This window comes from Streptomyces sp. NPDC005483 (assembly GCF_040606035.1).
GTDB lineage: Bacteria > Actinomycetota > Actinomycetes > Streptomycetales > Streptomycetaceae > Streptomyces.
This window is the reverse complement of sequence record NZ_JBEXEA010000040.1, coordinates 1-57,671: the sequence shown is the minus strand read 5'-3', so window position 1 is coordinate 57,671 and position 57,671 is coordinate 1. Positions and strand designations below refer to the sequence as shown.

The 57,671-nt window shown below is 69.7% G+C and carries 47 protein-coding genes and 4 pseudogenes; 25 read left to right on the top strand and 26 right to left on the bottom strand.

The window, feature by feature from the left end; translation table 11 throughout:
• Nucleotides 1–353 precede the first annotated feature (353 nt).
• A complete protein-coding gene (locus ABZT06_RS42840) occupies nt 354–794 on the bottom strand; it encodes a hypothetical protein (protein ID WP_355753526.1) in 441 nt (146 codons plus the stop codon).
• 401 nt (nt 795–1,195) lie between these two features.
• On the opposite strand from ABZT06_RS42840, the gene ABZT06_RS42835 reads away from it, so the two are divergent.
• The gene (locus ABZT06_RS42835) at nt 1,196–1,396 is read left to right on the top strand and encodes a hypothetical protein (RefSeq protein ID WP_355753523.1); all 201 of its coding nucleotides are present in this window, start codon (nt 1,196–1,198) and stop codon (nt 1,394–1,396) included.
• A 649-nt stretch (nt 1,397–2,045) separates the two neighbouring features.
• Here ABZT06_RS42835 and ABZT06_RS42830 read toward each other — a convergent pair.
• Nucleotides 2,046–2,588: an MOSC domain-containing protein gene (locus ABZT06_RS42830; RefSeq protein WP_355753521.1), complete on the bottom strand. Its 543-nt coding sequence runs from the start codon at nt 2,586–2,588 to the stop codon at nt 2,046–2,048.
• A 768-nt stretch (nt 2,589–3,356) separates the two neighbouring features.
• On the opposite strand from ABZT06_RS42830, the gene ABZT06_RS42825 reads away from it, so the two are divergent.
• A complete protein-coding gene (locus ABZT06_RS42825) occupies nt 3,357–4,094 on the top strand; it encodes a DUF4232 domain-containing protein (RefSeq protein ID WP_355753519.1) in 738 nt (245 codons plus the stop codon).
• Nucleotides 4,095–4,208: 114 nt separating this feature from the next.
• Here ABZT06_RS42825 and ABZT06_RS42820 read toward each other — a convergent pair whose 3' ends face one another.
• On the bottom strand, nt 4,209–5,498 hold the full coding sequence (locus ABZT06_RS42820) for an FAD-dependent monooxygenase (RefSeq protein ID WP_355753516.1): 1,290 nt from the start codon (nt 5,496–5,498) through the stop codon (nt 4,209–4,211).
• A gap of 425 nt (nt 5,499–5,923) precedes the next feature.
• Between ABZT06_RS42820 and ABZT06_RS42815 the strand changes: the two are divergent.
• Nucleotides 5,924–6,304, top strand: a pseudogene (locus ABZT06_RS42815) (pyridoxamine 5'-phosphate oxidase family protein).
• 102 nt (nt 6,305–6,406) lie between these two features.
• On the opposite strand, the gene ABZT06_RS42810 reads toward ABZT06_RS42815, so the two are convergent.
• Entirely contained in the window at nt 6,407–6,778 is a 372-nt protein-coding gene (locus tag ABZT06_RS42810; RefSeq protein ID WP_355753513.1) for a hypothetical protein, read from the bottom strand.
• Nucleotides 6,779–6,976: 198 nt separating this feature from the next.
• Here ABZT06_RS42810 and ABZT06_RS42805 point away from each other — a divergent pair, with 198 nt between their 5' ends.
• Together ABZT06_RS42805 and ABZT06_RS42800 are read left to right on the top strand one after the other, a co-directional pair.
• Nucleotides 6,977–7,642, top strand: a complete 666-nt coding sequence (locus ABZT06_RS42805; protein WP_355753562.1) for a nitroreductase family protein — start codon at nt 6,977–6,979, stop codon at nt 7,640–7,642.
• 515 nt (nt 7,643–8,157) lie between these two features.
• On the top strand, nt 8,158–8,451 hold the full coding sequence (locus ABZT06_RS42800) for a hypothetical protein (protein WP_355753511.1): 294 nt from the start codon (nt 8,158–8,160) through the stop codon (nt 8,449–8,451).
• Between the two features lie 761 nt (nt 8,452–9,212).
• On the opposite strand, the gene ABZT06_RS42795 is transcribed toward ABZT06_RS42800, so the two are convergent.
• On the bottom strand, nt 9,213–10,028 hold the full coding sequence (locus ABZT06_RS42795) for a helix-turn-helix transcriptional regulator (protein ID WP_355753508.1): 816 nt from the start codon (nt 10,026–10,028) through the stop codon (nt 9,213–9,215).
• A 72-nt stretch (nt 10,029–10,100) separates the two neighbouring features.
• On the opposite strand from ABZT06_RS42795, the gene ABZT06_RS42790 reads away from it, so the two are divergent.
• On the top strand, nt 10,101–10,817 hold the full coding sequence (locus ABZT06_RS42790; RefSeq protein WP_355753505.1) for an SDR family oxidoreductase: 717 nt from the start codon (nt 10,101–10,103) through the stop codon (nt 10,815–10,817).
• Nucleotides 10,818–10,856: 39 nt separating this feature from the next.
• Here the strand turns inward: ABZT06_RS42790 and ABZT06_RS42785 are convergent.
• Nucleotides 10,857–11,249 (bottom strand): annotated as a pseudogene (locus ABZT06_RS42785) (IS5/IS1182 family transposase); the annotation flags it as partial.
• Nucleotides 11,250–11,354: 105 nt separating this feature from the next.
• On the opposite strand from ABZT06_RS42785, the gene ABZT06_RS42780 reads away from it, so the two are divergent.
• Nucleotides 11,355–11,807, top strand: a complete 453-nt coding sequence (locus tag ABZT06_RS42780; protein WP_355753560.1) for an MFS transporter — start codon at nt 11,355–11,357, stop codon at nt 11,805–11,807.
• Nucleotides 11,808–12,042: 235 nt separating this feature from the next.
• On the opposite strand, the gene ABZT06_RS42775 is transcribed toward ABZT06_RS42780, so the two are convergent.
• From ABZT06_RS42775 to ABZT06_RS42760, 4 genes are all read right to left on the bottom strand, one after another.
• Nucleotides 12,043–12,645 (bottom strand): DUF4328 domain-containing protein, encoded by a 603-nt coding sequence (locus ABZT06_RS42775; RefSeq protein WP_355753502.1) that lies wholly within the window; start codon nt 12,643–12,645, stop codon nt 12,043–12,045.
• A gap of 197 nt (nt 12,646–12,842) precedes the next feature.
• On the bottom strand, nt 12,843–13,643 hold the full coding sequence (locus ABZT06_RS42770; RefSeq protein ID WP_355753500.1) for a phosphotransferase: 801 nt from the start codon (nt 13,641–13,643) through the stop codon (nt 12,843–12,845).
• Between the two features lie 57 nt (nt 13,644–13,700).
• Nucleotides 13,701–14,375 (bottom strand): SUMF1/EgtB/PvdO family nonheme iron enzyme, encoded by a 675-nt coding sequence (locus ABZT06_RS42765; protein ID WP_355753497.1) that lies wholly within the window; start codon nt 14,373–14,375, stop codon nt 13,701–13,703.
• Nucleotides 14,376–14,532: 157 nt separating this feature from the next.
• A complete protein-coding gene (locus tag ABZT06_RS42760; RefSeq protein WP_355753494.1) occupies nt 14,533–15,540 on the bottom strand; it encodes an Lrp/AsnC family transcriptional regulator in 1,008 nt (335 codons plus the stop codon).
• A gap of 97 nt (nt 15,541–15,637) precedes the next feature.
• On the opposite strand from ABZT06_RS42760, the gene ABZT06_RS42755 reads away from it, so the two are divergent.
• The gene (locus ABZT06_RS42755; RefSeq protein ID WP_355753490.1) at nt 15,638–17,110 is read left to right on the top strand and encodes an MFS transporter; all 1,473 of its coding nucleotides are present in this window, start codon (nt 15,638–15,640) and stop codon (nt 17,108–17,110) included.
• Nucleotides 17,111–17,353: 243 nt separating this feature from the next.
• Here the strand turns inward: ABZT06_RS42755 and ABZT06_RS42750 are convergent, their stop codons facing one another.
• The 4 genes from ABZT06_RS42750 to ABZT06_RS42735 all read right to left on the bottom strand — a co-directional run bounded on the left by ABZT06_RS42750 (nt 17,354) and on the right by ABZT06_RS42735 (nt 19,601).
• Nucleotides 17,354–17,479, bottom strand: coding sequence for a hypothetical protein (locus ABZT06_RS42750; RefSeq protein ID WP_355753563.1), 126 nt, complete (start codon nt 17,477–17,479; stop codon nt 17,354–17,356).
• Between the two features lie 260 nt (nt 17,480–17,739).
• Entirely contained in the window at nt 17,740–18,513 is a 774-nt protein-coding gene (locus ABZT06_RS42745) for a maleylpyruvate isomerase family mycothiol-dependent enzyme (protein ID WP_355753487.1), read from the bottom strand.
• A 242-nt stretch (nt 18,514–18,755) separates the two neighbouring features.
• The gene (locus ABZT06_RS42740; protein ID WP_355753484.1) at nt 18,756–19,196 is read right to left on the bottom strand and encodes a hypothetical protein; all 441 of its coding nucleotides are present in this window, start codon (nt 19,194–19,196) and stop codon (nt 18,756–18,758) included.
• 168 nt (nt 19,197–19,364) lie between these two features.
• A complete protein-coding gene (locus ABZT06_RS42735) occupies nt 19,365–19,601 on the bottom strand; it encodes a hypothetical protein (RefSeq protein WP_355753481.1) in 237 nt (78 codons plus the stop codon).
• Between the two features lie 1,000 nt (nt 19,602–20,601).
• Here ABZT06_RS42735 and ABZT06_RS42730 point away from each other — a divergent pair.
• Both ABZT06_RS42730 and ABZT06_RS42725 read left to right on the top strand, forming a co-directional pair.
• Entirely contained in the window at nt 20,602–23,430 is a 2,829-nt protein-coding gene (locus tag ABZT06_RS42730) for a BTAD domain-containing putative transcriptional regulator (protein WP_355753478.1), read from the top strand.
• A gap of 371 nt (nt 23,431–23,801) precedes the next feature.
• Nucleotides 23,802–24,201 (top strand): annotated as a pseudogene (locus tag ABZT06_RS42725) (IS5/IS1182 family transposase); the annotation flags it as partial.
• A 65-nt stretch (nt 24,202–24,266) separates the two neighbouring features.
• On the opposite strand, the gene ABZT06_RS42720 reads toward ABZT06_RS42725, so the two are convergent.
• Nucleotides 24,267–26,312 (bottom strand): ATP-binding protein, encoded by a 2,046-nt coding sequence (locus tag ABZT06_RS42720; RefSeq protein WP_355753558.1) that lies wholly within the window; start codon nt 26,310–26,312, stop codon nt 24,267–24,269.
• Nucleotides 26,313–26,457: 145 nt separating this feature from the next.
• Entirely contained in the window at nt 26,458–26,958 is a 501-nt protein-coding gene (locus ABZT06_RS42715) for a cupin domain-containing protein (protein WP_355753475.1), read from the bottom strand.
• A 247-nt stretch (nt 26,959–27,205) separates the two neighbouring features.
• On the opposite strand from ABZT06_RS42715, the gene ABZT06_RS42710 reads away from it, so the two are divergent.
• Nucleotides 27,206–28,177 carry a helix-turn-helix domain-containing protein gene (locus tag ABZT06_RS42710; RefSeq protein WP_355753472.1) on the top strand — a complete coding sequence of 324 codons (972 nt, stop codon included), beginning with the start codon at nt 27,206–27,208 and terminating at the stop codon, nt 28,175–28,177.
• Between the two features lie 111 nt (nt 28,178–28,288).
• Here ABZT06_RS42710 and ABZT06_RS42705 read toward each other — a convergent pair whose 3' ends face one another.
• The gene (locus tag ABZT06_RS42705; protein ID WP_355753470.1) at nt 28,289–28,795 is read right to left on the bottom strand and encodes a MarR family transcriptional regulator; all 507 of its coding nucleotides are present in this window, start codon (nt 28,793–28,795) and stop codon (nt 28,289–28,291) included.
• Between the two features lie 308 nt (nt 28,796–29,103).
• Between ABZT06_RS42705 and ABZT06_RS42700 the strand changes: the two genes are divergently transcribed.
• From ABZT06_RS42700 to ABZT06_RS42690, 3 genes are all read left to right on the top strand, one after another.
• Entirely contained in the window at nt 29,104–29,571 is a 468-nt protein-coding gene (locus tag ABZT06_RS42700) for a cupin domain-containing protein (RefSeq protein ID WP_355753468.1), read from the top strand.
• Nucleotides 29,572–29,620: 49 nt separating this feature from the next.
• Complete coding sequence (locus ABZT06_RS42695; RefSeq protein WP_355753466.1) at nt 29,621–30,196, top strand: NAD(P)H-dependent oxidoreductase; 576 nt, start codon at nt 29,621–29,623, stop codon at nt 30,194–30,196.
• Between the two features lie 97 nt (nt 30,197–30,293).
• The gene (locus ABZT06_RS42690; protein WP_355753463.1) at nt 30,294–31,238 is read left to right on the top strand and encodes an NADP-dependent oxidoreductase; all 945 of its coding nucleotides are present in this window, start codon (nt 30,294–30,296) and stop codon (nt 31,236–31,238) included.
• Between the two features lie 198 nt (nt 31,239–31,436).
• Here the strand turns inward: ABZT06_RS42690 and ABZT06_RS42685 are convergent, their stop codons facing one another.
• Nucleotides 31,437–33,155 carry a cellulase family glycosylhydrolase gene (locus ABZT06_RS42685; protein ID WP_355753460.1) on the bottom strand — a complete coding sequence of 573 codons (1,719 nt, stop codon included), beginning with the start codon at nt 33,153–33,155 and terminating at the stop codon, nt 31,437–31,439.
• A gap of 350 nt (nt 33,156–33,505) precedes the next feature.
• On the opposite strand from ABZT06_RS42685, the pseudogene ABZT06_RS42680 reads away from it, so the two are divergent.
• The 5 genes and pseudogenes from ABZT06_RS42680 to ABZT06_RS42660 all read left to right on the top strand — a co-directional run.
• Nucleotides 33,506–33,624, top strand: a pseudogene (locus ABZT06_RS42680) (IS5/IS1182 family transposase); the annotation flags it as partial.
• Complete coding sequence (locus ABZT06_RS42675; RefSeq protein ID WP_355753556.1) at nt 33,622–34,008, top strand: hypothetical protein; 387 nt, start codon at nt 33,622–33,624, stop codon at nt 34,006–34,008. The pseudogene ABZT06_RS42680 and the gene ABZT06_RS42675, both read left to right, overlap by 3 nt.
• A 156-nt stretch (nt 34,009–34,164) precedes the next feature.
• On the top strand, nt 34,165–34,836 hold the full coding sequence (locus tag ABZT06_RS42670; protein ID WP_355753458.1) for a lysophospholipid acyltransferase family protein: 672 nt from the start codon (nt 34,165–34,167) through the stop codon (nt 34,834–34,836).
• A gap of 234 nt (nt 34,837–35,070) precedes the next feature.
• Nucleotides 35,071–35,220, top strand: a complete 150-nt coding sequence (locus tag ABZT06_RS42665) for a Tn3 family transposase (RefSeq protein WP_355753456.1) — start codon at nt 35,071–35,073, stop codon at nt 35,218–35,220.
• Nucleotides 35,214–35,786, top strand: a complete 573-nt coding sequence (locus tag ABZT06_RS42660; protein ID WP_355753453.1) for a Tn3 family transposase — start codon at nt 35,214–35,216, stop codon at nt 35,784–35,786. Before ABZT06_RS42665 ends, ABZT06_RS42660 begins: the two co-directional genes overlap by 7 nt.
• 31 nt (nt 35,787–35,817) lie before the next feature.
• Here the strand turns inward: ABZT06_RS42660 and ABZT06_RS42655 are convergent, their stop codons facing one another.
• Nucleotides 35,818–36,405, bottom strand: a complete 588-nt coding sequence (locus ABZT06_RS42655; protein WP_355753451.1) for a helix-turn-helix domain-containing protein — start codon at nt 36,403–36,405, stop codon at nt 35,818–35,820.
• A 178-nt stretch (nt 36,406–36,583) separates the two neighbouring features.
• Here ABZT06_RS42655 and ABZT06_RS42650 point away from each other — a divergent pair, with 178 nt between their 5' ends.
• The 4 genes from ABZT06_RS42650 (at nt 36,584) to ABZT06_RS42635 (ending at nt 42,984) form a co-directional block, all read left to right on the top strand.
• On the top strand, nt 36,584–38,062 hold the full coding sequence (locus tag ABZT06_RS42650) for an MFS transporter (protein ID WP_355753448.1): 1,479 nt from the start codon (nt 36,584–36,586) through the stop codon (nt 38,060–38,062).
• A gap of 211 nt (nt 38,063–38,273) precedes the next feature.
• Complete coding sequence (locus ABZT06_RS42645; RefSeq protein ID WP_355753445.1) at nt 38,274–38,768, top strand: carboxymuconolactone decarboxylase family protein; 495 nt, start codon at nt 38,274–38,276, stop codon at nt 38,766–38,768.
• 369 nt (nt 38,769–39,137) lie between these two features.
• Nucleotides 39,138–39,965 (top strand): recombinase family protein, encoded by an 828-nt coding sequence (locus ABZT06_RS42640; RefSeq protein WP_355753442.1) that lies wholly within the window; start codon nt 39,138–39,140, stop codon nt 39,963–39,965.
• A 22-nt stretch (nt 39,966–39,987) separates the two neighbouring features.
• Nucleotides 39,988–42,984 carry a LuxR C-terminal-related transcriptional regulator gene (locus ABZT06_RS42635; protein WP_355753555.1) on the top strand — a complete coding sequence of 999 codons (2,997 nt, stop codon included), beginning with the start codon at nt 39,988–39,990 and terminating at the stop codon, nt 42,982–42,984.
• 170 nt (nt 42,985–43,154) lie between these two features.
• On the opposite strand, the gene ABZT06_RS42630 is transcribed toward ABZT06_RS42635, so the two are convergent.
• The 5 genes from ABZT06_RS42630 to ABZT06_RS42610 all read right to left on the bottom strand — a co-directional run bounded on the left by ABZT06_RS42630 (nt 43,155) and on the right by ABZT06_RS42610 (nt 51,232).
• On the bottom strand, nt 43,155–43,754 hold the full coding sequence (locus tag ABZT06_RS42630) for a GNAT family N-acetyltransferase (RefSeq protein WP_355753440.1): 600 nt from the start codon (nt 43,752–43,754) through the stop codon (nt 43,155–43,157).
• A 693-nt stretch (nt 43,755–44,447) separates the two neighbouring features.
• Nucleotides 44,448–46,481, bottom strand: coding sequence for a hypothetical protein (locus ABZT06_RS42625; protein ID WP_355753438.1), 2,034 nt, complete (start codon nt 46,479–46,481; stop codon nt 44,448–44,450).
• 152 nt (nt 46,482–46,633) lie between these two features.
• Entirely contained in the window at nt 46,634–48,271 is a 1,638-nt protein-coding gene (locus ABZT06_RS42620) for a hypothetical protein (RefSeq protein WP_355753436.1), read from the bottom strand.
• A gap of 134 nt (nt 48,272–48,405) precedes the next feature.
• The gene (locus ABZT06_RS42615) at nt 48,406–48,975 is read right to left on the bottom strand and encodes a hypothetical protein (protein WP_355753435.1); all 570 of its coding nucleotides are present in this window, start codon (nt 48,973–48,975) and stop codon (nt 48,406–48,408) included.
• 1,303 nt (nt 48,976–50,278) lie between these two features.
• The gene (locus ABZT06_RS42610; RefSeq protein ID WP_355753432.1) at nt 50,279–51,232 is read right to left on the bottom strand and encodes a hypothetical protein; all 954 of its coding nucleotides are present in this window, start codon (nt 51,230–51,232) and stop codon (nt 50,279–50,281) included.
• Nucleotides 51,233–51,827: 595 nt separating this feature from the next.
• Between ABZT06_RS42610 and ABZT06_RS42605 the strand changes: the two genes are divergently transcribed.
• Together ABZT06_RS42605 and ligA are read left to right on the top strand one after the other, a co-directional pair.
• Entirely contained in the window at nt 51,828–52,634 is an 807-nt protein-coding gene (locus ABZT06_RS42605) for a class I SAM-dependent methyltransferase (RefSeq protein WP_355753430.1), read from the top strand.
• A 1,365-nt stretch (nt 52,635–53,999) separates the two neighbouring features.
• Complete coding sequence (gene ligA, locus ABZT06_RS42600) at nt 54,000–56,084, top strand: NAD-dependent DNA ligase LigA (RefSeq protein ID WP_355753428.1); 2,085 nt, start codon at nt 54,000–54,002, stop codon at nt 56,082–56,084.
• Nucleotides 56,085–56,501: 417 nt separating this feature from the next.
• Here the strand turns inward: ligA and ABZT06_RS42595 are convergent, their stop codons facing one another.
• Nucleotides 56,502–56,744, bottom strand: a complete 243-nt coding sequence (locus ABZT06_RS42595) for a hypothetical protein (protein ID WP_355753425.1) — start codon at nt 56,742–56,744, stop codon at nt 56,502–56,504.
• Nucleotides 56,745–57,243: 499 nt separating this feature from the next.
• Nucleotides 57,244–57,671 (bottom strand): transposase (locus tag ABZT06_RS42590; RefSeq protein ID WP_355753422.1); only part of this gene is annotated, 428 nt, incomplete at its 5' end.

Below are 57,671 nucleotides of genomic sequence, written 5' to 3'. Positions count from 1 at the left end.
GAGATCTTACGAAATTGCGCACAGGGGTGCGAACAAAATGCGATGGAAGCGCGCACGTTCCTCTACCAGAGCGGCGAAACGCGACGGCTCATGGAGGACGCGGCAGCCCATGCCACCCGTGGTGCCGACGCAGGGGCAGCCTGTCCCCCACGCCGGCACGCTGACGGACGAAGACCGTGAAGCCGAGGCGGCCCGCGGCCCACGGCCTGGCACGCATGCAGCACCTCACGGAACTGAAACGCCGTGAGATGCCGGGAACACCCTGATCGTCGGGCGGCCCACTTTCCGCTCATCGGCCCGCGGGGCAGGTGGCGTAGCCGACTCGGAGGTCGACCACGCCGGCAGCCGTTGGGTCAGGGGCACAGGCCACGGTCGGAGTTGTAGTTGATGTCGATCGAACCGCTCCAGGTCATGCACAGGCCGGGCTTGGGCAGGTCCTTGTACACCGGGCCGGCGAAGGTCGTGTAGGAGCCGGAATCTTTCTCAGGGGTGCTGCTGGTCGGCCAGGTGTCCAGGGTGACTTCCAAGAACACGCGGGCACCGGGCTTGCTGCGCACGGTGACGGCGCACCATTGCTTGTCCGCGGAGCTGTAGGCGACGTAGGTGGTGGCGGCCACGGTGGTCTGCGAGGACTTGATCGGGGTCGAGGTGAAGACCTCGTACCCGGTGCCGCACGCCCCGTTGTAGGCGCCGGCAGTGGCGGCCGAGGCCGGCGCGGTCGCGGCGAGCGTGCCGCCCAGGGCCAGGATGGCAAGGGCGCCGGCGGTGGCTGCCTTGTGGCGCGTGGACTTCATGGTGTTCCCCCTGTTGATGTCACGGCGGGACGGCCGGTCGTCGCCGTCCACGCAGAGTGAGACCGGGCAGCCCCACTGACAGTTGTGGGCTTTCTTGTCGCGGTCCTGTCACCGGTGTCACAAGAGCCGTTACGACCACCAAAACCCAAGGGCACTCACGACTCGGTGGCAGCAGCCCGCACGCCCCGCGCGCTGCCCCACTCCGTCCAGAACTCATGTCGGGGCCTGGCCGGAACACAGCCCGCCATTCGCGGTGATCGTATGGAGAACTGCCTGACTTCTCCGATGAACCTGGCTTGGGGCTTCGCGCACCGTGAGACTGGCAGCCAGGCGTAGCGGCCTGTCCGAGTAGCGTGCCGGCCGCCGCACTTCACTGGCCGAGCGTCGATCGAGGAGTCCAGATGCATCTGCGCAAACGTGCGATTGTCGCCGTGTTCATGACCACCGCGGCCTTCACCGTCCTCGCCCCGCAGGCCGTGGCCGCCCCCATGCCCTGGGAGACCAGCAAGACTCCGACGATCACCACCCACCACGTCCCCTCCACAGCCACCAGCGAGAGCGGCACGGTCACCGTGTTGTGCGTCGGCGGCTGCTACCAGTAGATGGCCTGGCCGGGGACGTGAAGGCAGTAGGGTCCAGGGGTCAGGGAGGGTTGGCGCTCCCCGATCCGACGCCACCACCCCGCGCAACGACCACGACGGCTTCATCGGCGACGCCTCCTGGCAGCTCCACCACCGTGAACGCCCCCCTTCCAGACCAACGCACGTGGCGATGCCATACCCGGCCACCTTCCCGGCTGTCGCAGCTTCCTCGGGGACGACGAACGCGTCCCGGATCGCGCTGTGCAGGGTGGGACGATGGCCGGGGTGGACGTGCTCTGGGTTGTGCAGCAGGCCCAGGTCCAGCCGCTCGCGGCCGAGCTGCTCGCGGTTGTGGGCCGCTCTGCCAACGCACATAGTCCGGAGTGAGCTTGTGCCTGCACTCACTGCCGGCCCGGCGCCCAGCTCCACATCATCGGCCCGGCCGCCACGGCCCGGCGCGGGCAACCGTCCGAGGTGACGCGAAGTGCGGGGGCGGCCCGCTCCTCAGAGCGCGCCTCCCAGCGTGGCACGAGTTCTTCGATCGACTCGCCGAGATGTTGGCGCGGCGCCACAGGCTGCGGGGAGGGGCCATGGCCGCGCGGGCCTGCTTGATCTTCGAGCTCAAGCACCCGCGCGGCCTCGTGATGTCACGGCCCTGCCCGGGAGACTGTCAGACCCGGTCCAGGGGCCGGTGCGGACCGCTGGGAAGTTCCATTTCGATGGTGTCGCCAGGGCGCACCATGCCGCCTTCCCTCACGATGCTCATGATTCCGGCTTTACGCACGATGTTCCCCGCCTCATCGCGGCCGACGACCTGCTTCAGCAGCCCGTCCTGGAAGTTGTCGATCTGCAGGCAGGGATTGCGGAGCCCGGTGACTTCCAGGACCGCGGAGTCGCCGATGCGCAGCAATGTGCCGACCGGCAGACCGAGCAGATCGATGCCACGCGTGGTGATGTTCTCGCCGAGGTCGCCGGGCGCCACCTTGAACCCTTCTTCGCCGACCTCGGCGAAGAGTTCTTCATGAATGAGGTGGACCTGGCGCAGGTTCGGCTGGGTGGGATCCTGCGCGACGCGCGATCGGTGCTTGACCGTCACCCCGGCGTGCACGTCCCCCTCCACACCGAGCCCTGCAAGCAACCTGACGCTGTCCCGGCTCGGCTTGGTGAACGAGTACTCCCCGTTGCTGCTGACCGCCGTCACTGTCCCGCTCATACCTCGGACCCCCCTCGTCGGTAACTGTGATCAGTCACGAGCCTAGCCCTGGCCCTTCAAGGCACCACCACATTTGCGATCAATCGTGGATGGGGCCGTAAGCCGGGTGAGCATCTTCCCGTAGCGGTCTGCGTACAACGACCCCTTCGACGACGACGTGGTGGCCGGCGTCCGGCGCGCATCGGGCAGTCAGGTCAATGCCGCTCGGCGAGCCGGAGCGCGGTTCGAACAGCGAAACCTTTGCCTCGCGGCGGCTTGGTACGACTTCCCAACCTGCCCGGCCTCGCGCGCGGCCCGCCGTCGCGCGCGAGCAACGCCCCAGGTACCCGCCCCCCTTTCGCTGCCCGGGACTTGTCCCACCCATCTCTGTTCTTCCTGCGGTGAAGCGTGGATTCGAGGGGGCGTAGAGGGGATGTCTGCCTCCCGGCCACGACCTGCAGGGCGCGACGACCCGCTGGTTCGTGGGCAGACCAGTGAGGAGGTGTGGAAGCTTGTCGGCCGGGTTGCGGGGATGCGGGCCTGGTCGACGACAGTGTTGTCGCCTCGTGACCGTGATCGGGCCTTGGTGATCGGGCCTTGGCGATCGGCTCTTGTGCTCCGGGGCGACTGCTGGCCTGTCCGAGGCGTTCCACGGTGGTTGTGGCCGGATTTCGTCACCACTGGGTCACAGGTCGGAGTGCGGGAGAACTGCCAACTCCACGGTTCTGTCTGGTTCGACGGGGGCGGCGAGAAGCCGCGCTCCGGACAACTGGGACTCGGGGGGACAGCATGCGGTACGTGAACGGAATGCGCGGTTCGGCGGTGGCGATCGTCGTGGCTGCGGCGGCGCTTGCGGTGGCGGGATGTCAGCCCGGTGCGGGCGGCACGGATACCGCGGACGGCGGCGTCACCCCGTCCGGGGCCGTCAGCTCAGCGGCCTCCTCCTCCACGCCCGGCGCCCCGAAGCCCGCCGGCTCCGCCTCCGGTTCCCCCACGCCCTCCAGCCCCTCGACGGCCTCCGCCTCCCGGCCCGCGCCCGCCGCCTCCGTACCTGCGTCGTCCGCACCCGCTGCGGGCGGTTCGGCGGCGACCTGTGGCGCGAGCAGTCTGAAGGCGACCGCCCGTCAGGCCGCCGTGCGGCCGGCCGGTACGGGGACCGGGGCGGCCGTCGTCGAGTTCACCAACGTGTCCGCACAGACGTGCGTCCTCAAGGGGCATCCCACGGTGGCCGGCGCCGCGAACGGCTCTCCCGAGTTGAACGTGCCGCTCACCGTCAAGCCGACCGGTGCCGCGGCGTCGGTGAAGGTGGCCCCCGGTGCCAAGGCGTGGGTGAAGCTGACGTTCGTGCAGGTGCAGGGAGAGGGCGACGGGTACTGCGTGTCCGGTTCAGCGCCCGTGCTGTATCCCACGATGGTTGTCCGGCTGCCGGGGTCCGGGGCGCACCAGGTGGCCCTGGACGACGGGCAGTTCGCCGAATGCGACGACACCGTGACCGTCACCGCCGTATCGGCGGTCAAGCCTTCTTGACCGCTTCCAGGCGCAACACCGGCGCGTGCAGCAGGACGGTCCGAGCGGAGCGGTGTCAGTTCTCATCTACCGCCGATGGTGGCGTGGCTGTCGTAAACCGACACCCTGTGACACCTACGGTTTGGCCGACGAGGTGATCGGCGATCCGGCCGGGGCTGCGGAGTCAGGCGCCCCCGCGTAATCGGGCAGCTCGATGCCGTTGATCGCGCGCCCGACCAGCTCGGTGAACCATTCGCCGGCGAAATCGGGGCGCGGCTCGGCGTCTGGCCCGGGGACGTCGCGGCTGCGGGCGTTCAACTGGCCGATCTCCTGGTTGGCCTCGACGAACGAGCGCATCCGCGCCTCGTAGCGGGCGAACCCGGTGTCGGGGTCCCATCCGGCAGCGGCCAGTTCTCCGGCCAGCAGGTAGGCACCGACCAGCGCCAGCCCGGTGCCCTGGCCGGACATCGGCGACGAGCTGAACGCCGCGTCCCCGAGCAACGCCACCCGTCCACTCGACCAGCGGCCCATCACCACCTGGGCGACCTGGTCGAGGTAGAAGTCCGGCGTGTCGTCCAGGTGCGCGAGGATGTCCGGGGTCAGCCAGCCCAGGCCCGCCGTCCGCTCACGCAGCAGACGCTTCTGGGCTGCGACGTCACGGTGGTCGATGTCGAAGTCAGCCGAGGGGAGGTAGAACATGGCCATCGCCAGGGTGGCGTCCTGGATGGGCCGCAGGAGGGCGGACCGCCCGGACTCCTGGTCCTGGTACTCGAGCAGCCAGCGGTCCAGCCCGAACTCGTTGGGCACACTGTAGAAGGCCAGCACGTGCCCGAGGTGGCGGAGGAACCGCTCATGCGGCCCGAAGACCATCGCTCGCAGCTCCGAGTGCAGCCCGTCTGCCCCGACCACCAGGTCGAAACGCCGCCGGTTGCCGCCCGCGAAGACCACGTCGACCCCGTCCGCGTCCTGGGCGAGCTCGGCGATTCGGTCGCCGAAGACGTACTCGACGCCGTCGCGGGTGTCGTCGTAGAGCACCTGGCACAGGTCCCCGCGCAGGATCTCGATGTCCGCGATGAACCCGTCGCCACCGTCGTCGTCAGCGCGGAAGGTCTCCAGCACCTTCCCGTCCGCGTCCACGGTGTGGGCGCCGGCGGTGTCGGTGCACGCCGCGCGCACCGCCGCGTCCAGCCCCATGCGCCCGATGACCTCCTTGGCGACCCCGCGCGCGTCCACCGCCTGCCCGCCGGGACGCAGCTCGGGAGCCCGCTCCACCACGGTCACCTCAGCCCCCCGCCGGCGCAGCCAGTGGGCCAACGCGGGCCCCGCGATGCTCGCTCCCGCCACCAACACCCTGGGACCGCTCACCCGTGCCCCCGGCTCGCCAGTCCGGACGGTGTACTCCTGCTCGGAGTCGTCGACGCTCATCACAGCCTCCATCTGGCTTCCTCCCGCGCTGGAATGGCCCCAGCACAGGCCCACCGGTGTCGGTGTATCCAGCCGTATCGACCACGGATCCGCACAAAACTCATCGGTCACGGCTGACATTGATGAGAAACGCCAACTACAACGAGACACACACCAACCGAGACTGGAGACGCTGAAAGGACCAGTTGGAACGGACATCAAGCAGCACCGGTCTCACCTCCAGGGGGACGGGGGCAGGGGTTGGGGATGAGTTAGGAGGCGTCCCGACGCCCAGCTCCACATCATCGACTTTAGTCTCCGCCGGGTGGCTGTGACGTTGTTCAGCGGGCCCCCGGCAGGACGCCTTGCAGCGGCCCTGGACGTCTTCAAGCGGCCCCGGATCGGCCTGCGCCGGGACCCCTCGATGGGCGTATTGCACTGCTCGCATCGCGACGCGCGGACCGACGGTGCGTCCTGTCTGGTTCCTCTGGGAAGAGGGAGCCTTCTGGACCTTGACAGGCCCATGGGCCCGGTCGTTCGGCCACGTGAAGGATGACCTGCGCATCGCTCGCGTGGTGGACGAAGGCAATCTCGCGACGGGTCGCGTCCGGCAAGTGATCGCTCGAGGTCGCGCCGAGCTGGTGCCTTTCGACGTGGCGAGGGGGCGGCGGAAGCTGAGCCGCTCCCTGGGAGCCGACGGAGCTCTGTGAGACGCGCGCTTCGTGCACTACCTGCACGATGATCCGGGGGAACGAGGCACCTTGTGGCTGCGTTTGGTGCCTGTCTCGCTCACCGCGCAGGATCTCAGTTACTCCGTCGCGTCGTGACGGTGCACTTCGCTACGTCATTCTTCCGCGCCTTGGTACGGGCGAGCGGCAGCACTCGGTTCCGGTCTCGATGACCGAGGCGTTCAGGGAGGCGGTCCACGATCACCGCGTAGAGCCGTGGGTCGATGACGTGGCTGTGTCCGTTCGCTCGGACTCTGGTCCACTTCTTGTGGTCGCGCACGCAGCGTGAAACGACTGCTCATCATCATTGATCAGCCCGAAGCCCTCCGGGAACTCTTCCAGGAACTCGCGACGAGCCGGGTTGCCCTCGGCGGCTGCCATCTCCCCGACCAACTCGATCAACTCCTGTCGTTGATCACTCGGCAACGTGCTGACCACGTGGGCCACCCCCTCCATGACCTTGACCGTGTCGTCCTGATTTATCTGCTCGTCTTCGCTGCCCTCGATGAACCACAGGACATCGACCAAAGCCTCGGCCAAGGCACGGGTCAAAGACGGGTACGAGGACGTCACGAGGGCCTCCCGGCGGATCAACGGCAGAGTCCGGCCATCCCACCACACACCACTGACAACACTGTCCGTGAGCCTTCACAAGAAGTGGACCAGAGCCTCAGTTTGGGCAGCACCAAAGCCCCGCCCGGCCTGCTCACCTGGTGCGATGATCATCCTCGTGTCTTCGCTGCTCGCCCCGGACTGGGAGGACGAAAAGACGTGGATGTGTATGAAGCCGTGGACAGTCGCCGGGCAGTGCGGGCGTTCAGCGATGAGCCGATCCCCAAAGAGATGCTCGAACGAGTGCTGGCTGCAGCAACACGGGCTCCGTCGAGTGGGAACCTCCAGCCGTGGCACGTGTACGTCGTGACCGGCGAGCCCCTGGCCGAACTGAAGAGGCGCGCGTCGGCCAGAGCGCTGGCGGGCGACCCGGGTGACGTACGGGAGTATCCGATGTACCCGGCCGAACTGGCCTCGCCGTATCTGGAGCGCTTCGCCGCCGCGGCCACCCAGCGGTACAAGGCGCTGGGCATCGAGCGCGACGACCCCGACAGGCCCATGAAGATCGCCGCCTTGAACTCGGAGGCGTTCGGGGCGCCGGTCGTGCTGTTCTGCTATCTCGACCGGTCGATGGGGCCCGGGCAGTGGGGGGACGCGGGGATGTATTTGCAGACGGTCATGCTGTTGTTGAGGGCAGAAGGGTTGCACAGCTGCCCCCAGGTGATGTGGACGATGTATCGCGAGACCGTCAGCCAGATGGTCGGAGCCGAGGACGGGCTCGTGCTGTTCTGCGGCGTCTCGGTGGGATTCGAAAAGGAAGGCGTGCCACAACTGCGCACCGGGCGGGCGGACATGACAGAGACCGTGAGCTTCATCGGAGTGTGACCCGCTGACCGTTGATCCTCGCGGCCGGTGTACCAGCCGGACCACGGGCGTGCAGCCATAGTTCGCGGCCAGGTCCGTCGGCACGCCGAGCGCGAGCCCAACGGGGAAGCGACAGACTGCGTACAACGATGAGATCGTCTCGCCCGACAGCGGCGAAATGAAGTCGGCGGCCCGCCGGCGTGCGCAGTGCGAGGGGGTGGAGCCCCCTCCGCCGCGCTGCGCGGGGTCGAGACCGAGTGGTGGTGCGGGCACCGGAGCCCGCTGCGCACCCCAGCCGCCGCCAGGAGGCGTCATAGGCACGAGGGGAAATGACGCGGGCAGGGGAATGTGATCCGGCTCCAAGGGTTCCATCAGGCGGCCGATTCTGCGGGAGACGCAACCGGGCGCGGGCGACGCGGCGTCGCGACTAGGCCCTTGACAGGCGAACGCTGCCCGGGAGGGACGCCGGTCGCGGGCCATTTCACCGGCGGGCCGTACCTCTTGTCGCGATGATCGACGACCGGTACAACAGGAGCGTGACCGACCCTTTCACGCCACCCCCGGACGGCCAGCTCACCCGGCCAGCCGCGCCCGTCCCGGCGGGCAAGACGCGGCGGACCAAGGAGTCGACCGGAGGCATGTTCGCGGCCTTCGCGGCCTTCTGGGGCGTACAAATGCTGGTCTTCGAGCCCGCGAGCCAGCTGCTTCCCGAGTACGAGCACACCGTCACCGCCCTGACGGGACTGCTTGCCGCAGCGGCTGCCTATCCACTCGCGACCTGGTGGCTCAAACGCCTACCCTGTCTGACTCATTCAAGCGGCAAACAGTAGCGCAACGGCCAGTCGACGGGCCCGGGACCTCACACGTCCACCGCAGCGGTGGCCAGCCGACCCCAGCCGTGGCGACCGCGCTCGCCGCCACATACAACGGGGCGCGGCGTAGCCGAACCCGGCCCCGCGTCTCCACCGTGATCCCTCCGCTGGTGGCGCCTTACTTCTCCCGGCGTTTGCGCACCTCCGGCTGCCATCGGGCCCGTACTGCGTCGCTCGCCGCGCTTGCCGAGACCAGTCCTCTTCGCCGTACGGCCGTCGGCGTCTGGGGGGGGCAACTCGCGGCGGTTGACCGTTTGTCTACGTGTGGGCTGCGGAGGGGACAGTGTCCCCGGGCCTCACCCTCCGCCCATGGGGACGATCGTCCGGCTGAAGCCCCATGGAGCACCCCGCCGAGAGGCGACCGCCCTCCGCCACCACATATGGCCCCGGCTGGTCTCCCCCGTCCAGCCCCGCACCGGCGACCGACACAGACCCATCAAAGGCATTCCGGCATACGACAGCCACCCGCTCGGCCGCCTCTTCAGCCGAGATGAAGGGCGGCCAGGGCCGTGGTCCAACCGCTGACGGTGGCTGTCTGCCCAGCCGAGGGCGTGACCTGCCCCTTACAGACCGCAGTGTGCAGCTTCGTCTCCACCGGGTCCTTGGCCGTGCAGATAGGCGGCATGGAAAGCCTCAGCATCAAGGTGGGCATAGGCCCGAGTGAACATGTAGTTGTGACGCTCTGTGACTGCCGGGGAAGCCTGTGCGCGTCTTCCGTTTCAGGTCGCCCGCGTGGCCAGTCTGTGCAGGGCCCGCGAGGCCGGTGATCCGGGGTCGGCCGTGATCAGGACGACTTCTTGGTCTTCCTCGGGTACGAGCAGGACGTCACAGTTCAAGCGGAGCGCACCGGCTTCCGGGTGGTCGATGGTCTTGGTGCGGTGCCCGGGAGCGTGAACCGGACGTGTCTGCCAGATCTGCCGGAACTCCTCGCTGTCGGCGTGCAGTTCGGCCAGCAGGGCGGTCAACTGCGGGTCCTGCGGGTAGCGGTCGGCGGCCCGGCGCAGCCGCGCCACCACGATGTGCCCGAACTCCTCGGCGCTGGTGCCTTCGTACATCCGACCCTGGCCAAGGAAGCGGCGCCGGGCCAGGTTTGTCGTACCGCCAGCGAGGTCGCCGCCGAGCAGTGCCTGGGCCAGGGGGTTCCACGCGACTACACCGTACGCCGCGTCGGTGACGATGGCAGCGGTCTGCGGCAGCCGCTCCAGCATCCGGGCCACGTGCGGGCGCACCCGCCGCACGACGTCGCTGCCGGGCGGCGCGCTCGATCCCGCCAGGCGGAACAGGTGGCTGCGCTCGGCCGGTGTGAGCCGCAGCGCCTGGGCCAGCGCGTCCAGGATCCGGGCCGACGGCCGCGGTCCGCGGGCCTGCTCCAGCCGCGTGTAGTAGTCGACCGACATGTGGGCGAGGTCCGCCACCTCTTCGCGGCGCAGGCCCGGTGTGCGGCGTGCGGTGCCCGTCGTCGTCAGGCCGATCTCGTGCGGGCGCAGGCCCGACCGGCGGTCCCGCAGGAAGCGGGCCAGCTCCTGTCGCGCCATGCCGCCTCCCGCCGCCTGCCTGGTACAGGTTGTCCCTGGCAGAGCGCCCACCGCCAGAGGACCGTAGTTGCCATGAACGATCGCACAGCTCTGGTCACCGGTGCCAACAAGGGCATCGGCAAGCACATCGCCCGGCTGCTCGCCGCCGAGGGTCTCACGGTGTACGTGGGCTCCCGCGACCCGGGGCGCGGACAGCGGGCCGTCGAGGAGATCGGCGCCGGCGCCCGGCTGCTGGTCCTAGATGTGACGGATCCCGACGGCATCGCACAGACCGCGGCTCAGGTGGACCGCCTGGACGTGCTGGTCAACAACGCCGGCATCGCCCCCTCGCTGGCCCCGCCGGCCGGCACCGGCGTCGAGGAGTTCCGGCGCGCATACGAGACCAACGTGTTCGGAGTGGTGGCGGTGACCAACGCCTTCCTGCCCGCCCTGCGCCGGTCCCCGCACCCGCGCATCGTCAACATCTCCAGTGGCACCGCGTCGCTTACCTGGAGCACGAACCCCAATCCCCAGTTCACCCCGGGAAGCGGTGGCGCCGCCGCCTACCGGTCGTCCAAGGCCGCGCTCAACGCCCTCACGGTCTTCTACGCCCAGACGCTGGCCGAGGACGGCTTCAAGGTCAACGCGCTCGCCCCCGGCCGGCGGGCAACCGATCTCACCCCCGGGGCCGCCGCTACCGGCGACGACCCGGCCGAGGCCGCCCAAGGTGCCCTCCGCCTGGCCCTGCTGCCGGACGACGGCCCCACCGGTTGCTTCTTCTCCTGGGACGGAACCCCCGTGCCCTGGTGAATTGGTGATTGGTCATCAGTCATGGGCAGCGCCGAGCGGTTTCAGGCCCTGTTTGCCGCGGCCGACCGGCGAGCGCCCGGCGACCTCGCCTACGGCCGGGGCCTAGGTGATGGAGCCGTCAACGGTGATCCAGTCGAGCACGAGCCCGACGATCCGGTCGTTGGACTCCAGCGCGATCTGCTTGAGCCGGGTGAAGTCGCCGAGCCGGATCCGCTCGTCACGGCGGTTGCGGATGGTGGTCGCCGAGCAGGTCATGTCGGAGATGCAGCCGAACCGCAGAAGCTGCAGCAACTTGTCGAACACGATCCGGTCACTGAAGCGGGGCCGGTGGCACCCCAGCGTGTGGGACGGATCGACCGTCGGGCGCTCGGGCAGCAGGGCAGCGAACTGGTCCCAGAGCGGGCCGGTCAGCCATGATGGCAGCACGGGCACAGGTTCCCCCAGTGATCACAGAGCGTCGCAACTCCATGATCAAGGAGACATGTTCCCGCCTCGCCGACTGGGTTCCCGTCCCACCTATCTGCGTCCGAATCCTCCCTGCGCGCCCGCTACACCCAGGCCGCGGTCGCCCTGGCAACGAGCACGCTCATCCTGGCCGCACTCGCCGCCTCGCCACTGATGATCCTGGCCGTGTTCTGTGCAGGACTGCCCCTGACCCCGCTCTTCGTCCTCGCCTACCTCCCAGTCGACGAACGCATCGCCCCGTCCCGCCACACCGAGGCCAACGCCTGGCTCGGCTCCGGCCACAACCTCGGCTCCGCCGCCGGAGCGGCACTGGGCGGCCAGCTCATCGCCGCCACCGGCCCACGCGTCACCGCGATCACGCTCACCGCAGCAGCAGCTCTGGCGACCGCGCTCAGCCAGCGCCTGCCGACTCACTCAACGAAGGCGTTACGGCACGAACCGGTACCGAGACAGCACTCCCTGAAGCCTGACGCTGCATTCCTCACCTTGCCCCTGCCGTCCCGGGCACGGAAGGGCTGGGTGTGACTACCTCCGGACAGATGACATGTCGGCCCATCAGCTGGGCGCCGCCCGGGACCGCCCCGCTCCAGAGATCATGACCCGCTCACGATCTCCGAAGGGGAGCCTCGTTGTGCCTCCTAGCGAGGCCGAGAGACCTCAGGCCGCGTGACAGCCCGTGCGGTGAACCGAGGCAAGGCCATTGCCGGTGACGCACTCGACCAATCAGGTCGCCGTGGGGAACACATCGGGGGGAACTGCCTCACGCCTGGGCGAGAGGCGCGACCCGAACGGTGGCGCTGAGCGCCGCGCCCTGCAACGCCGTGATGCGCTCGATGACGAGCCCCAACAGCACGGCCGCCGCGAGCATGAGCGCCTCCGCCACCATGAGGAAGGCCGTCGACCCCGGGGCCGCCCGGCCCGCCACCATGATCACCAGCGCGTGCGTGATCCAGGCGATCCACCACAGGTTCACCAGTGTCGTGTCCCGCTTCGGCGCCCAGGACGCGGAGGTCGCGCGCCCGATGTCGCGGACGAACCGGCGCGGGACGAAGAAGTTGACCACGGGTATGAACCACGCGCCGATCGTCCAGCCCCGACTCGGGAGCGAGGCCTGGGGGGACAGTTCCTGGGCGTTGCGCCGGGACCGGGCGAGCCACACGAGGAACAGCACGATCGCAGGAGCCGACACATAGAGGAAGATCATGGAGATGAGGCCCGACCTGTGCAGGGACGCATCCGTGGGGTGCAGGTAGTGATCCCGGACTGCCACCGCGCGGAACGCGTCTGCCACGGCGGCCGCCGCTATCGCCGCCTGCGCTGAGCGGGCAAGGGTCCAGGGAGCTTTGCGGGCGGTACTCGTCATCGTCCAAAGCCTGTCTCGGAGGCATGTGCGGCCGCAGCGGACGCTGGGGTGAAGTGATCATAGGGTCAGGACATGCTCCCAGCGTTGCCGGGCGCTGATCCAGACCGGAACCGACTCCTACCGCTTCCAGGCGGCCATCGAGGACGAAGGCGGCTCCAGGAACACCGGGCGAGTTTGCCCTCGAACTTCCGGGCCGGTCAGTTCAGCAGGGTGGCCGTGAACGTCTTGCGGTGGTCCACCAGCCAGGTCTGCACCCGGTCCCAGCGTTCCCATCCACCACGCTCGGCCAACGCCTGGAGATAGACGGGGTCTTTGCCGGCCACGCGGCGAGCGACGAAGGCCCGGCAGACCTCCGTGGCCTGCTCGATGACGCCAGGCAACTCGGCGCGGGCACCTGCCGAGAGGCCGTAGCCGTCGGCAAGAATTCGCAGCCGTGCGGCCGCATCCAGCCCGGGGGGATGGAGGGCGGCCGCGGACTCGGGATCAAGCATGGGCACCCAATAGCGGGCGGCCATGGCGATGTCCCAGAGGGCACGACCCGGGGCCGCCAAGTCGAAATCGATCAGGGCCGCGGCACGACCGTCGCGGAAGACGACGTTCTCCGGGCACACATCGTTGTGGCACAACATCCTTCCCCCCTCCGGATCGGCGAGGTCCGGGGACCACTCGGCACGGGTGTCGACCGCCACGGCCGCGCTGCTCTCATGCAGACGCCGCAGCAGGCTCCCCACCGATTCGAGAGCAGAACGCGTCATCGCCCAGTCCGGGAACGGCGGCAGGGCCACGTCGCCAGGGAGGAAAGTCAGTTGCTCACGGCCATCCGCGGTGAGACCGACAGGAGTCGGCGCCGAATCGAAGCCGTGCTCCTTCAACGCAAGCAGATAGGCATGCAGGGCGCGCGCGTTGCGCGGTGCCGGTCGCTCCACCAGCTCCCCCCGGCGAAAAACCGCCCCCGCGTTCGCCATCCCGCCGACCAGCGCCTCGCCTTCAGCCGTCATAAGGATCACGCTATCGCCGGATCGACCGCGCGCGGGCCCGGCCGCACACGACGTGGATCAACGCACGACGGAACGCGCGAGGCGGAATCCTACGTCGTCGAGCTGGAAAGTCGGATGACTGCGGCGCCGCGCGGAGGCCCGGCAACTCCAGTGCTCATCGAACCAACCACCGCCACGGAGCACCCGGTAGGCGCCATAGACCTCGGCGTCGTAGACGTCCCAGCACCAGTCCCAGACGTTGCCGAGCATGTCGTAAAGCCCCCACGAGTTGGGGCGTTTGCCGCCCACGTCATGGATGCGCTCGTGTGAGTTTCCGCGGTACCAGCCGATCTCGTCGAGTTCCCCGTAGCGCGGCCCGGTCGTCCCGGCACGGCAGGCGTGCTCCCACTCGGCTTCGGTCGGCAGCCGATATCCGTCGGCGGACGCGTCCCACTCGATGACTTCGGCCTCGGCACGGATGTGGTACGCGGGCGTGAGGCCGGCGCACTGGGACAGGGCGTTGCAGAACCCCGTCGCGTCCCACCAGGAGACGCACTCGACGGGCAACTGGTCCCCACGGGTGGAACTCGGCCGCCGGCCTGTGATCTGTGCGTACAACGCCTGGGTGACCGGGGATGCCGCGAGCTGGTAGGGCGCGAGGTCGACCGACCAACTGCGCTGTGTCCGCCGGTCCGACAGCGTCACCTGCCCCGGTGGGATGGCGACCATGTCGTTCCCCGTCATCAGGTCCATGATCAGGAGATCTTAACGAGACCTGTCAGTGGGAGACGGCAGAGCCGCCAACGGTGGTCCTTGGCTGACAGCAATCTGCAAGTCGTCGTCCTTCACTGAAGGTGTTCACCAGAACCGGGACGGAAGAGGTCACGTGCTGCTCGTCGTTCGGCACGAGTTAGCGGCGTCGCACGGGCGGTTTGCCGGTGGCCGGGAGCGGTCCCGTCATCTTGATCGTGCGTAAGACGGGCGCGCTTTCCAGGGTGCGGATCGCCTTCAGGAGGCCCAGGCGTTCGGTGAGGTAGCGGTGCAGCGCCGCCGGGTCGGGGCACAGGGCATGGGCGGTGAGATTGTGGGGGCCGGTGACGGCGGCTACGTAGGCCAGCTCGGGGTGTCGGGCCAGGGTGCGGGCGACCTGGTCGAGGTCGGCGGGGGCGACGCCCATCCACAGGAGTGCCTGCGTGGTGACGCCGAACAGGGTGGAGTCGAGTTCGACGTCGAAGAAGAGCTGGCCGCCGGCCCGCAATTGCTCCAGCCGGCGCGCGACGGTGGCAGGCGACCAGCCGGTGGTCGCGGCAAGGCTGCTCAGGCTCGCCCGACCGTCACGCTGGAGGGCAGCGAACAGGTCGCAATCGGCTTGGCTGAGAGCCGCCCGCACCCCAGAAGCGGCGACAGACGCCGCCTCAGCTACGGCGGTGCGCAGTCGGCGCTGCTGCGTGACGTCGAGGGCCTGTTGGTGGCCGGACCAGGCGGTGGGCCCACCAAGGTAGGTGTGCAGCACGCAATGTGCGGAGACCGCGGTGATGCCGGCCGTGCGCGGGATGTCGTGCAACAGCAGTGCGTGTCCGGCGGGCCCGTCGGCGGTGGAGGTGTGCACGATCGCGACGATCTCGGTGCCGCCCGAAGCGAGCTTGACCGAGGAGGTGTCGGCGCGGCGGGCCAACGCTTCGGCAAGATCCTGGGCGGCACGCGGGCCTGTGGTCAGCCGCAGCAGCCACTGGGTGCGGTCGCTGCGCTCCGGCTCGGCCAGGCCGACCACCCGCAGCGCAGCGTCTGCGCACAGCTTCCGGTAGCGGCGGGAGACCGTCTGCGCCGAGACATCGAGGACGTCGGCGATCGCGCTGAACGGTGCCCGACCGTCGATACGGAGGGCGTGGATGAGACCTCGGTCGATGTCGTCCAGCATGTGGGAATCATGCACCAAGGACTTTCCGGTGGAATGATTCAGCAATCCAGCCGCTCAAAGTGGAGGTGCCCCCGCGGCGGCACGCACTCTCGGGCACATGTCGTACTCCACCACCCCGCCTCCGCAGCAGCGCTGGGCCGCACTCGCCGTGCTGCTGGTCGCCGAGGCCATGAACCTCCTCGACGCCACCATCATGACCGTCGCCGCCCCTGTGATCCGCGCCGGTTTGGGCGGTCCGGCCTCCAGCATCCAGTGGTTCAGTGCCGCGTACACCTTGCCCTTCGCCGTCTTCCTCATCAGCGGCGGGCGGCTGGGTGACATCGTCGGCCGGCGGCGGACATTCCGCGTCGGCATGGCCGGCTTCGTCCTGGCCTCGCTGGGGTGCGCGCTCGCACCGTCCACCGCGGCGCTGATCGCCCTGCGGGCGGTGCAGGGCGCCGCGGCCGCACTGATCATCCCGCAGACCATCGGCATGATCCGCGCCATGTTCACCGGTCGACACCTGGCCCGGGCCATGGGCACCATCGGGCCGGTCATGGGGCTCGCCGCGGTGACCGGCCCGATGGTCGGCGGCGCGCTGACCCAAGCGGATGTGCTGGGTTCCTCCTGGCGTGCGGTCTTCCTCGTCAACGTCCCCCTCGGTGCCGCCGTGTTGGCGGCCACGCCGCTGCTGCGCGAGGACCGTGCCGCGCTTCGACCACGGCTGGACCACGCCGGCACGGCGCTGGTGGTCCTGGGCAGCAGCCTGCTGGTCTTTCCCCTCATCCAGGGCGGCGCACATGGCTGGCCAGGCTGGTGCTGGGCCATGCTCGCCGCCGGCGGAGCCGTGCTGGCGGGCTTCGCCGCACATCAACGGCGGCGGGCCCGCGGAGGCCGCAGCCCGCTCATCGAGCCGGGCCTGTTCATCGACCGCGGCTTCACCGCCGCGCTGGTGTCCAGCGTGCTGTTCTTCGCTGTGGTGGGCGGCCTGATGCTGGTGGCCGTGCTGCAGATGCAGCTGGGCCTGCACCGCGACATCCTCTCGGCAGGATTCACGCTGCTGCCGTGGTCGGCGACGATGGCCCTGTCGTCCTGGGTCGCCGGCGTCTGGCTCGTACCCCGCTACGGGGCCCGGGTCATGAGCGTCGGCCTGCTGGCCCTGCTCGCCGGAGTCGTATCGGCCGCCGCGGTGTACGCCACCAGCCCGCCCGCCTCCTATCCGTGGCTGCTGCTGCCCGCGCTGGCCGTGGCCGGGATCGGTCAGGGCCTGTACGCCGTGCCGTTCTTCACCACCGCCCTGCACCGAGTCCGCCCACACGAGACGGGTTCCGCCGCCGGCCTTCTCAACGCGGTGCAGCAACTCGGCGGCACTCTCGGCGTGGCCCTGCTCGGCAGCCTCTTCTTCCATGCCGCCGCGCCCGGCGAGCCCATCCCGGCCGCCGCCGCGCTCACCGGCGCCCGCAACGCCTTCTGCCTCGCCGCCGCGCTCATCCTCGCCACCGCGGTGACCACGGCCATGATGCTGCCGCGGCGGCGCCCATCGCCCACGAGCCCGGATCAGCCCATGGTTCCCGATGCCACGACCAGGTGACGGCCTTGGTGCAGAAGGCGTAGCGGCCGAGGAAGTTGATGTGGTCGTACTGGAGCGGGGAGAGGCGAAGCGAGTAACTCGTGGAAGCCGTCGGCGGCCAGCTGCTGCGCTGCCACCCATGGCCCCGGCTGGTCTCCCCCGCCCAGCCGGGGGCCTTCCCTCACTGGCGACCGACACAGATTGATCCAAGGCATTCCGGCATACGACAGCCACCGCCCTCCAGCCGCCTCTTCAGCCGCCTCTTCAGCCGAGATGAAGGGCGGTCAGGGCCGTGGTCCAGTCGGTGACGATGGCTGTCTGCGCGGCCGAGAGCGTGACCTGACCCTTGCAGACCGCAGTGTGCAGCTTGATGGCAGCCGGACTGCTCACCCGGCCCCGCCGTCACCGAGCACGTCACGCCGGCGGAGCGGATCGGGTCGTCAGCGAGCTGTCCAAGGGGGACGGCCCCTCCTGGCGAATCGAGCCAGGTCTGGTGCCTGCAGCTGCAAGGTGGAGCGGTGGTGAGCGGCGACAGGGAGCGTCGGCACGCTACGACAACGCGGCACATGTACGTGCCAGGACCCGCGACGCCGAGCTGACCCGAAAGACAGGCCCTCTCAGTGAGAGTGCGCGGTGGCGTGTCGTCACGCCTAGTCCTCCGGCTCCCAGGCGCGGAGCAGGTCGAGCAGCTCCGGGTCCCCGTCGAGTTGCAGGGAGTCCGCCGCAATGCGGTCGTACAGGTAGAGGACCAGATCACTGGCCGTGCCGCGAACGGAGATGCCTGCCGCGTCCGGGTCCTCGCCGGTAGCGGGCAGCCGGGTGGTCCGCGCACCGTCGCCGTCGGCCGTGAGGCGCCAGGAGCGGCCCTCGGTGGCGTGGAAGTCGAAGGCGGTGGGCTTGTGCGGCCAGGCGCTCGTCGTGAAGCAGGTGATGAACAGGGTCTCCTCGACACCGTCGAGCGCCACCTCGACAGGCAGTGAGGCCGGCTCGCCCACGGTGAGCTGGGCGTCGTAGGTGTGCACCGCGATCTCCTGGACCTGGTGCCGGGCGACGCCACCAGCGGTGTGCGGCGTCTGCGTGTTACCCCAGCCGGTGAAGCAGCCCTGGTCCGGACCGGCCTCCCGCAGGGCCGCCAGCAACAGCTCGGTCGAGGCGGCCAGCCAGGCCTGTACGGCTTCGCGCTCCTGCGGCGCGACCGCGTCACCCTGGGCCGGGGTCCTGGCCGTGGCGTCCGGCCCGGCGGCGACCGTGGCGGCCCAGCGGCGGCGGCCCTCGCCGATGTGCTGCACGAGGTCGGACAGCGTCCACCCGGGGCAGGTCGGCACGGGCAGGTCGAGGCTGGGCGCGGCGATCGCGGCGCGGAAGGCGGTTGCACGTTCGTCGATCAGCCGCAGCAGCTCGGGAAACTCCAGAGTCTTGTGCACAGCGGTACTTCTATCATCTTGATCCATTTGCCCGACAGAGGTTCTCTCCGCCGGTGGGTGGGGAACTCCGGCCCAGGCGAGCCCCGCGTCCCAGGCGACGGCCTCTCGATCCACTCGATCGTTCCGGCCGCCTCGGCCTCGGCCAAGATCGCGGTGGACACCCGCTCCCAGGTCCCGTCCAACTCCCAGGTCCGGAAGCGGCTGTGCAGCCCAGGAACCCTGGAATCAATCATCCAGCGGTGTCAGTCCCTCCACCTGTCCCGGAAGATCCAGGTCAGCCGCCCCGTGAAGTGGTAGCGCCAGAGCCACCATGGAAGCCGGCGGTGGGCGACGAAGGACCACAAGTCGTCATCAGCTTCGTTGCCTCGCGGACAACTGCGCAGGAGATCGAGACATCGTCGGTCAACTCTCCGATGGAGGCGGGCGACGTGTGCCAGAGCGATGACACCTTGGCGGCGGATCTCCGGGTCCTTCGCCTCCAACGCCCTGCCCACCAGGGGCAGAATCGCGTCCGCGTCCGAATGGTTGAGAGCGAGCGCGATCACAGCCACCCCGACGAGCGGCTCGCCCCGGATGAACGCGGCATCGACCTCCTCAGGCCGATCGGTCCAGCGCAGTGCGGAGCCGTCCTGCCAGTTCAGGACCGGCGCCGGATCGACGGGCCCGCTCTCCTCAAGGTGCACGTCCCGACCCTACCGAGCCACACCCGCGGAACCCTCGATAAATGAGCCAGCCCCCGCACGGCCGACTCACCGCCGACGAGTACCGCCTGTCGACGTGCCGACACTGCGGCGGACAGCCCAACACCCGGGCCAAATGCGGGTGGGGGGTGGGGTGCAGCTGCGTGCTCGCTACCCGGTGTGGCGGACCGCCCTCTTCACCTCAAGCTCGACGCCGGCCCGGACCGTGCCCTGCTCTCGCGCGTGCATGGTGACCGCTCCGTGCACGTCTTGGGCCAGGTCACGCCATACCTGCCACGCGGTCTCGTAGGCGGGAGGATCACCTTTGGTGCGCAGGGCTTGGACAGTCGCGTGCGCCTGGTCGGCGGCGCGTTGCTTCTCCACGAGTTCTTCGAAGGTGTGTGCCACGTAACGACCCTAAGCCGTGCACGCCTGATCCGCTCACCGCGACGTGCCCAGCAGGGAGCTCGCCCGCCTACTCCTCGATGGGCCGTCATCCTCGCGAACTCAAGTCGCAGCGCATCCCAGGCCGACTGAGCAGCACCCACGCTGAGTAGCTGAGGGTGTCTGTCTGGAATGGACGACGCCCTAGCCCAACGGGCTGACGGTTCATCTGTATGTGGCTGCGGATGGGGCAGTGTCCCCGGACCTCACCCGGTGCCCATGGGGACGATCAACCGGTTGAAGCCCCGTGGGTCAACCCGCCGAGAGGCGACCACCCGCCCGTCGCCGCCCACGGCCCCGGCTGGTCTCAGCTGCGCCGCGGAGTTCGAACTGGCGCCGCACTCCCAGGACCCGCGCGACCGCCTGCCGGACATTGACCAGGGATCGAACACCACGGCCGCGCACCAGGGGCGGCTGCATCCAGGATGCCGACCGGGTGGAAGCCATCGCCGCTCCAGCCAGAGATGAACGTCATGCAGATCGGGCCGCCCCGGGGCTGTGGAGACCTGATTTCGACGGAACGACCCCCGCGGGCGAGCCCAGGCAGCGAGTGGTCAGCGAGCGCCGCCTGCAGCGGACTTGATGGCGGGCAGACCTTGGGGCGTAGCGCGGACGTACGGGCAGCAGCACGGGACGGACGGCGGTCCTCCGCACTGTCCGCCAAGGGCACGCAGCCTGGTAGCCACCAGGTAGGCCACGAACACGCTCATGCCTAGGCGTCACCCCGGATCGCTGCCTGCCGCCCGCGAATCTTCGGAGCGGCCGACGCCTGCCTGAGGGCCGTGTCCCTGCCCGGTGATGGAGAAGACCTGACCCGGCTGAACCTTGTGGGGCTGTCTTACGCGCGCGTAGCGTGTGTCGCGGCCTGGTGCTCGAGAGGTGTCGCCAGGGCGACGCCGGTGAAGGAACTGACCGGCCAGGGGAAGGTGCGGAGCGTGTGCGCGTCTGATCGCCGGGGGTTGTCGTGGTGACGTTCAGACTTCTCGGGCCCGTCGAGTTATGGGGCCGAGGCCCGATCGACTTAGGTCCTCCACAGCGGCGGAGCGTGATGGCGGCGCTCGCGGTGGACGCCGGCCGGGCAGTGCCGATCGAGACATTGACGAGGCGTGTGTGGGGTGAGGATCCGCCGGAGGGGGCACGTCAGGCGCTGTACGCGCATGTGGCCCGCATTCGGCGGGGACTGGCCGCCGCCGGGGCCGTTCGCACGCCGGGCCTGCTTCGGCGGAACGGTGGTTACGTGCTGGACACCGACTCCGAGGACGTGGACCTCCACCGGTTCCATCGCTTGGTCACCGACGCCCGCAGAGCTGGCCGGAGCGACGCCGAGCAGGTGACGATACTCCGCGAGGCCTTGGACCTGTGGCGCGGGGAGCCGCTCGCCGGCCTGTCCGGTGAGTGGGCGTCGCGGATGCGCGACACCTGGCGACGGCAGTGGCTGGACGCGGTGACGGCGTGGGCCAACGCGGAGACATCAGTGGGCAACCACGCGGTGGTGATCGACCGGGTGCCCGAGTTGATCGACCAACACCCGCTCGTTGAACCGCTGGTTGCCGTGCTGATGCGGGCACTGTACGAGGCGGGCCGCGGTTCCGAAGCTCTGGAGTGCTTCGCCGAGACCCGCAAGCGGCTCGCCGACGAACTGGGCGCCGATCCGGGGACCGAGCTCCGGCAACTCCACCGAGCGATCCTGCAGCCCCCCGAGCCGACCGAGGCCACCGATCCGCCGCCTTCGGCACGTCCGCGATCCGCGCCGGTTCTGGCGCATCTGCCCCTGGACGTACCGACTTTCACCGGCCGGCAGGAGGAGCTCGCCCAGCTCGACAAGATCCTCGCCGAGGACATCGGAAGCCCCGCGGTCGCGGTGATCTCGACCCTCTCCGGGACCGCGGGGGTAGGGAAGACGGCTCTGGCCCTCCACTGGGGGTACCGGGTGGCCGACTGGTTCGACCACGGCCAGATCTACGTCAACCTCCATGGTTTCGAGCCTTCGCGCCCACCCGTGACCCCTGCGGAGGCGCTGCCCCGGCTGCTGGAGGCATTGGGCGTGCTCCCCCAGCACATGCCGGTCAGCCCGGAGGCGCAGGCCGGGCTGTACCGGAGCATGCTGGCGGGACGGCGGATGCTGGTGATGCTCGACAACGCACGGGACGCCGAACAGGTACGGGCGTTCCTGCCCGGCAGTCCAGGGTGCTTCACTCTGGTGACCAGCCGAAACCGGCTCTCCGGCCTGATCGCCCTGGAAGGCGCCCGGAGTCTTGTCCTGGACGTGCTGCCCGCGGCGGAGTGCCGACGGCTGCTCGCCCGCCGGATAGGGGCCGAGCGCGTGATGTCCGAACCGCTGGCGGTGGACGAGATCGTGAGCCGCTGCGCGCGGCTGCCGCTGGCCCTGGTCATCGTGGCGGCGCGCGCGGCGATCGAGCGGGGGCTCGGCCTGGCACGGCTCGCCGCCGAACTCCGGGACGCCCAGGACTCCCCCGACGGGCTGGACAGCTTTGGCAACGAGGACACGCGGGCGGACATACGGGCCGTGTTCTCCTGGTCGTACGGCACCCTGAGCCCCCAGGCCGCCCGGATGTTCCGGCTGCTCGGCGTACACCCCGGCCCGGAGATCAGCGTGCCCGCCGCCGCGAGCCTGGCCGGGCTCCCCGTCCAGCACGCGGGCCGACTACTGACCGCGCTGACCGACAGCTGCCTGGTCACAGAGCACTCGCGCGGCAGATACGTACTCCACGACCTGCTGCGGATGTACGCCGCCGAACTCGCCGGCACCGCGAACGCCGTCGGCGAGACGCAAGCGGCCGAAGACCGCTTGTTCGGCCACTATCTGCACTCCGCCCACTCCGCGGACCGCATGCTTGATCCGCACCGTGACCCGATCGCACTGCCGTCCCCGGTCCCCGGCGTCTCCCCCGAACACGCCGCGGACCACGGAGAGGCTCTTGCCTGGTTCACAGTCGAACACCCCGTGCTCCTCGCGGTGGTGCACCGGTCGGGCACCGCCACGCGAGCACCAGGTGCCCGGACCTGGCAGCTGACCCGCGCCCTGACCACGTTCTTGCAGCGACGGGGCCACTGGTCCGACTGGGCGACGGCCCAGGAGGCCGCGCTGGACGCCGCACTTCGCTCGGCCTCCGCCGCCGGGGAAGCCGACGCCCACAGCGGCCTCGGCCGCGCCTGCACCCGCCTGACGCGGCTCGACGACGCGCACACCCACCTCGCCCGCGCCCTCGATCTCTACAAAGCCCTCGGGGACCGAACCGAGCTGGCCCACACCCACCTCGACCTGGCCCGCCTGCACGCACGGCGGGACGCCTACCCCGAAGCGCTGGCCTGGGCCCGGGACGCCCTTGACCAGTACGTCTCCCTGGGCCATCGGACCGGACAGGCCCGGGCTCTGAACGCGGTCGGCTGGTACCACGCACAGCTCGGCGACCACCGCCAGTGCCTCGCGTTCTGCGAGCAGGCGCTGGAGCTCTTCACCGAACTCGGCGTCCCCGACGGGCAGGCGGACACCTGGGACAGCCTCGGCTACGCTCACCAGCACCTGGGCGACCACCGCCGGGCCGCGGCCTGCTACGACAACGCCGTCGCGCTGTTCCACGGTCTCGGGGACCGCTACTTCGAGGCCGACGTGCTGGCCCACCTCAGCGAGAGCCACCGGGCCGCCGGCGACGCCCTGGCAGCCCGACGGGCCGCCCAGCGAGCAGCGGACATCCTCAACGAACTCTGCGTGCCGGACTCGGACGGCGTCCGCGCCCGGCTGCGCCGCCTCGGCCTGCCCGTCGGCACCTGAGTAGGTACTGCTCAGCAGCCTCTGAGCCGACAGCCAACAGCCGACCCGCCAACCCGCCAACCCGCCAACCCGCCGACCCTGCCGACAGCGCCCACCCTTATTCACCGACCGGCGTACGCCACTTGAACAGGCCCGGTGGGTCCGAAGGTGCACGCGCAGCTCCAGCCTCGCCGCGTCGGGCAAGCCTCCGGGTCGGCCCTCGGCCCACGTACGACAGGCAGCGTGTCCGCACGGCGGGTCGCCGTGCGGACACGTCACGGGCTATCGCGCGTAACAGACGCCCGCGTGCCTGCCGTTCTGGCCGTTGGTGTCACCCCCCAGGCGCAGGCGCCGCGTTGGTTCGGTCTTCTGCCGCACTCGACCTGCCGCACCAGCGTGCTCTGGTCGGCCTGGTGTACCTGCGCGCCGGGTTCAGCATCTCCACGAGCACCGCCCACGCCTACACGACAGCGGGGCAGGCTTCTGCCACAGGCACCGCCGACACGGGGTGAACGTGCAAGTGGTGACCGACCCCGCCGGGCGGCTGCTGCGGATCTCACCGCGGCCCGCACCCATCGAATCATCCCGTTCTGTCAACGCCAAGGCATCTCGCCGGCCGCGCCTGCGTGGGAGCCGCCCCGTGGGTGACGGCACCCCTCGGGCGCCCGGCAAACCGTCAACCGAGTGCTGACCACAGCGCCTGCGCCGGTCGAGCACGGAGTCGCGCGACTGAAGTCCTGGCGCATCTTCCGCACGTCCCGATGCAGCCCGAATCGAAGCTCGTCAGTTTCCGCGGTAGCCCACGGTGGCCGTGGGGTGAGCCGGTGGCCGCCTTGCCCAGCGGTTTCGCAGAGTCCTCACTCCCCCGGTAGCGAGCGTCGCTGGAGCGGTGTGGATGTCGTGGCCGGTTGTCGCAGCAGTTGTTCGATGAGGCGTTCCTTGGCCAGGGCGAGGTGGCGCCGATAGGTGCCGTAGGGCACCCCGAGTCGTCGGGCGGCGGCCCTGTGGGTGCGGGAGGCCGTGAAATAAGTGGCGGTGAGGGCTTCGTGGGCTTTGACGCCCGCGGGGTCGGTCTGTATCGCGTCGAGGGCACTGCTGATGGCGCCACGCAGTTCAGCGACCGGCTCGGGAGAGCCATGCGGCACGAGAGGGGAATGCAGCAGGACGCTGGTGGCCAATTCGCGGGGGCTGTGCCAGGTCCGCAGCGCCTCGAGCACGCCCTCCGCGAACGCCGCACGCGGCAGCTGGTCGCCCGGGCCACTCGTGGCGGAAGTCGCGGGCCACGTCGTCACGGGTGTGACCGCTGCGCGAGCCCGGTGTTGCACCCACTCATCGACTGTCTGGCGTCGCCAGTCCCGGCCGAAGATGTGCTGTCGCCGCCCACCGACGTCCACGGCCGCGAGCTCCGGCATTCCGGCCTCGGCGAGGTAGCGCCCCCACCGGTCGGCGTCTTCGAAGACGGTGAAGGTCACCGCCCGTCCGCGGGTGCGCATCTCGTCGCCGATGGTGCGGCGACTGGTGAGCTCCATCAGGGGTGACGGCCGCTGGTGCCCGCCGGGTTGTACCGCGAAGCGGCGGATGCCCAGATGCTCACCCGGCCCAAGGGGGGCCGCCGCCACGAGGTCCCAGACCGCCGCGATCACCGGGTCTGCGGCACGGTCCTCGGCCAGTGGTGTGTCCAGCCGCAGGATGGCCATGAACGACACAGGCGTGGAGGAACCTGCGTAGCGGTGGACACGGAAGGCTTCCGGCTGGCGGCGCACCCAGTGCACGACCGCGGCCGCCGATGCCGGGCCCTCCGCTTCCTCGGCCATGCGCAACACGGCGGGCACGTCTTCTGGCCGGAGCGGAGTGTCTTCGATGTGCGGGTGCGTCCGGTAGTTGTACAGATCGTCCGGGCCCCCGTGGTTGCGGAAGAGGAACATCCACTCCGCGACCCGCAGCAGCGCGTCGTCCTCGGTGGCGCCGCGTACGGCCCGCAGGCCAGCGAGTGAGACGCGGACGCGGACGTCGTCGTAGCGCTCGGGATCCCGCCAGCGCAGGTCGGCCTCAAGGGTGGCCCGGACAGCGTCGTGCGGGTGCAGCCCTTCGGGTGTGGTCTCGATGTAGGGCAACTGACGTAACCACGAGAACACCGTGTCGGTGTCCTCGTCGCCCAGCACTGCGCGCAGCAGGGGCTCGCGGGTGACGTATGCCTGTACGACGACCTCGAGGGCGCGTCGGTGGGCGGCGCTGGGCAGGTCGCCCACGAGCCGTTCGACCAGGGTCGTCAGCACGTCACCGGTCGGCTCCCACGGTGCGCCTGGCGTCGCGGCCGGCACGGAGGCGGCCAGTGAGAGGGCGAGCGGGCTGCCTCCCGCGAAGGCGACGAAGGCACGGCGCTGCTCGGCGGGAACACCGCGGGCGGCGAGCAGGGCGTGGGACTGGGCGGCGGTCAGTGGCCGCACGGCCAACGCGGTGAACAGCTGCGCCCATCCAGGGTCCAGCGACCATTCGACGTCGGGGGCGACCCTGCCGGCCAGAATCACGATCGCATGGTCGGCAAGCCGCGGCAGGAACGTCTCGCGCAGCCACGCCTCAAGGGGCTGGCACTGCTCGAAGGTGTCGATGAGCAGCACCGCACCGGGTTCGGTGCACGCGGGGGCCGCGGCTTCCTCCAGTCGGCGCGGATCGGCGTCGAGGAACCGTCCGTCCACGTGGACCACCCGGCGGCCGGCGAGCTCGGCCTGCCGGGCGGCGTAGCGCACCAGCGAGGACTTGCCGATGCCACCGGGACCGTGCAGGTACGCCACGAGCGGAGCGTCCGCCACGCCCGACAGCATCCGGTCGAGCACCGCCCGTTCCGGCTCCCTGCCCACCAGCGCACCGGCTCGTGCCGCGGCCAGCCGGTCCGCCAGTCCCACCGCTCCCAATTCGCGCTCCCCGGAGATAGCAGTAATAGCAGTAACGATCAGTCTGTCAGCGGTCGCGCCGCCGGACCGCTCATCACGGTCACACCATGCGACACGGCCACACCCGTGACCGGCCCGGGCCCACCGACCCTGTGGGCTAGAGGAACTCGCTCCGGTAGGTCGAGGCCAGCTCGGCCGCAAGGCGGCGGCGCTCCAGGAGTTCCTCCTCCGACAGCTGCGGCGGCGGCGCGTCCTTGCCCTCGACGACGTCGCCGATGCGCAGGAAGTACTCGTCCTGGCCGGCGGGGGTGCACATGCACAGCATGCGGGCCGGCGCCCCCGAGACGTTGCGGAAGTTGTGCGGCGCGTTGGCCGGAACGTTGATCGTGGACCCGGCCCGCACCGTGTGCTTCTCGCCCCGGAAGGTGAATTCGATCTCGCCCTCGAGGATCGTGAACATCTCCTCGAAGTCGTGCCGGTGCGGGGGCGGGCCGCCGCCGTCGGGCACGCGCATGTCGATCAGGCAGTACCGGCCGCCGGTCTGCTCGCCGGTGACCAGCATGGCGTACGTGTTGCCGACCAGTGAGACGTATGTGGTGCCGGGGTCGTCCGGGTTGGCCACGCTCAGGGACCGGGACGGGTCGTCGTCGGGAATCATCGCGGTTGTCTCCTCGAAGGTCGGTCAGGTGGGGATCAGTGGTCGGCGGGACCACGCCTTCGTCACCGGGCAGTGCTCCCGCGGCGACGCCGGCCCGCATGGCGGCAGCCCGGTGGCGGCACTCGCGGGCGGAAGATCGTCGACGGCCGTGGCGTAGCCAAGAGTAGGAACGGGCGTGCGAAGAAAGCGTGTACTTTTGCGACACGAGATGGGATCCCGGCGACAACTCCATCCGTGCGGAGGGCAGATGAGCAGCAGACCGAGCGCCAAGGTGGGCGCGTTCGCCATCGACGTCGACTCCACCGGTACGGGGCGGCGGGGAACGTGGGAGTTGTTCGTCGACACCTGGAACGTCCGTATGGGCGACCTGTATCCCCTGCCGGAGTTCAGCGCTTCCACGGTCGACGGCTTCCGGGGAACCATGCGCTCGGTGACCCTGCACGACACGGTCGTCAACGAACTCTGGGGCTCCTCATCCGTGCGCACCGAGGCGGTCGGTACGCACGAGCACGACCACATCAGGCTGTACGTCGGGCTGCGAGGTGTGACGACCCTGCGGGACGCGCACGACCAGGGCGGTGACGCCCACATCTCGGCCGGCACCTACTTCATGCACCACGTCGTGACGGAGAACCACTTCCACACCACGCCCGAGATCGGCAGGCGCATCTTCATCTTCCCCGGTGACGTCCTGCGGTCCCTGGTCGCCCGGAAACCACGCACCGGCCGGGCCACCTCGCCCGCGGCGCAGATCCTCATGGCACACACCACCATGGTCCAGCGAACCGTGAGCGACCTCGGCCCGGCGGGCGTGCACGCGGCCCGCAACGCCCTGCTCGAACTGGCCAAGGGACTGGTCCTCGACCATTTCGACGACCGCGAGCCCGCCTTCATCCCGGCGCTGGCGCAGGCGGCCATGGATCTGGCAGATGTCCGGCTCACCGACGCCGAGTTATCGCCGGCCACGATCGCCACGCACCTGCACGTCTCGGTGCGCACCCTGCAGCGGGCCTTCGCGAGTCTCGACGAGTCGTTCAGTGCCTACATCCGCCGTCGGCGTCTGGAGGAAGCGGCCGCGGCGCTCACCGCCCCCGAATCACGCCTCAGCGTCTCCGAGGCCGCCGCGCGCTGGCACTTCACCGACAGCAGCCACTTCATCCGCGCATTCAAGAAGCAGTACCGAGCGACACCGGCACAGTTCGCACGCCGATCGGCCTGATGACTCGACCTGCATCCGCCCCTCGTTCCCGTTCCCGTTCAAAATCGGCTGCGGGCTGCCTGGCGCCCTGCCGAGTCCTGATCCGCTGCGGCTCTGACGCCTGTCGAGTCCCTACGCTCCGCCCTTGCGGCGGCGGCGAGATGCGGCCGAGCGGGGCGGCGTCGAGCGCATGTGCTCGCGCACCGGCGCCAGGAGGCCGGCGAGGGCCTTGACGTCGCCGCGCGAAAGCGGTTCGAACAGGAGGCCGCTGACCACCTCGATGTGACCTGGCAGCACCTTCGCGAGCAGCTCACGTCCGGCATCCGTGAGGGTGACGGTGATGCTCCGCTCGTCGTCCGACGAGGGAGCGCGGACGACCAGACCCTCCTTCTCGAGCAGACTCACCTGGTACGTCAGGCCGCTGCGGCTGTAGACGACGCCGTCGGCCAGGTCGGTCATGCGGTGGCTGCCCGTCGGCGAGTCCCCGAGGCGGGCCAGGAGCTGGAACTGCACGTAACTGAGATCACCGGTCTCGCGTAGCTGCTGCTCGACCGCATGCCGGAGCAGGCTGGTCACCTCGACGAGGTCGAAGTAGGCGCCGAGCTGCACGGGGTCGAGCGACGGCGGTGAATCAGGCATGACAGGAGTCTACTGCTTCGAATTCGAAGAGCGTGGCGTGCCGTGTGGTGCCGTGCGGTGTTCCGTTTCCAGCCATCCCAGGCGGGGCTGGAACTGAACTTCTCCGCGAACTCCGGCGCCATCCCTGGCGGGTGGACCGGGTGGACGCGAGGGGCTCGTCAGCCCCGGTGTCGTGACCTCGTGAGCGCCAGGTGTGGGCAGCGTTGGACCCGGCTGAGCATCGCGGACTGTGGAGATCGGACAGTGGTGCGGCGCAGGGTTACGGACAGGAGGACGGCGCCGCCGCCCACGGATCCCGAGGACCGGCCATGACCATCCCCTACCTCGCACAGCGTGAGGACCACCAGCAGCTCGAGTGGATCGGCGGGAGCGTCTTCAGCGTCCTGCTGGACGCCGAGGCGACCGGTGGGCAACTGACCGTCGGCCGCTTCGACGCCAGTAAGGGCGAGGCCCCGCCGTTCCATGTGCACAACAACGAGGACGAGGTCTTCCTGCTCCTGTCCGGTTCGGCTCTGGTGTGGGCCGGCGACGAGGAGCACGAGTTGCGGGAGGGCGGCGTCGTCTTCCTGCCCCGGCGCCTCCCGCACGGCTACCGCATCACCTCCGAGAAGGCGGACCTGCTGCTCATCTCGACTCCCGGGGGACTGGAGAAGATGTTCCGCCACGCGGGCCGTGACCTTCGGGAACCGCGCCCGGAGGGCTTCGAGATCCCCGCGCGGCTGCTCGCCGAGGCCGCGGAACTGTCCGGCAACGTCGTCCTCGGCCCTCCCCGGTGACGGCACCGCAGGCCGGCCGCAGGGAATAAGCCATGACCACGATGCCACGATGAGCACCGCCGCTTGGAGCCCGGTGTCCTTGGCCGTCGTGAGCGCAGGTGTGGGCCGTCCGAGTCCGACTCGCCGGCTCGCGGACTGGGTCGCGGAGGCTGTGTGCCGGTCACTGGCGGCCGGCGGCGCGCGCGCCGAGGTGGAGGTGCTGGAGCTGCACCGGCTGACGGCCGATCTCGCCCAGCACTCCTCCCGCGGCCGCGCCAGCCTCGACCTGCGCGAGGCGATCACGGCGGTCGGGGCGGCCGACGGGCTGGTGGCGGCGACCCCGGTGCTCGGCACATCCCCGGGCGAGGTGTTCGACTCGTTCCTCACCGTCCTCGGGGACGCGGTCCTGTGCGGCATGCCGGTGCTGCTGGCGCTCGACAGCAGCACCCGCCGGCAGCCACCCGACCTCGCGCAGGTGATACGCAGGCGCCTGACCGACGTGCACGCCGACCCCGTGCCCACGGTCGTCATCGCCGGCCCCGCCGACTGGCAGGCCGCGGCCCGCAGTGACGCGGCGCGGCTGCGCGCCTGTGTCGACCAAGCCGCCGCGGAACTCGCTGCGGCGATGCGCTCGCCCCGGCAGTGACCGACAGCACTTGCTTCGAATTCGAAGCAGATGTACAGTCCTCAACAGTTACTTCGAATTCGAAGCAACTTGGATCGCAGTGAAGGTGAGAACCGAAATGAAGGCAGTACGTTTCCACGAGTACGGCACCCCCGACGTCCTGCGCCACGAGGACGTGGAGCAGCCCGTCCCCGGGGCGGGTGAGGTTCGGATCCGCGTCGCCGCGACGTCGTTCAACCCCGTCGACGGCAACATCCGCGGCGGCTTCATGCGCGGCCCCATCCCGGTGGAACTGCCTCACACCCCAGGCATCGACGTCGCCGGCACCGTCGACGCGCTGGGCGAGGGCGTGGACGGCATAGCGGTCGGCGACGACGTCATCGGCTTCCTGCCGATGGACGGCAACGGCGCCGCCGCGGAGTATGTCCTCGCACCGGCGGAGGTCCTGACGCCGGCTCCCAAGAGCGTCCCGCTGCCTGACGCCGCCGCACTGCCCCTGGTGGGCCTCACCGCTTACCAGGCGCTGTTCGACCACGGCAAGCTCACGGCCGGGCAACGCGTGCTGATCAACGGCGCCGGCGGAGCGGTCGGCGGCTACGCCGTGCAACTGGCCAAGAACGCCGGCGCCCACGTCATCGCCACGGCCGGCCCGCGCAGCAACGAGGCGGTCACCTCCGCCGGCGCCGATGAGGTCATCGACCACACCACCACCAGCGTGACCGCGGCGGTGACGGAACCGGTCGACCTCGCGCTCAACCTCGCCCCGGTCGACCCGGCCGAACTGGCCGCGCTCGTCACCCTCGTCCGCCCGGGCGGGGCCCTGGTCAACACGACCGTGTGGATGCCCGCACCCAGCGACGAAGAGCGCGGCGTACGCGGCATCGACCTGTTCGTCCGCAGCGACGCCGACCAACTGGCGCAACTGGCAGCACTGACCGACCGCGGTGAACTGCACGTCGCCGTCGCCGAGCGGGTGCCCCTGGCCGAACTGCCCGCGCTGCACGCCCGTGCCGCAGAGGGCGCGGTGCACGGCAAGGTCATCGTCGTCCCGTCCGCCGGCTGACGCCCCACCCCCACCGAGGGAAAAGGCCATGGCCCTCAGCTTGGACACCCAAATCGCCGTCGCGCCGGCCCCGAAGGCCGGCGCGATGGTGGACGCGACACCAGCGGCAGTGGGGGACATCGCGGCACGGCGCGCCACGTGGGAGCTGATCACCGGCCCAGCGGGATCGGCCCAGCCGATGCCGGCCATCGACCCGTTTCAGGCGGAGGTGCCCGTGACCGCGGTTCCGGACCTGGTCACCGTGTACGTCAGGATCGCCCCGCTCCAGAAGTGGAAGGTGAGGGTCACGGGGGCGCCGTCGGTGACCTCGTTGAAGAACGCGGTCGGCAAAATGATCGTGTCTGCGGTGTAGTCCACCGTGAAGGCCACGTTGAACTGCTTGTACGTCGTCCAGGACTGCGGACCGGCGGGACTGCCGTCGGCGTAGACGGCTTCCGTGGTCGCCAGCTTGTCGCCGTTGAACGCGGTGGGTATCACCAGCGAGGTCGTCGTACCCGTCGCGCTCGTCAGGACCGGCTTGTCATAGGTGATGACGTTGACGGCCCAGGGGATTCCCTCCGTGAACCGGAGGGACAGGACGGCGTTCGTGCCGTGCTCCTGCGACGCGGTCAGCCGGGCGAGCGTCGCCGCCGCGATCGTCAAAGTGCTGCCGCTGACGGTGTAGTCGACGCCCCGGACCAGCGGGCGGGTGCCGACGTCGATCCTCGTCAGCCTGGTCCCGTTGAGGTTCAGCGTGATCGTCGCGTCCGTCGGGGTCTTGCCCTTGGGCACGAAGAGCTGGTCGGTGGACGCGGTGCCGGAGCGCCCGGTCCAGCTGGAACGTATCTGCGCGTAGAGGCTAGGGTCGTTCCACTGCAGGGTACGGCGGTTGAACCGACTGCCGTTGTCCCACAGCATCGTGGTCAGGCCCCGGTAGCGCGCGTAGTAACCGAGATACTCGAGGTATTTGAGCGTCTCGCCCTGTTCGACCGTGCCGGGGCCGGAGTCCCAGCCGAGCAGCCCGTACTCGCCGACGACGACCGGGATTCCCTTGGCCACGAAGGACCTGTGCAGCAGGTCGAACGTGTCGGTCAGGTCTTTCTGGGTGGCCGCGTTGAAGGTCGTGTAGCCGGCGAGGTTCACGCTGAAGGGCCAGAAGCTGTAGTAGTGGATCGAGGCCACGACGTTCGGGTCGTCGAGCGCGGCGAAGGTGGCGAGGAGGGTGTCGATCTTGGCCTGATCCGGGGTGTCCCCCAGGGTCGGCATGACAAGCAGCCGGTCGGCATTGTTTCCGCCGGTCGCGCGCACGACGGAGTGGAAGGTCGTGTTGAGCTCGTTCATCAGAACGGCGTTCTGCGCGTCGCCGGAACTGCCATTGAAGAAGGGCTCGTTGATGCTCTCGAAGAGCAGTCGGCACGACTCGTCCCGGAAGGTGGCCGCGATCTGCTGCCAGGTTGCCGTGTACTGAGCCAGGACCGCGTCATGCTGGGCCGGCATGTTCGGCACCCACTGCCACGCGTCGCCGTGCATGTTGATCAGAACGTAAAAGCCGTCGGCCAGCGCCCAGTCGACCACCTGCTTGAGCCTGGCCAGGAACGCGGGGTCGAGGGTGTAGGCCGGAGCCGGTCCCTCGTGCTGGCCCCAGGTGACGGGGATCCGGATGCTCTTGAAGCCCTGCGCCTTCACACTGCGGAGGAACGCCTGGGTCACCCGCGGGTTGCCCCACGCCGTCTCGTCGGCGCCGATGGCCTCGAAGCTGTTGCCCAGATTCCAGCCGGGCTGCATGTCTGCGACCACGTCCAGCGCGGACGCCGACGCGGCGGAACCGGTGGGCCGGGCAGCGGCCTGGGCGGCCGTCGGGGTGGACAGCGCCGCGACGGCGAGGGCCGCGGAGGTCGTCATGACCTGGCGACGAGTGAAACCGGCTGAACTCGGCATAGAACTCTCCATTGAGTCGAAAGGCCTGCCCGCTACGTCGAAAGCGTCATCGTCGAAGCGCTTCGACACGTTGCGGGAGCCTAGCGCAACCCGGCGGCGGAGAGAACGGACTGATCCGTGTGGAAACTGCATCATGTTCGGAAGGCTGTCCGTCGAAGCGCTTCCTCCGATGGAGCGTCAGGCGCGGCGTCACGCAAGCTCAGCGGGGTGCCGTGCCCATCTGCCGTCGATGCCGACCGGACCGGCGGTCACGCAGCGGGGGGGGCACTCACGCACTCCTCTGCACCTGACCCGCGAGCAACGGACCGGCACGCCACCGACCATCGACGCCCTTGGACTTCTCTAGGCCCCCGATCCCGAAGCGCTGGGCCGTGGAACGCTCTTACGGTCGGCTCGTACCGCACCGCCGCTTGGTCCGCGACTACGAACCCATCCCCGCCGCTCAGAAGCCACGATCCACCTGGCCATGACCGGCCTTTCGGGGGCCAATGTCGGTCAAGGCCCAGGTCCAGGACGGACACGAGGTCAGCTACCTGTCCATCTCGCACGACTTGTCCGCTGTACGTCACATCTGACACAACGTCATGGTTCGCACCCAGGGCAGATCATGGAAGCTGGGCCTGCCCGCCTGGTGACCCACGAGCCCGCCCACCACTACACCCGCGCGCTCTTGCTCGCCGCCCCGATGGCCGACCCCGCCGCGCAACGGCAACGCCCTGCGTTCGCCGCGGCCGGTGAACGCCCGAGCGGCGACACACAACCGAGGAGTGGATGCACCGTCGCGTGCCTGGTGCCCGATCGTGGCAGGACGACAGCAGGGCGGCGACGGGCAGCACGCTCATCAGCAGCATGAGCACCGTCGGCGCCTGCGCGACCAGGCACGTAGAAGACCACCGGTCCGTGAGTACACGTACTCATGCGGCGCGGGATCTCGGGTGTCAGGCTGGCGATCACTTTCACGCCAGGCAGGCAGCATCCGGCTTTCGAGACACCGAAGGGGTGACAGCTCGTGCTCACCGCCGTCGCCCGCACCGTGGTCCCCGTCCTCGGCCGGCTGACCGTGACCACCGGCCCGGTCAGCGCCATCGCCCCCGGCAGCGTCGTAGCACCCAACCACACCGCGCTGATCGATCCCGGAGTCGTCCTTACGGCGCTGCGCGGACTGGGTGCCGAGCCCGTCGTCCTGGCCGCCGCCGGACTGTGGAGAGTTCCCGTCCTGGGCCGCTTCCTCACCCGGGAGGGCCACATACCAGTGCATCGCGGGAGCCGTCACGCAGCCGCAGCGCTCGACCTCGCGTCCCAGGCGCTCGCCGCCGGCCGGGTCGTGGTGATCTACCCAGAAGGCCGCATCCCCCGGCGTCGAGACTCCGCCGACCGCGCTCCCGCATCCTTCCGAACCGGCGTCGCCCGCCTCGCGCTCGCCACCGGCGCCCCCGTCGTCCCGCTGGGACATGCCGGGGCCCGCCGGGTCATCTCCGGCAGCGTGCCGAAGCAGATCGGTGGCCTGCTCACCGCGCCGCTGCGCCGCCCAGCCCTGCACGTCCACCTGGCCGACCCCATCCACCTCACAGGCGACCTCCCCAGCGCCACCGCGCGCCTGCACGCTGCCGTGCAGCACGCCTGGCAGCAAGCGGTGCAGCAACTCTCCGCCCCGACTGCTCCTGGTCAGTCGACAACGTGATCTCTCAACACTCCTGGAAGTCACCGGCACCCCACCCGTCGGCACTGCGGAACACGAACGGGCCCTCGATCTCGACCCGGGTGGCGGGCCTTCTTCCGTCGTAGTGATGATGCACACCGTGGCCACAGCCGTCCATCGCACCCGGAGACGGTCACCTCTCCACGTACGATCAGGCGGCGGCACTGTACGGATGCCGAGATCAAGGCGAACTACGTCGATACGCACGGTGCGAGCGTGGTCGGGTTCGCCTTCACCGAACTGCTCAATTTCCGTCTGCTGCCGCGGTTGAAGAACATCGGCAGCATCCGCCTGTACCGCCCGGACGACACCCCGCCCGGCTGGCCCGCGCCCGGCGCTTCGAGCAGCAGTACGACCAAATGGTGAAGTACGCCACCGCGCTCCGGCTCGGAACGGCGCAGGCCGAGCAGGTGCTGCGGCGCTTCACCCGGGGTGGCCCCAAGCACCCCACCTACCAGGTCCTCGAAGAACTCGGACGGGCCGTGCGCACGGTCTTCGCCTGCGACTGCCTCGCCAGCCCCGGCCTGCGCCGAGAGATCCACGGCGGCCTCCAGGTCGTCGAGAACTGGAACAGCGCGAACACAGTGCTCCACTACGGCAAGGACGGCGCCCTGACCGGCCCGGACAAGGAGCACGCCGAGACCAGCATGCTCGCCCTGCACCTGCTCCAGTCCGCGCTCGTGCACGTCAACACCCTGCTGGTGCAGCAGGTCCTGGCCGAACAGGTCTGGGCCAAGAAGCTCAGCGACGAGGACCGGCGCGGCCTGACCGCGCTGTTCTGGTCCAACGTCAACCCGTACGGCACCTTCCGCCTGGACATGGACAAGCGCCTCGACCTGGGACCGGCCACCGCCGTGCCCCGCCCTCGTGGTGCGGCGGACTCTGTCGGCATCAAGATCCTTCAGCCGACAGAATCGCGGTCAGGTCGTTGACCAGGACGGGCGGAGCACCGCAACTGCGGTACTAGGCCGCCCGCTGGGGAGCGGGTGGATCGATCAAGTCGCAGGCGATGCCGAGCGCCGCATCGATCAGCTCCGGGCCTCCGTGGTCCGCTCGATCGGCGTCGTCGCCGGCCAGATGCAGTGCAGTGATGGCCAGGCGGACACGCAGCGATGCGGCCGGGTCACCGTCACCGGACAGCGCGCCGGGCCCGGCCAGAAGCTCGAAGAGCGTCATGACGTGCTGCTGCACCTCAGCCGCGAGCGGCTGGTTGCGCAGCGCCGGTGCGTTGTCCTGCGCGAAGCGGGCCACGGCCGTGATGCCACCGGCTGTCAGCTCGGCGTAACGGCGCAGGAGTTCGCGCCGGGTCTCGGGTCCTGCGGGCTGCTGCTTGCCCCAGTCGGCGAGTTCGGCGACCGCGGCGGAGAAGTCGGCCAGTACGGCGGCGAGGATCTCCTCCTTCGACTTGTAGTGGTAGTAGAGGGCCGCCTTGGTGATGTCCAGCCGCTCCGCGATCATGCGCAGCGAGGTGCCCTCGTACCCATGCTCACTGAAGAGCTGAAGAGCTACGCGCTGGGCGCGCTTACGGGTGTCGGTGCGGCGGCCTGCCATGGAAGTCCCCTCATCGCTGCGTCTCAGCCAGCCCGTGGGCGGGCTCGCAAGGGGCCCGACTACCTCCATCACTTGCCGATCGGCAAGCAATGGGCTAGCTTCGCCCCGTCGCTAACTTTACCTGTCGGCAGGTAATGAATGCGAGTGCTGATGCACGTCTTCACCAAGGGGGTTCACCATGCTGAGCACAACAGGCAAGAAGGCGAAGAGCGCGAAGAGCAGGTGGAGTGCCGATCCGGCCCGGCTGCATGCGCGCCGCTGGTGGGGGTTGATGGTCATCGCGATCGCCCAGCTGATGATCGTGCTGGACACGACCATCGTGACCATCGCGCTGCCCACCGCCCAGCAGGATCTGGCCATGTCCGACGCGAGTCGGCAGTGGGTCATCACGGCCTACACCCTGACCTTCGGGGGGCTGCTCCTCCTCGGCGGCCGCATCGCCGACCGGCTGGGCCGCAAACGCACCCTGCTCGTCGGCATCCTCGGCTTCGCCGTCGCCTCCGGGCTCGGTGGGATGGCGCATTCCGGCTGGACGCTGGTCGCCGCCCGTGCCGGACAGGGCGTCTTCGCGGCACTGCTGGCCCCCTCGACCCTCGCGCTGCTGATGGCGGTGTTCCCCGGACCGGCCGAACGGGCCAGGGCCATCGGGATCTACAGCGGAGTGCTGACCGCGGGCGGCGGAATCGGCCTGGTCGGCGGCGGGCTGATCACCAGCTACCTCGACTGGCGCTGGTGCATGTACGTCAACATTCCCATCGCCCTGCTGGCCGCGCTCGGCGCCATCGCCGCACTGCCCGATCCGCCCGGACGCACCGACGCCCGGATCGACGTCATCGGAGCGCTCACCGGCTGCGGCGGCATCGTCGCTCTGGTCTACGGGTTCTCCGAAGCCGGCGAGCACGGATGGCACACACCCTGGGTCCTCCTCTGCCTGGCCCTGGGCGCCGTCCTGCTCCTGACGTTCGGGATCGCACAAGCCAGGTTAGGTGCTCCTCTCCTTCCGCTGCGGATCCTGACCGACCGCAACCGGGGCGCGGCCTTCGTCACCGTCGCGCTGGCCACGCTCGGACTGTTCGGGGTCTTCCTCTTCCTCACCTACCAACTGCAGTCCGTGATGGGCTACTCCGCGGTCAGGACCGGCCTCGCCATGCTCCCGCTGGTCGCGATGAACGTGGTGGCGGCGACCCAGCTGTCCGGCCGTTTGCTCCCCAAGCTGCCGCCCCGGCTGCTGATCGTGCCCGGACTGCTCAGCGCGGCCGGCTCGCTCGCTCTCCTCACCCAGCTCACCCCGCACAGCTCCTACACCGCCGGCATCCTGCCCGCCGAGCTATTCCTCGGACTCGGCATCGGCACATTGTTCGGCCCCGCCGTCGCGACGGCCACCAGCGGAGTCGCCGCCCACGACGCCGGCATCGCCTCCGCGACCGTCAACACCGCCCAGCAGACGGGCGCCTCGGTCGGCACCGCACTGCTCAACACCATCGCGGCCAGCGCCACCAGCACCTACCTGGCCGATCACCACGGCGCAGACGTCCTCCGGAGCGCCACCGTGCACGGCTACGCCACCGCCGCGACCTGGGCACTGGGCATCATGCTCGGCACCGCGGTCCTGGCCGCCCTGTTCATCACCGCAGACCCGCGCAAGACCACGCCGTGACCCGCAGCAAAACCGCCCCGAGCAGCCGCGCCCCACCGGGCGCAGCGCCCGCGCCGCTGCAACACAGCCTGATCGCCCCCTCATAGCGCCGGACCGGCGCCCAACGAGACCGGCGACCCGAGTAACGCATCCGGACCACGTCATCCCGAAGGGGCGTCACAGGACGCGAGCCTTGGGGGGTCTTGATGCCACCAACACCAAGGAGCACGCCATGACCGCCCGTCTGAACTTCTTCAGCAATCCGACCACGACCACTGCCAAGGCCGCCGGGTACTTCGGAAAGGCGAGCAAAACGATCCTGGAGGAATCCGCGCTGCCGACCGCGACCCAGAAGCTGGTGGTGCTGCGCGCGAGCCAGATCAACGGCTGCGGCTACGCCACCGACGTGTGGAGTAAGAACGCCGCACACGCCGGAGAGAGCGCAACCCGCATCAACCTCGTCGCGGCCTGGCGCGAGTCCACGGTCTTCACCGACGCCGAGCGCGCCGCCCTGGAACTGACCGAACAGGGCACCCGCATCGCCGATGCCGCCGGTGGCGTCACCGACGACGCATGGGCGAACGCCGCCCAGCACTACGACGAGGACCAGTTGTCCGACCTGGTGATGCTCATCGCCCTGATCAACGCCACCAACCGCATGGGCGTCATCGTCCGCCAGCGCGGCGGCGACTATCAGCCCGGCATGTTCGCCGACACGGCTCACTGACCCGTAGACCCGTCGCGGCCTGGCCCGGCCCGGATCGCTCGATTCGAGCCGGGCTCGCGAATGCCTGCGGCCAAACGTCATCCCCGCCACAGCGACCAACCTGCTGCACAACAAACGCTCCGATCGCCCGCAGTCCATGGTCGTTGTCAGTCCCAGTCGCTGTCCGGGACACCTCAACCTCGATGTCGCCAGTTCGAGGTCGGCGTTTCATAGGTGGTCGCCCGTGAAACACCCGATCACTCGGCGGTCCACCTACGGCGATCATGTTTCATGAGTTGTTGCAAATGGGTGGATTTCTGAAACACCCTCATGAAACTGTCCGGGGTCGTGAGCGACGACTTCAAGCGTGTGGAATCGCACGACTGCCCGATGTCCACATGTGCCGCCCCCGCAGGGTCCCCTTGCCGGACCGGAAAGGGCAAGCTGGCCGTCCAATACGACACCGCCCGCTTCCGCCTTGTGCCCCAATTCGCCAAGACCCTGAGTGTGCCGACCCCCGCCGTACGCAAACCGGGCTCGGTGTGGACCGAGATGCCCCGGCCCGTACGCGTCGGCGCCGAACGGGTCGGACACGTCCGCCTCGGCTACGCCCGCGCCTCGACCGCCCGGCAGTCCCTCGACGCGCAACTCGACTCCCTCGCCGAGGCCGGGGTCACCCGCGTCTTCTCGGAGAAGGTCTCCACCCGCGCCACCAAACGACCGGAGCTGGAGGCCGCCGTAAAGCTCGCCGGGGAGATCCGCTCCTCCGGTGTCGCCATCACCCTCGTCGTGCACGAGCACAAGCGCCTCGGCCGCGGCATCGAACTCGCCATGCTCGCCGAGGAGCAGAAGGCGAGCGATGTCGGTCTGGAGTTCCTGACCGGAGAGCTGAAGGGCTCACACGACCCGTCCGGCATCGTGTTCACCGTGCTCGCGGCCATGTCCGGCATGGAGCGCGAGTACATCCGCGACCGCACCCTCGAAGGCCACGAGTCCGCCCGCAAGCGCGGAAAGACCATCGGCGGTGCCGGCGTCACCGACGACGACATGCTGTCCATGGCCCTCCACCTCCGCGACCAGGAGATGAGCTTGCGCGACATCGCCAAGCGGCTCGTCATCACCACCGGCGCGAAGAAGGGCCAGCACCCCTCGCCCGCCGCCGTCATGCGGATGCTGCGGGAACACGACGAACAGGCCACCACGACGGCGGGCGCGTAATCACCCGGCTAGTTTGCGGCTGGTGTATGAGCTAGGACTTCAGGGCCAGGTAGGCGACGGCAGTGACGCCGGACGAACAACTGAGGGGGCGTCATCCGCACCGGCAAGCAGTCGGCTTGACGCGCAGAGGACTTTGCTCCGTTTGTCGGAGGGTACGTTTATGATCACGTTTATGGCTGACGATCCGCGAAACGGCGGTCTGCTACCCGAGGGTGTTCTTGTGCCGGCAGGCCGGGAGGGCGCGCACCCTGCCGGTGCCTCCGGGTTCGTGCTTTCCGAGGTCGGTGGCGTCGGACCCTTGCCCTACGGCGTGGAGCTCGGGTTTCGCCACCTGCTCGGGCGGGACGCCGAAGTCGAGGCCCTGATGGCGGCCTTGACGGGTCTGAAGGAGGGAGCGGGGCGGGCGATCGCGCTGGTCGGAGAATCGGGCACCGGCAAGAGCACGCTGATGGGGACGGCGGCGGCGTATGCCCGCGCCATGCAGGTCGAGGTCGCGGTCCTCGTGGCACATGGCGGTGGCGCGGGCACCGTACCTCCTCCGACTGCCACAGCAAGCGCTGAGAGCGTGGGCCGGGTGGCGGCCCGCGCGACGCGTTCGGCCGCCGTGGTGGCGGTCGTCGACGACCTGCATCAGCTGTCCGCCGACCAGATCGAGGGCGTGGAAAGGCTGATAGAGGCGACCGCGGCCGGCCCCGTGCTGTGTCTCCTGGCCTACCGGCAGAGTCGGCTCTCGCCCGCACACGCGGCATTGCTCTCCCGCGCCGTGTCCGCCGATCTGCTGGAGGTCTGGCACCTTGCACCGCTCTCCCAGGAGCACCCCCGGGACGTTCTCGACGACCACCCGGACGCCCATGAGGTTCGTCGTGAGACCACGGCCAACAAGCAGCACCTCAAAGCGATCCCGGCTCCTCACGGGAGCATCGATTCCGGGACGGCAGTCCTGGGCGAGCTGGTCGGCCTCGAACCCGATGTCCTGAAAGCACTCCAGGCCGCGGCGGTCCTGGGCGAGCCCTTCCACCCGGAACTGCTGGCCGCGGTCGCGGGCCTGGAAATACGCGAGACCATGACTGCGCTGGACACGCTCATCCGCCTGGATCTGGTACGCCCGACCGAGCCCACGACGCAACTGGCGCTGCGGCACCAGACCGTGGAAGAGGCCGTCTACCAGCAGCTCGAATTCAGCCGACGCATCACCCTGCACCGGCGCGCCGAGAGGGCACTGGCCGAGCAGGGGGCTCCGATCGCGCGACGCGCCCACCATGTCGCCCGGGCCGCTGACCCGAACCGACCCGAACACCTGATGACCTTGATCGCCGCCACTCGGGGCGTGCTCTACGCCAAGCCCGCCGTGGCCGCGGAGTACCTGCACGCCGCACTGCCGCTGCTCCAGGAAGGCCAGGCTCACTGGCACGAAGTGCAGGTCCTGCTCGCTCGTACGCGATTGCTGACCGGAAACGCTTCCGAAGGCCGGGCACTTCTCGATGCGCTGCGGTCGGCCATGCCCGGCGGGCAACCCAGCGAAGCGACCACGCTCGCCGACTCCAGCAGGATCGAACGTCGGCTCGGGCGCTACACCGAAGCCGGAGCCATCGCCCGCGCGGGGCTCGCGGCGCTGGCCGACCACGACACCGCGACTGCCGCCGCCCTGCACACCGAACTGGCCGACTACGCCTACGACCTGCAGGACTACGAGACTTCACGTAAGCATGCCGAAACAGCCGCAGCCATCGCACACCGACACCATGACGACATCGGTGAGTCCAACGCCCTGGCCCAGTCCGCCCTCGCCCACCTGTTCACCGGCGACCAGGCGACGGCGCGGGCAACGACGACCAGAGCCGCCGAACTCATCGACGCCGCCTCCGACGCCACCCTCGTGACCAACTTGGAGGCAGCGTTCCAGCTGGGCATGACGGAAGGGATGCTGGGACTCCTCTTCGACGCAGAACGCCACCTCACGCGCGGCGCGGCCCTGTCCAAGAGCACGGGGCAGACGTACATCCAGCCTCAGATTCTCACCGTGCTGGCGAACACCCAGCTGCGTTCCGGGAACCTGCGGCGCACGCTGACGACCCTGGACGAAACCGCCCGCCATATCGAACAGGTCGGCAACCCCAGCACTGAGGCGATCATCGCGATGGTGCGGGCCGAGACCCTCTACTGGCGAGGCGACCCCGGTGATCTACAGGACGCGGTCGCGCTGGCCGAACACGCCGCGGCGATCGCCGGCGACACACCGACCGCGTGGGCGGTCACCGTACGTTGCTTCAACGCCGAATTCGTCCTGCTCACCGGCGACACGGCACGCGCCCGGTGGCTCCTGCTGAACGCCGCCGACGGAACTGACCTGCCCAGGCTCACCACATGGCGCAAACCGCGGTGGTGCGACACCTTGGCGCAGGCCGCCTTCGCCGAAGGCGACCACGCGTCGGTCGACCACTGGGCTCAACTCGCCGAGACCTGCCTCGAACAGCTTCCCTCCACCAGCCGACAGGGATTCGCCCTGCGTGCCCGCATGCGGGCCCACGCCCTGAGCGGCGCAGCTGAGCAAGCGGTGCGCAGCGCGAAGGAGGCGATCACGGCCTTCTCCGCCAGTGGCGAGCGCATAGAAGTCTGCCGCACGCTGCTCACGGCCGCCGAGCTGTCCCTGCACGTCGGGCGTACCCATGAGGTGGCCAACTGGCTGGACCGCGCCGGAATCCTGGCGGACCAATGCGGCTCCGCACGTCTGGCCGAAGCAGTCACCTATCAACGCGGCAGCCTCGCCGCGCACGCCGCAGAGCCGGACGTGCCCGACGCACTGGCGTCACTCACCGCACGGGAACGAGAAATAGCCGGCCTGGTCAGCACGGGAATGACGAACGGCCAGATCGCCTCGACCCTGGTACTCAGTGTGCGGACCGTCGAGACCCACCTCGGACAGGCATATCGCAAACTCGGCGTCTCGAACCGCGCGAGCCTGACCCGCATCATGCTGAACAGCGGCACCCATCACCCACCCGGAACCACCCCTGGCTGAGCCCGTATCGAATTCCGATCCGCCTGCCGTCAGAGTCCGGGGTCGCGCCGGGCGCCCTACTGCGGCGCGCCCGTGCGGGCGACAGTCGAGAGGAGCCGGCTCGGTCCTGGGATCCAGCATCGCCGAAGGCGGTTCACCGTCCGTTCGAGACCGGTAGACATAGGGCAAGCTCAGGCCGGGGATACGCTGCGGGTGACCACCCAGCGATGCGGCGAGATCGGCCGGGTACGCGTGAAGCCGTGGTTCTCGAAGACAGTCATCGGGCCTGTGTGCAGGAAGGAACCCGACACGACACGGTCATCGGTCTCCTCGGGATAGCCCTCGACCGTGCCGCCGCCGCTGCGGGCGATCTCGGCCAGCGCCCCTCCGAGCGCGGCATGGGCAACGCCGCGCTTGCGCAACCCCTTCCCAGTGAAGAAACAGGTGATGCGCCAGTCCGGCAGCGTCACCAGCTCCTTCTCGTACTTCCGCTTGCTCTTGATCTCCGGCAGCTCGGCAGGGGAGCCGAATTGGCACCAACCCACGCAGTCATCGCCACCGAAGACGAGCGCGGCGTGGGCGTGGCCTTCGAGGACGCGTTGCTCTTTCTCCTCACGGTTCTGCTGGGGGGCGCGCCCCTTCCCGACTTTGACGTGGAAGGCCATGCACCAGCAGCCACCCCACACGCCGTTGTTCGCCTCGACCAGTCGGGCGAACGCGGGCCACGTGTCCTTGTCCAGCGGCCTGACGGTGAGGGTGGTGGGCGTGTCGTCTGTCGTCCTGTTGCTCACGGATTCCTCCAGAGGCCGACTTGGTGCCCTGGCCGCTTCGGCGGTGGACCGGCTACCGACCGATGATTGCGCACGAGCACGTCGAACGTCGCGCGTGGGGCGGCGAGTGGAGCAGGCGAGTTTCACCCGGAGCACAGAGGCCGGCGAACCGCCCGTGGGCACTACAGGACCGAACTTGTTCATCGTTTTCCCAGTTCGGACGGACCCGGCCGCGGCTGCGGAACCCGGGGACGGCCGACCGCTGGACCCCGACAAACTGCCCGAACGGTAATGCCGTAGTCCCAAGTGCTGCCACCAGGCAATAAGGGTCCGGTGAAGGACCTACCGCCTGGTCTGCCGCCCGCAGACTCACGCAAGTGGCACAGCCGCCGATCGTGGGATCAACTGGGATATCTGCGCGTGCGCTCCTTGGCGAATCCGAGCTGGTCCCGGGACATGCCGTGGCTGATCGCGTGGTTGCGACGTGAGTGGTCGACGGCCCGCCCGACTGATCATGATCTCTACGACAAGACCATCACCGCAGCCCAGGGCTATGCACGGACTCCGCACGAGTCCCACGGCACCGAGCGCGCATGGGATCGAGTTCTCGAACCCATCGATGAGTTGCTTGCGCGGCGGCAAGCGAGGCACCTCGGCGAGGTCCACAGGGCGCAAGCGGAGCAAGGTGACGCGAGCCCCTGACTTGTCGCCGGTTCACCGCGGTGTGAGCGGCAGGCTGAGGACTCCACGGTCGTGTCCGACGATCAGGTCCGGGCCCGCGGCGGCGAGGCAGGTGATCACGACATCCAGGGCGATGTACCGCACAGCACCGGCTTCCGGTTCCCATACCCGCAGTCGGTGACCCTGACGGGTGCCGGTGGCCAGGACCGTGCGGCCGCCGGGCAGGGTGGTGGCCGCGATGACCGGCAAACCGCCAGTACCTGTGGAGGCGGGCAGGCCCTCGCCGATCGGGGTACCGGTGGCCAGGTCCCACAGCATGACCACGCCCTGGTTGTCTCCCGTGGCCAGCACGGTGCGGTCAGGGGTGGGCACTGCCGCCACAGCCACCACACGGTGATCGGCGGCGGCGAGCGCACGCGCGCTCAGTTGCACGGCCGCGCCTGCTTCCCAGGGGTCGTCGACGGCCGGATCCCACACGTGAAGGCGGCCCGCGGTGTCCGAGGCCGCGATCAGCGTGTGGTTGGCGGAGATCGGGACCGCGACGATCGACTGGATCGGGCTGCCGTAGGGGTTGAGGCGCCCGACGCACTCACCGGTGTCCGGTTCCCACAGCCGGACCGCGCCTCGGGGGGTGGCGGTGACGAGCAGGGTGCGGCCGTCGGGGACGGTCGCACAACACATTCCGCTCACCCCGCCAAGCCATTCGCCGGCCGGTGCGCGAACCGGCTGCCCGACGGCAGGGTTCCACAGGGCGACCGTCCCGGTGTCGCCTCCGCTCGCCAGCAGGACGCGGCCGTCGGACAGGGGCAGGGCCGTCATCGAGCGGACCGGGTCAGGATGTGCCTGCAGCGGGTCGTGGACGAGCCGGGCGTCGGCCACGTCCCACAGGTACACCATCCCCGTGGCCCCCGCGCCGGCCACCAGCGTCGGCCGACCGGGGCGGGACACCACCGCCAGCGAGTTGACGCCCCCGGATGAACCGGGCGCGGAATTGCAGAACACCGATATACGGCCCCAGGGTGTGCCGTCGGCCGCGACCAGCTCGGTCCCGTCCTGCCGAAGCCGGGTCGCTGCTGCACCTGTTGGGCCGGCCGCCGCTGACTCGCCCGGGGCAGCCGACCAGCCGGAGTCCGTCCACGCCCCCAGCAGGTGGTTCTGGGGGCGCGCACCGTCCGGACTCTCCACCAGACCGTCGGCGATCGTCCATGTCCGCTCACAGTCCCAGCAGCGGAAGTAGCCGGTGAGCGACATCAGTTCACGGGCCCGTTCCCTCCCGGCCCGTTGCGGTGCGCCCTTGACCGCGACCAGGCAGGCGACCAGGCACAGGACGGCCGCCCCCGGTGTCTCGGGGGGTACGCCCGCTACCGCGACTTCACGTGCCACCCGCAGGAAGGGCTCCCACCCCTCCCCCAGCGCCCCTTCTCCCAAGGCTGCGGCGACCTCGCCCCAGGGATGCCCTCCAGGGCGGGCATGGGCGGGAGCAGACAGCCCTGGGGCCTCGAGAGGCGGACGCACCGGGTTCACGAAGAACTCGGGGATCTCGGTATCGCTCCCGCACCCGGGACACGACAACTGCAGCTCATCTTCCTGGGCATGGGGAAGCTGCTGCAGGGCTCCGGCAATGGGATGACCGGCGAAGGCCACACAGGACAGCGCGAGGTGGGCGTACGTCTGCGCGGGGGTGCCGGCGGCAAGGAGGCTTCGGATGGCCGCCCGCTCGGCCAGACTCAGCGCGGCGCCGAATCCCGCCTCGAGACCGGCCGGGGCAGGAGGCATGTAGTCGGCGGTCATGATGAATCCCAGGTCCACCCAGAAGTCCACGCTCTGCCCCGGAGGCAGTGCCGCCGCCGCTTCGACGAGGTGCGGCAGGGCCGCGTAGGCCCCGTCGGAGACGACCCCGTCGTCCATCAGGCCGGCGGTCAAGTGCGTCCAGGTCTGCCGCCATTCCTCACCGGTCCCGGTGACAGTCGTCGAGGCCATCTGCTCCAGGAGTGCTCCCACCTCGTCGGCGGTCACACCCTCGAGGTCACGCCAACGAGGGTCGTGCAGGGGCAGCTTCGAAATCATGGGGCGAGTCTCGCAATCGGCGGTGACTGGTGAGGGGGCCTGCTGCTCCCGCGGCCGGCGAATCAGGCCGGGGCGCGCGTTGAGATGCTGTGGCCTGGCGGACGAGGTGGGCGTGCGGGCTCGGTAGGACGGGTGCCGTACCTCGCCGTGGCTCAGCTCATCATCCGATCGGCGACGACTGCCGCGGAACGGGGCACGATCCGCTCCAGTACCGACAGGACAGTGTCCCAGCCGTCGAGAGCCACCACCTGTGCGGCAAGCCTGCGGGCGTGGGACGGCTCGGACAGCTCCATGAGTGCGGTCAGTGCGCGAGCTCGCGTCGCGCGGTACGCGATCGAGCGGCTGAGGGTCTCCGCCCGGCCGGGATCGCCGCGCCGGGCCCGCTCCCGGACCACCGCGACGAGTGCCTCGCCTCTTGCCCAGCGGTCGTTGATCGAGTGGACAAGGGCCTCGGCCCGGCCCGGATCACCGCGCCGGGCCAGCTCCCGGACCACCGCGATCAGTGCCCTGGCTCGTGCCTGGTCGTCGGCGATCGCACGGGCGACTTCCTCGGCGCCGCCCGTGTCGCCGTGGCGGGCCAACGCCCCGACGATCTCCGCCTGCCGTCCCGCGCGCAGATCGGGGTCGAGCCGGTCCGCGTGGGCCATGGCCGGCCCGACTTGCCCCTGGCGGGCCAGGAGGAGCGTCACGGATCTCAGCAGAACGTCGTGGTCGAGGCCGACGACGGTGTCGAGCAGTGTCTCCGCCCGGTCGGCCAGGGCGAGGGCCACGTCCCGGTCTGCGCCTTCGGCGACCGTGTCCAGCACACATGCCATGTCCCAGGCGCTGAGGAGGGTTCTGGGTGGGAGCGGGCGACCGTGGACCTCGTCCGGATCACCTTCCAGGACCATGTCCTGGTCATCGGTTGCGCCGATCGCCCACCCGCACAGTGTGCCGTCGGCGTCGACGGCGGGTCCGGGGTCGGTACGCAGAAGAGCGTCGAGCCGACCCAGGTCTCCTCCCAGCGCCTCGCGGGCCAACACCAGCGCCAGAGGCCGTGGCTCGGACCATCCTGTCGCGTTGCGGGATCGCGAGATCGCCTGGACGCGGTCGGAGAGCGCGGCGGCCCGGTCATGGTCGCCGGTGACGACGGCCACCTCCACGAGGAGGGCGAGCACCTGTTCCGTCCCTTCGACGGCGGGGGAATCACCCACCTTGGCGTACGGACTCACCTCGGCGTACGAACTCACCTCCGCCTCGGCGCGAGCGGCGAACCTGAGCGCCTCATCGGCATCCCCGCTGTCCGCCACCGCCTTTGCCAGCAGAGCCCAGGCCCTCCCCCAGTTGTGCGGGTAGCGGATCCTTTCCGCCAGAGCGGCGGCCTTGTCAGGCTCACCAGCGCGGGCCCATTCCGGCACGAGGGCGACCAGTGCGTGGTCTCGCTGCTGCCGCAGGGGAATCGACTCGGCCAGTGCCTGGGCACCGTCCAGGTCTCCCGCGCCCGCCGCGGTCTTCACCAGTTCCACGAGCTCGTCGCCCTGCTTGAGCTCGTCGGTGATCGTGTACGCCAGCTCAGCCGCGCGCACGAGGCGGCCGGTGCGGGCCAGCGCCCTCGGCAACCACCCCTTGGTGAGACCGTTGTCCGGGACCCTGCCGACCGACAGCCGGAGAAGAGCCAGCAGGCAGGGCTCGAACCCCCTCCGCAGGACGAGGTCCGTCCCCGCGTGGTTCTCCGGTGCCAGGCCCCGACGTCGCTCCCATTCCCGCGTCGTGAAAAGCTCTTGCCCCCACTGGGCCGACCCCTCTGGCATGCCTGATGCTCCCTCGATGCGGCCGGCCCCCCGGCTGGAACACCTGTCCACGCCGGCCGTTGTTGGATAGTGACGGAGCCCCGCACCCGACCTGACGTACCGTCAGGCGCCAGGCGTCAGGCACTCGTCGCCTTTCAGTCCGAACTGTGGTCGCGGTGGTCTGTGGCGCCGTCTGCGGCACCCCGCCGGACTGCCGCATGGTGGAGTTCCTCGATCAGCCAGTCCCCGCAACCGGGTCCCTCACGGCCGGTGAACTGGAGGAGCACGCTGCCGTCAGGTCCCTTCACAGCGCGGCGCATTCCCCAGCCCCAGTCACTGTTCCACCAGCTCTCTCGTTCGATCGAGATCTCCTCCCAGCCGAAGGGCCGCAGCACGCGGTCGATAGCCACCACCACACCGTCCTCGAAGCAGTACAGGCGTGGCGCGGGGCCGCCCGGCCTCCGGAAGTAGAGAGGCGAAAACACGAACACCACGAAGTACGCGGCCAGCGCCAGGGACAGGACGGCCGCTGGAATACGGAGCCATCGATATCCCTCGTCAAGGCCGTGCAGAAGATCCTTCGCGACTATCACGGCCCCCGCGGCCAAAGGAAGGCACAACACCCATGACGCCCCGTTGGGTGACTTTTCGGGGCATGCGAATCCCTCATAGCGGCCGTAGCCGCGCGCGGCCGCGATGTCCGAAGCCTGCTCGCGTTCACGCACGTCATCCCCCCCATCGATCACACCGTCCGAAAAGCTGATCCTGCTGCCCTCCTGAGCCTTGCCGAACTCGCAGTCGACGAAGGTACGCGGTCACCGAGAGATCGTGGCCCCGCGGCTGGCGCGCTGCAGCCATGGGAACTGGCATGGGGTTGTGACGCCCCCGTGGGGAGGCACGTTCGCATGGACACGTCGCCCCTTCCCGTCTCTCTCCGGCTCGCGGGAGGGCTCACACTCGTACGGCGATGCCCGCACCAGGCAAGTCTGCCCGCTCGTCCGGACCGGGGACATCCGTGGAACTACGTAGCTCGGCGCGCGTCTTTCATCCTCGGGGACGTCTGCGGCCTCACGCCTGACCGCGACGGTGGGGACGATTCCAGGGCCAAGGCTCGGGCGAACTCCCATCCACGCCGGCCCAGAGGCATGATCACGACGACGAACCCAGGACCCCGAAGGGGGAACGTCCTGCACCCCTTCACCACGAAGGCCAACTACCTGGCATCGGTGCCGGGGAGTTGCGCAAGCTCGGCATGGGCCGCGAGGGGGCCAGTCCGGGATAACTCGCGCAGGCACCGGCCGCCGGCTTCCCACCGAAACAGATGTCTACAACTCGACCGCGAAGCCCTGCTCCGGCCTTCGTCAAACCCTTGGCCTGCGCGCCGCGGTCAACGCGGAAGCCTTCCAGGAACTCCCCGCCCTCTACGTGATCCTCGCGGCACGCGCCTCCGCCGCCCAGTCCGCCTCCCTCTCCTCCTCCCGGATCGGCGTCCGCCTCAAGCCCCACGTCGGTGGCAGCGGCATCGCGGAGATGAGCACCCCCGCCACCTCGAAGTTCGGGGTAGCGCTGGAAGACGACGGAGGCTGGCAGCGGCTCCTTGACGCCTACCGCGACAGGCCATGGCTGGCATGGGTCCACGCGCACATCGGCTACCGGGACTGCCCGCTGGACGCGGGGAGAGGGCCAAGAGTTCGCGCCCCACCATCAACCACACGAGGTGGTGGTGGTCAGTCCGCTCCCGTTCCCGTATCGCCACCACCGCCGCGTCATTCAGTACGGTCAACCGGTGGCTGACGGCGCAGAGTTCGGCCATGCGGTCGCCTCGCTCATCCCACCCGCCCCGGCTGCCGACCGGCCTCGTACGCCCATACGCCCGTACGCGGTGGCGCTCACATGGTGAAGCCGCCGTTGCGTGTCAGCCGGGCCTCGCCATGGGTTCACGCCAGAGTTCAAGGCCGAGGTCGATGCAGGCGAACGCAAGGTGGATGCCGAACTTCGGAACGCCTTCGGAGGCCAGGTCCGTTGGGCTCAGCCTACGAGGCGAGGGCGGCCCACCGGGGTGGGAGCCACGCCGAGGTGTTCGAGCAAGAGCCCTTCCCGGGTGGACCAGGGGCAGATCTCGACGCTCTTGGCCCCGCTGGCTTCCATGAGTGCCTGTGCGATCAAGGCTCCGGCCAGGGACTGCTCGGCGCGGTGCCGGGAGATGCCCGGCAGTTTGGCGCGGTGGGACGGTGTGGCATCGGCCAGCAGGGAGACTGCCGCGCGCAGTTGGGGCAGTGTCAGCCGCCGCCTTGTCCGCGGCGTCCTGCTCTGGGCTGCAGCCAGCCGGGCAAGCTGTTCAAAGGTCTTGGAGCAGGCCAGCACCTGGCCTCCCGGGTCGGCCTGCGGCAGTCTGGGGACGGCTTCCAGAGACTCACGGAGGTACTGCAGGACTTCCGCCAGGCGGCGTCGGGACGGCGAGGTGCCGCCAGGAAGCCAGTCGCGAGTGATCCTCCGCGCGCCCAGCGGTAGCGAGTTGACGACGTGGGGCTGGTCTCCGGTGCCGGAGGCGATCTCCACGGTGCCGCCGCCGATGTCCAGGACCAACAGCTGCCCGGACGTCGGACCGGCCCACTGGCGGGCGGCCACGTAGGCCAGGCGCGCTTCCTCTTCGCCGGTCAGCACGCGCAGGCGGGTGCCGGTGGTGCGTGCCACTCGCGCGATGACCTCGTCGCGGTTGGGCGCGTCCCGGATGACGGAGGTGGCGAACGCGAACACCTCCGGTCCACGCGGACGCGGGTCCGCAGCGACGGCCTCGGCCACTGCCCGCTCGACACTCTTCATGCCGGCCTTCTCCAGCCGGCCTTCGGGGTCGAGGGTCTCGTGCAGGCTCAACCGCACCTTGCGGGAGAACACCGGCTCCAGCACCGGGCCCGGGCGCCGCCGCACCACGGTCAGCAGAGCACTGTGGCACCCCACGTCGAGCACACCTGCCTGACGCACTCCATCGCCTCCCCTCTGGCTCCCGCGCTCGACCAAACCGGCTCCTTGTCCCATCTCCTCCGATGTCCCCTCGCAGACAATATGACGAGGGTTCCCGGCCAGTAAGTAAGCATACCGTCACCACCCATGCACCCTCTGCCTCGGTCCACAGTGTGGAGCGAGGGCACGCGAGTTCCGGAATGGAGAACGGGGGCGCACCGCGCTCAACCAGGTGTCAGCCGCGACGCCCCTCATCAGGGGAGGCGCTGTCAGGTGACCCCTCGCTCAGGCGATCTGCCCGGTAACCGTCTACCCCCGTCCTCCCGTTCATGCCCGGCCAGGGCCAGCTCGGTCCGGATACGGTCAGCTTCTTCCCACAGCACGTCCACCCGGCACCGAGCAGAGAGAGTTGGTGTGGTCCCAGAGGTCCCGCGACCGACGGCATCCGCAACCTCCACAGGAGCGACGGCACGACAGCCCTCCCCCGCTCCCAGGAGATCGCAGGGCCACCAGCGAAAACGTAGCCACCTGCCCCGAGATCAGGGCACGACGCTGGCACAAATCCGCGCGGTTGCGGCCCTCGTCGCGCACCGTTCATCGGGCTAATGTCGGTCAAATGAGCGCAGATGATGCGAACCGGCGATGGACGCAGTCCATGCCCGAGGCGTACGAGCGCCACCTGGTGCCGGTCTTCTTCCGCCCCTTCGCCGCCGACCTGGCCACCAGGGCCGCGGCGCTGCGGCCGCACACTGTCCTGGAACTCGCCGCCGGAACCGGGGCGTTGACCTCGGCCCTGCTCACCGAGATGCCCACAGCCTCGGTGGTGGCAACCGACCTCAACGAAGCGATGGTCACGGCCGGATCGGCACGGGAGCCGCGTGCGGACTGGCGGCAGGCGGACGCCCAGAAGTTGCCCTTTCAGCACGACGGCTTCGATCTCGTTCTGTGTCAGTTCGGGGTGATGTTCTTCCCCGACAGGCCCGGCGCTTACGCCGAGGTCCGCAGGGTCCTGGCTCCACGGGGACGGTTCCTGTTCAGCGGCTGGGGGCCGCTGGCCTCGCACGGGTTCGGAGCCGCCTTCCAGGCCGCCCTGGAACAAGCCATGCCCGACACGGCGCCTCCCTTCCTCAAGCACGTACCCCACGGCTACAGCGATCCGGCCGTCGTCGCCGCGGACCTCGCCGCCGCCGGACTGACCCTGGCCGGCAGCGAGGAGGTCACCCTGAAAGGCGTCGCGGAGTCGGCCGCATCCGTCGCCACCGGGTTGCTCACCGGCACACCCGTGAGCACCGCCCTCCAGGCCCGCGAGGACGCCCAGGCCCTGCACACCGCCATCACGCGGAAGATGACGGACCGTCTCGGTGCCGGGCCCGTGACGGCGCCGATGACCGCGACCGTCTACCTGGCTCAGCGTCAGGCATGACCCTCCCCCGTCCGAACACCGCTCCGCTTCCGGTTTGTTGATCCGGCACACGGGTCAAGAGCGCCATAGCGATCTCTGGCGGGGGGAACTACCGCATCGCTACGAAGGCAATGCGGGTCGTGGTGCGTCGGTACTCCGTCAGCAGTTGCCCGTCCGCCGCGTCGACGATGCGAGGGTACGTCCGGTGCGGTCCGCACAGCCCGCGTCGCCGAGTGACATGTCGACGCGGGCTGTGCCTCCAGCGCTTCCCGGCGAAGGGCCTGTCATCGGTCGGATCCGCCAACTGGACTTCGTTAAGTCAGACGAGGGATCCGGATTCCGAACGTTCCCCGGCGATTGACGGCTATCCCCTGCCGACCCGGCTCGGGGGCGGTGAGGGGGGACAGGTGTATCTGTCGCGTACGGCGTCGGAGGGGCCGTTGGCGCTGAAGACCGTACGTGCCGAACTGGGCGTCGGCGCCGGGTTCGAGGATGGTTTGCTCGCGAGATAGCCAGCAGCGACCACGTGCCTTCGCGTACACTGCGCCGGTCGTCGACCACAGGTCCGCGGGGCACCGGCAGCAGTGGCTGGCCACGGAGTACGTGGACAAGCCGTTCCTCGCCGAGTTAGTGCAGTTCTACGCGCCGGTGCCGGAGCCCGCCCTCAGGGGCATGGCAGCCGAACTCGGCGAGGGCTTGCCGGCCCGCTCATCGCCTTCGGCATCGTCCGGGTCGTCGACGACACCAGGCCCACCCGGACCCGGCGGGCGGCTTCCTCGACTCCCCCGGCTGGATACCGCCGCCGCAGGCGTCCGGCGGGACCTCGACCGGCCCCGGCGACATCCTCTGGCTGGGCGCGGGGCTGGTCCACGCCGCCACCGGACAGGTCCCCCTCCTACGGCGCGGTGAGGCGCCGCCGGCGGCCCAGCTGCTCTGCCGGATTGTGCACGAGGAGCGGGAGCTCGACGCCGTACCCCCGCGCTCGTACCGCCGTTGGCGGACTGCGACGCGGCACCGCGCGCCGTCCATCTCTCGCCGAGGTCGCGGGTGCCCGTGGGCGCCGGGTAGGCCCAGGTGGTTGTGCCGTCGTGAGTGGCGTGGGTGCACCGGGTGGCGAAGACCGCGGGACGCGGTCCCGGACACGGCGAAGGCCTTGAGGAACAGTGGGCGGCAGCCTTGAGCGCGGCGCCGCTCAACGACTCCTGGAGAGACTTGTCTGACGACGTCGGCGGCCGCCGCGAACGCGCGCGCACTCCACAGCTCGAAAGACGGCACCTGTGATCCGTTCTGGTCCGTTCGAGGGGCGGCCCCTCGGCAACGGGTGTCCCGTGTCCGTCCTCGGCTGCGTCCGGTGGTGTTGTCAGTGGTGGCGTGCAGGATGACGGCATGACCACACCAGTTGCGCAGATCGTGGACGCCGCTGCCTACGCGCAGGCCGTCGAGGATGTCGTGGCGGCCGCGTCCGCCTATTACACGGACGGTGCCTCTCCCCTCGACGACGACGCCTACGACCAATTGGTGCGCGGCATCGCCGTCTGGGAGGCCGCGCACCCCGATCAGGTGCTGCCCGCCTCGCCGACCGGGAAGGTGGCCGGTGGGGCGGTCGAGGGCGATGTGCCGCACACGGTGGCGATGCTGAGCCTGGACAACGTGTTCTCGCCCGAGCAGTTCACCGCGTGGACGGCCTCGCTGGCTCGCCGGATCGGGCACGAGGCGGAACGCCTCAGTGTGGAGGCCAAGCTCGACGGGCTCGCCGTCGCGGCCCGATACCGCCAGGGTCGTCTGACCCGGCTGATCACCCGCGGCGACGGGATCGCCGGAGAGGACGTCTCGCACGCGATCGGCACCCTCGAGGGCCTGCCGGAAACGCTGGCCGATCCGGTCACCGTGGAGGTGCGCGGGGAAGTCCTGATGACGACGGCCCAGTTCGAGCATGCCAACGAGGTGCGCACCGCACACGGCGGAGCGCCGTTCGCCAATCCGCGTGGGGCGTCCGCGGGCACCCTGCGGGCCAAGGAGCGCGCGTACACGGTGCCGATGACGTTCTTCGGCTACGGTCTGCTGGCCCTGCCCGCCACCGACGCCGAGCTTGCCGAGCGGCTGGACAGGCTCGCGCACAGCGAGCTGATGGTCCTGGCCGCGCAGCTGGGGGTGCACACCACGGCCTCCACCGCGGTCCCCGGGATCGTCGCCACGTCCGTGGAGGAGGTCCTGGAACGCGTGCGGGAGATCGCCGCGCTGCGCGCCGGGCTGCCCTTCGGGATCGACGGCGTCGTCATCAAGGCCGACCTGGCCGCCGACCAGCAGGCCGCGGGATCCGGGTCGCGCGCGCCCCGCTGGGCGATCGCTTACAAGCTCCCCGCCGTGGAGAAGATCACCCGTCTGGTCGAGGTGGAGTGGAACGTGGGCCGCACCGGGATCATCGCCCCCCGCGGCGTCCTCGAACCGGTGGAGATCGAGGGTGCCACCATCACCTACGCCACCCTGCACAACCCGGCCGACATCACCCGCCGCGACCTGCGACTCGGCGACCATGTCATGGTCCATCGCGCCGGCGACGTCATCCCGCGCATCGAGGCGCCGGTCGCCCACCTCCGCACCGGCGACGAAGAGCCGATCGCCTTCCCCGAGGTGTGCCCGCGCTGCGGCTCCGCCATCGACACCAGCCAGGAGCGCTGGCGGTGCGAGCAGGGCCGCAACTGCCACCTGGTCGCCTCCCTGTCCTACGCCGCCGGCCGCGACCAGCTCGACATCGAAGGTCTGGGAGCCACCCGCATCGTGCAGCTCGTCGAGGCCGGCCTGGTCACTGATCTCGCCGACCTGTTCACCCTCACCCGCGACCAACTCCTGGCGCTGGAGAGAATGGGCGCCACCAGCACCGACAACCTCCTCGGCGCGATCGACGCGGCCAAGAATCAGCCGCTGTCGCGGGTCCTGTGCGCCCTCGGAGTCCGCGGCACCGGACGCTCCATGTCCCGCCGCATCGCCCGACACTTCGCCACCATGGACAACATCCGATCCGCCGCCCCCGAGACGATGCAGCAGGTCGAGGGCATCGGCACCGAAAAAGCCCCGTCGATCGTCGCCGAACTCGCCGAACTCGCCCCGCTCATCGACAAGCTCACCGCGGCCGGGGTGAACATGACCGAACCCGGCGCGACCCCGCCGCCCCCCGCGACCGGCGACCCTGACACCGCCGGCGGCACGGAGGCGGCGGGCGGCCCGCTGGCCGGGATGACGGTGGTGGTCACCGGTGCGATGACCGGCGTGCTGGAGAATCTCAGCCGCAACCAGATGAACGAACTCATCGAACGCGCCGGCGGCCGCTCCTCCTCCAGCGTCTCCAAGAAGACCACCCTGGTCGTGGCCGGGGAAGGCGCAGGATCAAAGCGGGCCAAGGCCGAAGAACTCGGCATCCGCCTGGCCACCCCGGACGAATTCGCCGCCCTGGTCGCCGACTTCACCAGCTGACCACTGCGACGGGTGTTCCGCAGCCCACCACGGCCAAGACAGCGAGGGGGCCGCGTACAGGACCGGCCCCCTCGCCGGGGCAGGAGGTCGATCTGTTCATCACCTGCGCCGGCTCCGACCACTGCCAGGACGACTGCCCCCGCTGCGCAACTGCGCGTTCGTTACGGACTGCTGCACGTTTTGGCTGTACGGCTGCAACGGGCTCTGCACGAACCGTGATCCCTCGCACCACCGAGTCCTGCGCCTCGCACCGGCCCGTACTCCGGCGAGCTCCGATCGGCCGGAGTACGGGTGGGGTCACACCGCTGCGGTGGCCGGCGTGGGCAAGGCGTGCCGGACTCGGAGACCCACCGCGCCATGCCAAAGGGAAACGGTGCGGGCTCCGGTACCGCCACGGTCAGGCGTGCCGTCTCCCCTTCACCCGGTGCTGCCTTGGGACTTGCTTCTTATCGCGCCGATCGTCTGACCGGCCATGAGGAGGCAGGCGATGAGAGCGAAGGGCCAGATCCATAGGGCTGCATCGGCGTTGTAGAGGGGGGTGAGGACGGACAGCACCGACAAAGCGGCCCAGACGGCGAGCCGTGCAGAGAGAAGTACCCAGGGATTGGCAGGGCGTGCGAAGAGGACGAGCCCGCGCACCGAGCCCGGGGGGATGGCCATACGTGTCTCCGTGACTGTTCGTACCTCGGCGGCTGAATGATCGTTCCAAAGTGACCATGTGGACCGGCATCGGCACGCCACCCTCGCCATGTTCGCACACCCATTCCTGGCCGCCACGGCTCGTCAGGCGGGGGGAAATGGGGGGCGCAGCTGATGGGACCGTCGGGCCATCGGACTCACTGTGGCCGAGGTTGGGCGACTCCCGGCAGATCCTCGGCAGATCGTCTTCCCCGGCCCCCGCACTTGAGCGGACACCGAGGATGACACCACGCGCTGAGTTGGCCGAAGTGGCGGAGCCAACGGCAGGCATTCACCCGCCGCTGTCCCTGCCTGCGGAGTTGTCGCACGATCGAGCGCGGACGCACGCGAATCCAGTACCGGCCCGACCTGGTGGACGGCTGTCTGCGGCACCGGTCTGACCATGGGCGGCTGACCTGTGCCCCGCGAGGTGAAGGGGTATTCGGTGACTCCTCCCCCGGCTGAAGCCGGGGGCTTCTCGTTACGCCGGGTTGGCGTCGCGACGGACCAGCCCGGCCCATAGCAGGTTGGTGGCTGCCACTGTGTCGGCGTGCGCGGTGTGGCCGCAGGCGACGCAGTGGAACTTTTCCTGGGCGGGCCGGTTGTCCTTCGCGGTGTGCTCGCATTCGGGGCAGGTGCGGGAGGTGTTGCGGGGGTCCACAGCGATCACTTCCCGTCCGGCGCTTTCAGCCTTGGCGTGCAGGATCGTCAGGAACACCCCCCATCCGGCATCGTTGATCGACTTGTTGAGGCCGGCCTTCGCGGCGGCTCCGTTGGGCAGGAAGGTGCCCGGCTGGTCGGGGTCGGGCTTCGGCGCGGGGGCCTTGCTCATGTTGCGGATCTTGAGGTCTTCGTGCGCGATGAAATCGTGCGCGCGCACCAGGCCGAGGGCAGTCTTGTGTGCGTGGT

Coding starts and splice junctions, on each gene's coding strand:
- ABZT06_RS42695 (WP_355753466.1), top strand. CDS start 29,621: ATGAGCACCGCCGCTTGGAGCCCGGTGTCCTTGGCCGTCGTGAGCGCA.
- ABZT06_RS42715 (WP_355753475.1), bottom strand. CDS start 26,958: ATGATTCCCGACGACGACCCGTCCCGGTCCCTGAGCGTGGCCAACCCG.
- ABZT06_RS42705 (WP_355753470.1), bottom strand. CDS start 28,795: ATGCCTGATTCACCGCCGTCGCTCGACCCCGTGCAGCTCGGCGCCTAC.
- ABZT06_RS42795 (WP_355753508.1), bottom strand. CDS start 10,028: ATGGCGCGACAGGAGCTGGCCCGCTTCCTGCGGGACCGCCGGTCGGGC.
- ABZT06_RS42605 (WP_355753430.1), top strand. CDS start 51,828: ATGAGCGCAGATGATGCGAACCGGCGATGGACGCAGTCCATGCCCGAG.
- ABZT06_RS42760 (WP_355753494.1), bottom strand. CDS start 15,540: ATGCTGGACGACATCGACCGAGGTCTCATCCACGCCCTCCGTATCGAC.
- ABZT06_RS42645 (WP_355753445.1), top strand. CDS start 38,274: ATGACCGCCCGTCTGAACTTCTTCAGCAATCCGACCACGACCACTGCC.
- ABZT06_RS42765 (WP_355753497.1), bottom strand. CDS start 14,375: ATGGACCTGATGACGGGGAACGACATGGTCGCCATCCCACCGGGGCAG.
- ABZT06_RS42650 (WP_355753448.1), top strand. CDS start 36,584: ATGCTGAGCACAACAGGCAAGAAGGCGAAGAGCGCGAAGAGCAGGTGG.
- ABZT06_RS42685 (WP_355753460.1), bottom strand. CDS start 33,155: ATGCCGAGTTCAGCCGGTTTCACTCGTCGCCAGGTCATGACGACCTCC.
- ABZT06_RS42710 (WP_355753472.1), top strand. CDS start 27,206: ATGAGCAGCAGACCGAGCGCCAAGGTGGGCGCGTTCGCCATCGACGTC.
- ABZT06_RS42655 (WP_355753451.1), bottom strand. CDS start 36,405: ATGGCAGGCCGCCGCACCGACACCCGTAAGCGCGCCCAGCGCGTAGCT.
- ABZT06_RS42770 (WP_355753500.1), bottom strand. CDS start 13,643: ATGACGGCTGAAGGCGAGGCGCTGGTCGGCGGGATGGCGAACGCGGGG.
- ABZT06_RS42660 (WP_355753453.1), top strand. CDS start 35,214: ATGGTGAAGTACGCCACCGCGCTCCGGCTCGGAACGGCGCAGGCCGAG.
- ABZT06_RS42640 (WP_355753442.1), top strand. CDS start 39,138: ATGTCCACATGTGCCGCCCCCGCAGGGTCCCCTTGCCGGACCGGAAAG.
- ABZT06_RS42830 (WP_355753521.1), bottom strand. CDS start 2,588: ATGAGCGGGACAGTGACGGCGGTCAGCAGCAACGGGGAGTACTCGTTC.
- ABZT06_RS42840 (WP_355753526.1), bottom strand. CDS start 794: ATGAAGTCCACGCGCCACAAGGCAGCCACCGCCGGCGCCCTTGCCATC.
- ABZT06_RS42835 (WP_355753523.1), top strand. CDS start 1,196: ATGCATCTGCGCAAACGTGCGATTGTCGCCGTGTTCATGACCACCGCG.
- ABZT06_RS42675 (WP_355753556.1), top strand. CDS start 33,622: ATGACCGGCCTTTCGGGGGCCAATGTCGGTCAAGGCCCAGGTCCAGGA.
- ABZT06_RS42595 (WP_355753425.1), bottom strand. CDS start 56,744: ATGGCCATCCCCCCGGGCTCGGTGCGCGGGCTCGTCCTCTTCGCACGC.
- ABZT06_RS42790 (WP_355753505.1), top strand. CDS start 10,101: ATGAACGATCGCACAGCTCTGGTCACCGGTGCCAACAAGGGCATCGGC.
- ABZT06_RS42775 (WP_355753502.1), bottom strand. CDS start 12,645: ATGACGAGTACCGCCCGCAAAGCTCCCTGGACCCTTGCCCGCTCAGCG.
- ABZT06_RS42620 (WP_355753436.1), bottom strand. CDS start 48,271: ATGCCAGAGGGGTCGGCCCAGTGGGGGCAAGAGCTTTTCACGACGCGG.
- ABZT06_RS42625 (WP_355753438.1), bottom strand. CDS start 46,481: ATGATTTCGAAGCTGCCCCTGCACGACCCTCGTTGGCGTGACCTCGAG.
- ABZT06_RS42825 (WP_355753519.1), top strand. CDS start 3,357: ATGCGGTACGTGAACGGAATGCGCGGTTCGGCGGTGGCGATCGTCGTG.
- ABZT06_RS42820 (WP_355753516.1), bottom strand. CDS start 5,498: ATGAGCGTCGACGACTCCGAGCAGGAGTACACCGTCCGGACTGGCGAG.
- ligA (WP_355753428.1), top strand. CDS start 54,000: ATGACCACACCAGTTGCGCAGATCGTGGACGCCGCTGCCTACGCGCAG.
- ABZT06_RS42755 (WP_355753490.1), top strand. CDS start 15,638: ATGTCGTACTCCACCACCCCGCCTCCGCAGCAGCGCTGGGCCGCACTC.
- ABZT06_RS42690 (WP_355753463.1), top strand. CDS start 30,294: ATGAAGGCAGTACGTTTCCACGAGTACGGCACCCCCGACGTCCTGCGC.
- ABZT06_RS42700 (WP_355753468.1), top strand. CDS start 29,104: ATGACCATCCCCTACCTCGCACAGCGTGAGGACCACCAGCAGCTCGAG.